At 36.8% G+C, this 42,007-nt stretch carries 40 protein-coding genes, 5 tRNA genes and 1 pseudogene; 23 read left to right on the top strand and 23 right to left on the bottom strand.

Annotation, left to right across the window (positions count from 1 at the left end; all coding sequences use genetic code 11):
• Positions 1-14: 14 nt before the first annotated feature.
• From GYA49_05105 to GYA49_05095, 3 genes are all read right to left on the bottom strand, one after another.
• A tRNA-Arg gene (locus tag GYA49_05105) sits at positions 15-88 on the bottom strand.
• Positions 89-143: 55 nt separating this feature from the next.
• Positions 144-734 carry a PH domain-containing protein gene (locus tag GYA49_05100; GenBank protein ID NMC36391.1) on the bottom strand — a complete coding sequence of 197 codons (591 nt, stop codon included), beginning with the start codon at positions 732-734 and terminating at the stop codon, positions 144-146.
• 43 nt (positions 735-777) lie between these two features.
• Complete coding sequence (locus GYA49_05095; protein ID NMC36390.1) at positions 778-2,331, bottom strand: tRNA uridine(34) 5-carboxymethylaminomethyl modification radical SAM/GNAT enzyme Elp3; 1,554 nt, start codon at positions 2,329-2,331, stop codon at positions 778-780.
• A 51-nt stretch (positions 2,332-2,382) separates the two neighbouring features.
• Between GYA49_05095 and GYA49_05090 the strand changes: the two genes are divergently transcribed.
• The 4 genes from GYA49_05090 (at position 2,383) to GYA49_05075 (ending at position 5,080) form a co-directional block, all read left to right on the top strand.
• Entirely contained in the window at positions 2,383-3,114 is a 732-nt protein-coding gene (locus tag GYA49_05090; GenBank protein NMC36389.1) for a methyltransferase domain-containing protein, read from the top strand.
• A gap of 161 nt (positions 3,115-3,275) precedes the next feature.
• Positions 3,276-3,348, top strand: a tRNA-His gene (locus GYA49_05085).
• Between the two features lie 95 nt (positions 3,349-3,443).
• The gene (locus tag GYA49_05080; GenBank protein ID NMC36388.1) at positions 3,444-4,352 is read left to right on the top strand and encodes a hypothetical protein; all 909 of its coding nucleotides are present in this window, start codon (positions 3,444-3,446) and stop codon (positions 4,350-4,352) included.
• A gap of 209 nt (positions 4,353-4,561) precedes the next feature.
• Positions 4,562-5,080: a hypothetical protein gene (locus GYA49_05075; GenBank protein NMC36387.1), complete on the top strand. Its 519-nt coding sequence runs from the start codon at positions 4,562-4,564 to the stop codon at positions 5,078-5,080.
• Between the two features lie 231 nt (positions 5,081-5,311).
• Here the strand turns inward: GYA49_05075 and GYA49_05070 are convergent, their stop codons facing one another.
• Positions 5,312-5,674 (bottom strand): type II toxin-antitoxin system death-on-curing family toxin, encoded by a 363-nt coding sequence (locus tag GYA49_05070; GenBank protein ID NMC36386.1) that lies wholly within the window; start codon positions 5,672-5,674, stop codon positions 5,312-5,314.
• Between the two features lie 61 nt (positions 5,675-5,735).
• Positions 5,736-5,876, bottom strand: a complete 141-nt coding sequence (locus tag GYA49_05065; GenBank protein NMC36385.1) for a hypothetical protein — start codon at positions 5,874-5,876, stop codon at positions 5,736-5,738.
• An 84-nt stretch (positions 5,877-5,960) separates the two neighbouring features.
• Here GYA49_05065 and GYA49_05060 point away from each other — a divergent pair, with 84 nt between their 5' ends.
• The 4 genes from GYA49_05060 (at position 5,961) to GYA49_05045 (ending at position 11,133) form a co-directional block, all read left to right on the top strand.
• A complete protein-coding gene (locus GYA49_05060; GenBank protein ID NMC36384.1) occupies positions 5,961-6,590 on the top strand; it encodes a class I SAM-dependent methyltransferase in 630 nt (209 codons plus the stop codon).
• Positions 6,591-6,666: 76 nt separating this feature from the next.
• Positions 6,667-7,419 (top strand): hypothetical protein, encoded by a 753-nt coding sequence (locus tag GYA49_05055; protein NMC36383.1) that lies wholly within the window; start codon positions 6,667-6,669, stop codon positions 7,417-7,419.
• A gap of 1 nt (position 7,420) precedes the next feature.
• Positions 7,421-8,548 (top strand): hypothetical protein, encoded by a 1,128-nt coding sequence (locus tag GYA49_05050; GenBank protein NMC36382.1) that lies wholly within the window; start codon positions 7,421-7,423, stop codon positions 8,546-8,548.
• A gap of 212 nt (positions 8,549-8,760) precedes the next feature.
• Entirely contained in the window at positions 8,761-11,133 is a 2,373-nt protein-coding gene (locus GYA49_05045; protein ID NMC36381.1) for an HAD-IC family P-type ATPase, read from the top strand.
• A gap of 97 nt (positions 11,134-11,230) precedes the next feature.
• Here GYA49_05045 and GYA49_05040 read toward each other — a convergent pair.
• Positions 11,231-11,368 (bottom strand): annotated as a pseudogene (locus GYA49_05040) (histone).
• 250 nt (positions 11,369-11,618) lie between these two features.
• Between GYA49_05040 and GYA49_05035 the strand changes: the two are divergent.
• From GYA49_05035 to GYA49_05015, 5 genes are read left to right on the top strand one after another with little or no spacing between them, the layout of a single operon-like run.
• Positions 11,619-12,428, top strand: coding sequence for an ATP-binding cassette domain-containing protein (locus GYA49_05035; protein ID NMC36380.1), 810 nt, complete (start codon positions 11,619-11,621; stop codon positions 12,426-12,428).
• Positions 12,429-12,430: 2 nt separating this feature from the next.
• Complete coding sequence (locus GYA49_05030; GenBank protein ID NMC36379.1) at positions 12,431-13,177, top strand: ABC transporter permease; 747 nt, start codon at positions 12,431-12,433, stop codon at positions 13,175-13,177.
• Positions 13,178-13,213: 36 nt separating this feature from the next.
• Positions 13,214-13,597, top strand: a complete 384-nt coding sequence (locus GYA49_05025) for a hypothetical protein (GenBank protein NMC36378.1) — start codon at positions 13,214-13,216, stop codon at positions 13,595-13,597.
• Between the two features lie 26 nt (positions 13,598-13,623).
• Positions 13,624-14,508, top strand: a complete 885-nt coding sequence (locus GYA49_05020) for a UTP--glucose-1-phosphate uridylyltransferase (protein NMC36377.1) — start codon at positions 13,624-13,626, stop codon at positions 14,506-14,508.
• Entirely contained in the window at positions 14,492-14,923 is a 432-nt protein-coding gene (locus GYA49_05015; GenBank protein NMC36376.1) for a hypothetical protein, read from the top strand. The genes GYA49_05020 and GYA49_05015 overlap by 17 nt, the downstream gene beginning before the upstream one ends.
• A 6-nt stretch (positions 14,924-14,929) precedes the next feature.
• Here the strand turns inward: GYA49_05015 and GYA49_05010 are convergent, their stop codons facing one another.
• The 3 genes from GYA49_05010 to GYA49_05000 form a co-directional block, all read right to left on the bottom strand.
• A complete protein-coding gene (locus tag GYA49_05010) occupies positions 14,930-16,849 on the bottom strand; it encodes a hypothetical protein (protein NMC36375.1) in 1,920 nt (639 codons plus the stop codon).
• Between the two features lie 48 nt (positions 16,850-16,897).
• On the bottom strand, positions 16,898-18,724 hold the full coding sequence (gene typA, locus GYA49_05005) for a translational GTPase TypA (GenBank protein NMC36374.1): 1,827 nt from the start codon (positions 18,722-18,724) through the stop codon (positions 16,898-16,900).
• Between the two features lie 61 nt (positions 18,725-18,785).
• Positions 18,786-19,136 (bottom strand): hypothetical protein, encoded by a 351-nt coding sequence (locus tag GYA49_05000; protein ID NMC36373.1) that lies wholly within the window; start codon positions 19,134-19,136, stop codon positions 18,786-18,788.
• Between the two features lie 59 nt (positions 19,137-19,195).
• Here GYA49_05000 and GYA49_04995 point away from each other — a divergent pair, with 59 nt between their 5' ends.
• The gene (locus GYA49_04995) at positions 19,196-21,817 is read left to right on the top strand and encodes a cation-transporting P-type ATPase (protein ID NMC36372.1); all 2,622 of its coding nucleotides are present in this window, start codon (positions 19,196-19,198) and stop codon (positions 21,815-21,817) included.
• Positions 21,818-21,827: 10 nt separating this feature from the next.
• Here the strand turns inward: GYA49_04995 and GYA49_04990 are convergent, their stop codons facing one another.
• Together GYA49_04990 and GYA49_04985 are read right to left on the bottom strand one after the other, a co-directional pair.
• Entirely contained in the window at positions 21,828-22,178 is a 351-nt protein-coding gene (locus GYA49_04990) for a hypothetical protein (GenBank protein NMC36371.1), read from the bottom strand.
• A gap of 42 nt (positions 22,179-22,220) precedes the next feature.
• Positions 22,221-22,292, bottom strand: a tRNA-Arg gene (locus tag GYA49_04985).
• A 242-nt stretch (positions 22,293-22,534) separates the two neighbouring features.
• Here GYA49_04985 and GYA49_04980 point away from each other — a divergent pair.
• Positions 22,535-24,301, top strand: coding sequence for an ABC transporter ATP-binding protein (locus GYA49_04980; GenBank protein ID NMC36370.1), 1,767 nt, complete (start codon positions 22,535-22,537; stop codon positions 24,299-24,301).
• 1 nt (position 24,302) lies between these two features.
• Here the strand turns inward: GYA49_04980 and GYA49_04975 are convergent, their stop codons facing one another.
• The 5 genes from GYA49_04975 to ruvC form a co-directional block, all read right to left on the bottom strand.
• On the bottom strand, positions 24,303-25,184 hold the full coding sequence (locus tag GYA49_04975; protein ID NMC36369.1) for a DMT family transporter: 882 nt from the start codon (positions 25,182-25,184) through the stop codon (positions 24,303-24,305).
• Positions 25,185-25,193: 9 nt separating this feature from the next.
• Positions 25,194-25,928: a hypothetical protein gene (locus GYA49_04970; protein ID NMC36368.1), complete on the bottom strand. Its 735-nt coding sequence runs from the start codon at positions 25,926-25,928 to the stop codon at positions 25,194-25,196.
• 8 nt (positions 25,929-25,936) lie between these two features.
• Positions 25,937-26,008 (bottom strand) — tRNA-Glu (locus GYA49_04965).
• 73 nt (positions 26,009-26,081) lie between these two features.
• On the bottom strand, positions 26,082-27,200 hold the full coding sequence (locus tag GYA49_04960) for a class F sortase (protein NMC36367.1): 1,119 nt from the start codon (positions 27,198-27,200) through the stop codon (positions 26,082-26,084).
• Positions 27,201-27,227: 27 nt separating this feature from the next.
• On the bottom strand, positions 27,228-27,707 hold the full coding sequence (gene ruvC / locus GYA49_04955) for a crossover junction endodeoxyribonuclease RuvC (GenBank protein ID NMC36366.1): 480 nt from the start codon (positions 27,705-27,707) through the stop codon (positions 27,228-27,230).
• Positions 27,708-27,782: 75 nt separating this feature from the next.
• Between ruvC and GYA49_04950 the strand changes: the two genes are divergently transcribed.
• The 3 genes from GYA49_04950 to GYA49_04940 all read left to right on the top strand — a co-directional run bounded on the left by GYA49_04950 (position 27,783) and on the right by GYA49_04940 (position 30,204).
• A tRNA-Lys gene (locus GYA49_04950) sits at positions 27,783-27,855 on the top strand.
• A 10-nt stretch (positions 27,856-27,865) separates the two neighbouring features.
• Complete coding sequence (locus tag GYA49_04945; protein ID NMC36365.1) at positions 27,866-28,333, top strand: hypothetical protein; 468 nt, start codon at positions 27,866-27,868, stop codon at positions 28,331-28,333.
• 308 nt (positions 28,334-28,641) lie between these two features.
• On the top strand, positions 28,642-30,204 hold the full coding sequence (locus GYA49_04940) for a hypothetical protein (protein NMC36364.1): 1,563 nt from the start codon (positions 28,642-28,644) through the stop codon (positions 30,202-30,204).
• On the opposite strand, the gene GYA49_04935 is transcribed toward GYA49_04940, so the two are convergent.
• From GYA49_04935 to GYA49_04915, 5 genes are all read right to left on the bottom strand, one after another.
• Positions 30,201-30,884, bottom strand: coding sequence for a hypothetical protein (locus tag GYA49_04935; GenBank protein NMC36363.1), 684 nt, complete (start codon positions 30,882-30,884; stop codon positions 30,201-30,203). The two genes, GYA49_04940 and GYA49_04935, sit on opposite strands and share 4 nt — an antisense overlap.
• 139 nt (positions 30,885-31,023) lie before the next feature.
• Complete coding sequence (locus GYA49_04930; protein NMC36362.1) at positions 31,024-32,979, bottom strand: acyltransferase; 1,956 nt, start codon at positions 32,977-32,979, stop codon at positions 31,024-31,026.
• A gap of 65 nt (positions 32,980-33,044) precedes the next feature.
• Positions 33,045-34,175, bottom strand: a complete 1,131-nt coding sequence (locus GYA49_04925; protein NMC36361.1) for a hypothetical protein — start codon at positions 34,173-34,175, stop codon at positions 33,045-33,047.
• A gap of 51 nt (positions 34,176-34,226) precedes the next feature.
• The gene (locus tag GYA49_04920; protein ID NMC36360.1) at positions 34,227-34,583 is read right to left on the bottom strand and encodes a hypothetical protein; all 357 of its coding nucleotides are present in this window, start codon (positions 34,581-34,583) and stop codon (positions 34,227-34,229) included.
• Complete coding sequence (locus GYA49_04915; protein NMC36359.1) at positions 34,573-36,201, bottom strand: hypothetical protein; 1,629 nt, start codon at positions 36,199-36,201, stop codon at positions 34,573-34,575. Before GYA49_04915 ends, GYA49_04920 begins: the two co-directional genes overlap by 11 nt.
• Positions 36,202-36,261: 60 nt before the next feature.
• Between GYA49_04915 and ruvA the strand changes: the two genes are divergently transcribed.
• Both ruvA and ruvB read left to right on the top strand, forming a co-directional pair.
• A complete protein-coding gene (gene ruvA / locus GYA49_04910) occupies positions 36,262-36,834 on the top strand; it encodes a Holliday junction branch migration protein RuvA (GenBank protein NMC36358.1) in 573 nt (190 codons plus the stop codon).
• A gap of 57 nt (positions 36,835-36,891) precedes the next feature.
• Positions 36,892-37,884, top strand: a complete 993-nt coding sequence (ruvB, locus tag GYA49_04905; GenBank protein NMC36357.1) for a Holliday junction branch migration DNA helicase RuvB — start codon at positions 36,892-36,894, stop codon at positions 37,882-37,884.
• Here ruvB and GYA49_04900 read toward each other — a convergent pair.
• Positions 37,881-38,183 (bottom strand): hypothetical protein, encoded by a 303-nt coding sequence (locus tag GYA49_04900; protein NMC36356.1) that lies wholly within the window; start codon positions 38,181-38,183, stop codon positions 37,881-37,883. The genes ruvB and GYA49_04900 overlap by 4 nt on opposite strands.
• Before the next feature lie 31 nt (positions 38,184-38,214).
• Here GYA49_04900 and GYA49_04895 point away from each other — a divergent pair, with 31 nt between their 5' ends.
• The 3 genes from GYA49_04895 (at position 38,215) to GYA49_04885 (ending at position 41,563) form a co-directional block, all read left to right on the top strand.
• Positions 38,215-39,342, top strand: coding sequence for a hypothetical protein (locus tag GYA49_04895; GenBank protein NMC36355.1), 1,128 nt, complete (start codon positions 38,215-38,217; stop codon positions 39,340-39,342).
• A gap of 42 nt (positions 39,343-39,384) precedes the next feature.
• Complete coding sequence (locus tag GYA49_04890; GenBank protein NMC36354.1) at positions 39,385-40,071, top strand: hypothetical protein; 687 nt, start codon at positions 39,385-39,387, stop codon at positions 40,069-40,071.
• A 70-nt stretch (positions 40,072-40,141) separates the two neighbouring features.
• The gene (locus GYA49_04885; GenBank protein ID NMC36353.1) at positions 40,142-41,563 is read left to right on the top strand and encodes a phosphomannomutase/phosphoglucomutase; all 1,422 of its coding nucleotides are present in this window, start codon (positions 40,142-40,144) and stop codon (positions 41,561-41,563) included.
• Positions 41,564-41,584: 21 nt separating this feature from the next.
• Here GYA49_04885 and GYA49_04880 read toward each other — a convergent pair whose 3' ends face one another.
• Positions 41,585-41,737 (bottom strand): hypothetical protein, encoded by a 153-nt coding sequence (locus tag GYA49_04880; GenBank protein ID NMC36352.1) that lies wholly within the window; start codon positions 41,735-41,737, stop codon positions 41,585-41,587.
• Positions 41,738-42,007: the final 270 nt, after the last annotated feature.

Genomic DNA, 42,007 nt, shown 5'->3' with positions numbered 1-42,007 from the left:
TAACTACTAACTTGTGCTCCCGGCGTGAATCGAACACACAACCTTCTGTTCCGAAGACAGACGCTCTATCCAATTGAGCTACGGGAGCTAAAATAATAGTAGACGAGTTTGTCTAAGACTATATTTTACCAAATAATTCCAAGTTATGAGGGATATTTTGTTTGATACCCTTTATTCTTTTTAGGTCGATAATCATTTGGAAATGAAATATCAGTTTTTATATCATGAGATATTTGTTTTAATTTCTCTAAAGTCTGATAAGGATTAGATATATTTTCTAAAGAATTATATGTTAGATCATAATTTTCTCCATTACCTACGACAATAGTGCCTGAATTCTTTCCAAATAATTTATCGAGTAAATTAACATTAACCGAAAGACTTCTGACCATATCATAATCGGTCATTTCAAAATCCCTGCCAATTATTCCACTTTGGAAAATTACTCTTTTATCAGTAAAATAGTATCTAACAAATTTATAATTCAAAAATCTATAGAAAAAAGAAAGTATCCCCCCGAAAAACATTGCTAATGTCGGTACGACTAAAAATACCACACTTATTGTATCGAGATAAAGATGTTTACTTGATTTTACAAATATTAAAATAATTATAGCTAATATAAATGCAACAGGTATCGGCAATAAATAAGCAACTGCGTAGGGAATAATTTCAGGTTTTCCTTCCCAAATAATTTTTTCGTTTTTATTTAAAATCTGTTCAATTTCATTCATATACTACGTACAAATTGATAATATTTTCATTGTACACATTTACTTAATTTTTTTTAACCATGTATGTCTGCTCTAATTTATACCCAAGTCGTTCATAATATGTACGAACTCCAACTCCAGAAATAATAGCAATTTTAGAAAAACCATGTTCTTTGGCAATCTTTTCAGCCTGAGCAATTAGTTTTCGGCCATAATGTTTGTGCTGTGTAGCCTGCTTTTCATGTTTGCTAAATTCAATCTGCTCACCAAAAACTTGAACTTCCCGAATAATAGCTGCATCTTCTAAAACTGAAAAATACTTAGAAAGTTCATTTTTATTTGGCAAACGTAAACGCAGTAGGGCAAATAAGTGGTCTTTGCTTTCAAAACTTAAAAAGTATTCAGATGCTCCACTTATTTTAATGGGCAATACTAATAAGTCAGGTTTACTAGTTTCATGAACTTGATCCTTGATTTCCCGGCAACGGATACACTGACAGCTAATGTTTTGCTTTTTCATTTCCTCAGCAATCAGTTGTCGCATGTTGGTTTTTTTAGTCCCTGAAGCAGTCCAGCTAGTGGTAATATCTCGAACCAAACGATCAATCCGGCAATATTTGGGGACTAATTTTTTGATTTCAATCAAAGTTTTAGCTAAAATCTTGTCATCATAGCTTTGGTAATTACCCTGCTGCCACAGCTCATACAGCCTAGTTCCAGGCACTACAATACAGGGATAAATTTTGACTGTATCCGGCCGGAAATCTGAATCGGTAAAAATTTGCTTAGCAACTCGGACATCAAGCCTTGGATTTGAACCTGGTAAATTCGGCATTAGATGATAGCAAATTTTAAAGCCTCCATCTCGAAGCAGCTTGGTTGCTTTTCGTACCGCTAAAACGTCATGACCACGACCAATTGTTTTTAAAACTGTTTCATCCAAACTTTGCACTCCCAGTTGAACTTTAGTAACTCCCAATTTCCTTAGCAAAACCACTTCTTTTTTATTAATCCAATCCGGCCGAGTTTCTACACTCATACCTACAATCCGATAGGTAGCGGTTTCATTTAGTTTTTGAGCCTGTTCCAAGGTTTTAGCTGTCTGACCATTACAAGCATCAAAAATAGCTTTTATAAACTGCTTTTTATAAACATTAGGGTATGCCGAAAAAGTCGCCCCAATCACAATAATTTGGATCTTTTGAGGCTTGTGACCAATTGCCTCCATTTGCTTGATTCTAGTTTGCACCTGCAACTTGGGATCAAATTGTAGATTCTTAGCCCGAGCCGCTGCTGGCTCATCACTCATATAGCTTTTGGGCATACCAGCTTCATTAGGGCAATAGATACAATTGCCCGGACATGGCCAGGGTTTCATCATGACCGCAAAAGGCGCTACTCCAGACAGAGTCCGAACCTTACGCACCCTCAAACTAGTCTCCAAAGCCTTATTAGGCTCAATTTTTTGCTCAGTCAGCAAGCTATGATAAGCTTTAATAATTTCCGTATTACTAGGAATTTTTCCTAGTTGTCGAGCCCAACGCCGCTTGGTTTTATCCCAATTAGACAAGTTGGCTTTAGCTAAATCTTGGTATAATAAATCTTTGATAGTTTTCATACTTATACGTATTTTAAAGATAATAATATTAAAAATACGTAAGGTTTTATTGTGCCTTTATCACCGTATCAACAAGTCCAGCAGGTAAAAGACCATTATAATACGATTGGCCTTCATTTTGCCGAAACCCGTAAAAAACGGCTCTGGCCTGAAATTTTACCATTTGTAGCCCAAGTTAAGCCAGGTATGCGGGTTTTGGATGTAGGTTGTGGCAGCGGCCGGCTTTTAACTGAACTAGGTGGTAAAAAAATTTACTATCTAGGCATAGATTTTTCTCAAGTATTAATAGATCAAGCTAAAAAACGTTTTCCCAAGCGTCGCTTTCTGGTTCGTGATATTACCACCTCTGATGGTTGGAAAAACATTGGCCAATTTGATGCGGTTTTTTGTCTGGGAGTTTTTCACCATATTCCGGACCGAAATCGCCAACACGAAGTCATGAAACAGATCTTCAAACACACTAAAGCGGATGGCTTTGCAGTGTTTTCGATTTGGAACCTCTGGCAAACCAGATTTTGGAAATATCATTTTAACCAACTTAGCAAAAAATTGCAGTATAACGACTTTAGCTTTGTCTGGGTTCCCTATTCAGTTTCTGATGGTCAAAAAACCGTTAAACGGGTTTGGCGCTTTTGCAAAGCTTTTTTCCCGGGAGAATTTTTACGTTTAGTCAAACAGACTGGTTTTAGCCTAGACACCTTCTACTTTGCTGCTAAGGGGCAAATCCGGTTATCTATCTTTAATGGTCAAAACTTTTGTCTCCTGGCCCGTAAAAAGGTATAATAACCCTCATAATTTCTAATTTTGATTAGAAATGCTATATGATGGCTGTAGCTTCACCCAAAGGGTGACCACTCCCTGAGTGGCAATTGGTAGACTTGTCTACCGCTAGACAAAGCGCTATCAAGATTTTGAAATTATAGAATTTAACATATTAGATTATGGTGGCTGTAGCTCAATTGGTAGAGCGCCGCTCTGTGGAAGCGGAGGTAGCGGGATCGAAACCCGTCAGCCACCCCCTGGAATAAACACTTAAAAAATATTAGAGAAGCATATGAGAGCATCGACTCAGTAAAAGTAATTGGATTACCATTAACTAGCTAAGATTATGTATGACTAAAAAATTAAAAGTTCCATTTGTAACAGTATACGCTGACTCAAACTTGCTATTTGACACATTAGCCTCAATTGATGATGGGTTTAGCATAATGGAAGAGGTTAAAACGGTTGATGAAAACGCAACATCTTCTGATATAAAAGCGAATCTAAAAGCTGGCTTTTCTATACCAAGTGTCTTTAATCTTTTTAAGATAGGTGCTGATGCGGAATTGAATTCAGATAGAGAAAAAAGTACAAACAAATCTCAAGAAAGTTCTCAAGTCAGATATCATACTTTAGGATCTTTATTGTACAAACTCGTTAATTCTTTAGAAGATCAAAAATTGCTCCAAACTCTGCAAAAAGAAAATGATTTTGACAGAGTTTCCACAGGCTCAATCATTCAAGCTAGTGGGATAGTAAGTTTAAATCCATTAAATAATTCGCTTGAGAAAACTATTCGATTAATAAAAGCCACTGAATTATTATCATCATTTTCCGATTTAACTCCCAATCAGAACCGAAAGGAAATAAAAAAGCAATTAGATCCTATGAAAAAAATGAGAAATAAATTGCAAGAGCTTTTAGATGATATTAACTCACAGGGACAAAAAGCCTTAATTCTTGAAAATTCTGAACTTAACTTTTCTATTCTTTTCTCAATTTATGACAACTTCACAAGGGATATCGCTGGACTTGAGTTTGGTAGTCATACATTTACTGTAATTGGAAAGGTTGTAAATATTTCTCAAGAAGGTGCTGATTTACTTGAGAGATCTTCATTGTCTGTATTTAATAAACAAATGTTCACATCGCTCTTTGATGTCTTTGGAAAGTTAGGAGAAAACTTCAGTATTCCTGAATTCAAAGTACAGCTGAAAGGAAAAATTTTAACAATTATACCAATTGCTATTTATTCATAGTGAATAACCCCTGGATTAATCTTCCTCTAATTGCACCATTTATCTTGAGATCTGATTCAGATTGGCTTGGTCAGTACTCAAAAGATCTCATTAAGTCAGCAAACAAAAAAACAGACGAAGATATCAGAAATTGTTTATTGCATGACTATACTCTTCGCACCGAGATAACACCCTTCCCCTATTATGGCGATCCAATAAAGGCGACAGTGATGGTACTCCAAGCCAATCCAGGGCATGATATGAAGTGGGAAACTAACTCACTAAGTTCTGTAATTCTCGACTATGATCGTAAAAATTTGCTTCATGAGAACAAGATTCCACTTTGTTACACCCAGCCTAAGACAGCTTACTGGCACTACGATGATGGCAGAGTAAATCAGGATTGGTATTGGAAAAGAACTAGAACTATTCGTGAAGTAGTTGGTTGGAAAGCTGTAGCACACAAACTTATGTATCTTGAGATGTTCCCATATCGAAGTATTAAGCTGAGATATCCGAAAACACTTCCACCATCACAGCAATATACTTTTCACTTATTACGAGAAGGATTGAAACGAAATGTGTGGGTGGTGATTACTCGGATGGAAAACCATTGGTTAAAAAACGTTCCAGAGTTGATAAATTATGATCAGGTCATTAGATTAAACAGTAAACAGAATGTATCGTTATCACCAGGTAACATGCAGGAAGATTGCTTTACCTCTATTTGCAATGCCTTAAGAAGCTAGATTACTCAAGAATTACTTGAGGTATTCAATATTTTTCATGGGGAGATATAACGTTGAAAAGTTATGATGAGTGAATTTAAGATACTTGTAGTGATGAATGTTTTAGTTTGGTCAAATTCTGAATTTCACAAAGTCTTCCTCTTACGAACCCCAACTGTACCAGATCATCAAACGCTTGTAGAATATGTTGAATTGCCAAGCTGTCGATTTCAGGCAGGCGACCCCATTATTCTACTTATCCCTATTGATAATAAAAGGCTTCATCTTATTTTTGACTCTACTATAAACAGTGTCTTTTTCATTTGGTTTCGACTGTGATACAAAAATAGCCATTTCATACAAAGAAGATGGTTTTATGCTTATCCACTTATTATTCCCATGAAGAAAGACCAATATAGCCATTACAGCTATTCTTTTATTTCCATTTTCAAATGGGTGATTTTTAATTAGAGAATAAAATAAAGCTACAACTTGATCAACCAAGGTTGGATGTAATAATTTTCCTGAAAAAGTTTGCCTAGGAGCGGCTAATGAAGATTCCAATAACTCATTATTTCTTGTGCAAAAATCAGGGATTGGTTCACCAAATGTCATTAACTCTCTAGCTAAGTTAAAACAAAGATATTCAAAATCATCTAAATCAAGCCATTCCCTCTTAGGCATAAGCTAATTTTCTAAAAGTTTCTCTATACTGCTTCACACCTCGTTTGACAGCTTTTTTAATCTCTTTAGCTTTTTTTGTATTTTTCTTGGTATATTGTTTAATTGCTCGGCTTTGTGCGCTTTCTGTTTTCATATGTATTAGAATTAGAAATAGATTATAACATTATTACTTTAATACAAATTAAAAACAAGTGAAGTTTGTAAATCGAGAAACTATATGTTCAATCGACAGCTCTTATCTCAAACCACTTTTGACAAGCTAGCCCAGACCTATAGCAACAAATTTACCTACAACAAAACCGAGCGAGAAAAATTAGAGTCCCTCCTTAAAACTTGGCGACTTAAAAAAGGCGATACTGTTCTAGAACTTGGCGGTGGCACTGGCGATCTCTCTCCTTTTATTATCAAAAAAATTGGCTCAAAAGGCAGCTTGGTTTTCTTGGATTTTTCTCCAAAAATGATTCAAAAAGCTCAGTCAAAACTCAAAAAATTTCCCAATATTGCTTTTATTAATATTGATATTCACAATTACCACCAAAACCAGCTATTTGATAAGATTGTTATTTTTAATACTTTTCCTCACTTTGCCGACAAAAAAAAGGCTTTGACTAATTGTTATAAGGCTTTAAAACCAAAGGGCAAGCTAATTATTTGCCATAATGAATCCAGATCATCAATCTGTTTACACCATAGTAAAAAACTAATTGAAAACCAAATTTCTTCCTTTCCGGATGATCAAACTGTTTTGGCTCTTTTAGCCAAAATTGGCTTTATAGTTGAGCTTTTTGAAAACAATGAAGGTTATGATTATTATTTGCTAATTGCCTCTAAATCTTCCAAACTTTGATTCCAAGCTTTCGCTTTGCTCTTGACAAAAAACCCTTACATGCCTTTACTAGTAAGGTTAATAAAGTTATTGCCATATGAAAAAGACTATTCTCATTTTTAGTTTAGCTTTACTATTATTTGCCTGTACTAATCAATCAAGCACTCAGAATGCAAAACAGTCCAATTCAAACACTAAAACAAGTACTCAAGATCAAGCTGAGCAGCTCAGTGTTCCTACTACCATTCCTCAAGCCCAAGCTCCAGATTATAAAACTGTTTTAACTCGCCTTCAAAATCTAAGCAGTCAAAAAACTAGCCTCAGCGAGCAATCTTTGGATTGGAGCACTCAAGAAAGCACCATCACTCTAGAAGGAGAAGGTTTCAGTATTTATGAAGCTACTGATGAAGATACACTGGATGGTTTGTTTAGTTCCGCTCAAAGCTACTTAGAAAGTCAAGGTTTTAGTATCGATCCTTTCAATACCAGTAATAGTTCTCCTAGTTTTCAAAACCTTAAAGTTAGCAAAGATCAAATTGCTTGTAGCATAGTTTTAAGCAAAGATGATGTGAGCACTATTACTATTATTTGTGCTCCACTCCCTCAACATTTTAGTAATGGTGAAAATGGAGCTTTATCCGAAAAAGAAGCAATTCAGATTGCAGAAAGTAGCACACAATGCAAACAGGCTGGGACATTGACCCAACAAAGGTTTTATAATGAAAATAGCCAAACTTGGTGGATTGATATTGATGGCGATAAACCTGGCTGCAACCCAGCTTGTGTCATTTATGAAGATGAGCACACGGAAGTCAACTGGCGCTGTACTGGTTTAGCACCACAAAACTAAGATGAAAAATCCATTCTATATACCTAGTCTGATTGCAATTGGCTTTGTAACTAGATATCTTCTTTTACCGCTCATTAAGCAAGAAAATTCATGGCTTCAGGCCGCAGCCATGTTTGTAGTCTTTGTTTTAGGCATCTACCTTATTTTACAAACTGCCAGCATGATCGAAAAAACTACGGCTGTTTTAAAAGACCGTACTGGCCTAGCTGGAGGCTTGCTGCAATCATTGGGAACCGCTTTTCCCGATATGGTTATTGGGGTAGTTTCAGCTATCTTGAGCTTACAAGCTGTAGCTGCTGACCCTATTAGAGCTATCAACTTAGCTATTATTGCTGCCAGTACTACTTTTGGTTCTAATATTTACAACATTTTTCATGCTTCCTGGTGTATGTGGCGCCAAAACCTAGCCAATAGTAGTGATAAAAAAGTATTAATGTTTCCCAAAATTATCCAAGGAGGTATTGTCACTCCTATTACTCACCATAAAAACAAACCACCCAAAAAACAAATTGATGATGCTATTTTTATTTTAGTTTTATTATCTATGCTGACAACAACCGTAGCTTTGGGCATGGTCCTTTTTGGTAAAGTCAGCAATGTGCCAGTTGGGATCACTGGTGATTTATATCAACTAACCAGGCCAATTGGTTTTATTGTTTTAGCCTTAAGCATTGGCGTGCTGTTTTATTTTCGCAAAAGCCATCATGAGACCAAAGAGAAAGAAAGCAATGAGTATTCCAGCAAAAAAACGATTATTATCTGGCTTAACTTGGCAATAGCAGCCATTGTTATCTTACTGGCTGCAGAAAGCTTAATTGAAGTAGTCAGCCATTTTTCCGAAATTGCCCACATTCCCTATGTTGTAAGCGGAGTCGCAACCGGCTTGATCGGCTGTTTGGGTGAAATGATTGTGATTCACAACTTTACGGTTCATGCTTCGGGGAGACTGGCTGATGCGGTCATTGGCGTGGCTATGGATAATATTGTGACTACCACTGGCGCAGCTTTTATTGCTATTTTAGGCGGAATTTTCCTAGGCAGTGAGGCTTTGATTATCATTTTTGTTTTGATGCTTTTTGCCAATACCACTTTAATCCAGCAAATCTCCAAGCTTAAAAACTACCTTTAGCCTCTTTTACTTTTGAGAGCCGTTAGCACTAGGCGTATACTAAAACTAGACTTTTTTAAAATAAAAAATATTACAAAAACGAAGAATTTTTGTGTAATTTTCTAGGAAGATAATACCGATAGTACTAACCGTACTTGAGGTGTTATCTGACACTGAAAATTACCAAAAAGACAAGTTAGTGTGTGTTTCTTTGTTTTAAAAAAGTCTAGAATATGCCTGCACCACCTCCTTCTTCTGGCTTAACCAGTCAAGAAGCTGCTCAACGACTAACGATTTATGGTTACAATGAAATTGCCGCCAAAAAAGTTTCATTTTTAGTTAAATACGGAAAGCGTTTTATCTCCCCTATTTCTTTAATGTTGCTGACTGCTTCGGGCTTATCCTTTTTTAGCCACAAAATTTTTGATGCCTATTTTATCCTTCTACTTCTTCTGCTAAATCAGATTATTACTGCCTGGCAGGAACACAAAGCTGATACTGCTATACAAAAACTCAATCACCGCCTGGAAACCAAACTGCAAGTCCTACGAGATCATTTGTGGCAAGCTATTAGCACCAGAGAGCTAGTGCCAGGTGATTTAGTCAAAGTTAGTGTAGGCTCAGTCATTCCAGCTGATGGCAAAGTCACTGAGGCTTATAAATTTGAGCTTAACGAATCAGCTGTCACTGGCGAATCTCTCCCCAAAGAAAAAAACAGCGGAGACCAGGTAGTTTCCGGCGCTTATGTCATTAGCGGCTGGGCTTTAATAGAAGTGGTAGCTACTGGCAGCCGCACTTATTTTGGCAAAACTCTTTTGTCTGTTGAAAAAATCAACAAACAAAGCTTACTAGAAAAAGATATTCTAACTATTTCCAGATTTTTAACCTTAGTTAGCTTTGCAGCTTTACTGTTACTAACTATAGTCCTTCTTCTCCATCAAGCTCCTATTTTGGAAATTTTGACCCTGGATTTATCCTTGGTGATTGCCGGAGTGCCTATTAGCCTCCCCACAGTCATGACTTTAATTATTGAGCTGGGCGTGGTTGAGCTGAGCAAAAAACAAGTCTTGGTGCGCCGCTTATCCTCGTTGCAAGATTTGGCCAATGTTAATTTGCTTTTGACCGATAAAACCGGAACCCTAACAACCAATAGTATTACGATTCATAGCGTTACACCATTTGGCAAAACAAACATTACTACTGTTTTATCATTGGCCAAACTAGCTTGCCAAGAAGACCCCAACTCAATTATTAGCCAAGCTGTGTTTCGCAAAAGTCATCATCTTCACATCAGTAAAGACGAAGCCTCCATCCTCCACTTTACGGCCGCTGATTCTGATCGCAAACATAGCACCACAGCTGTCAAAATGAAAGGCAAAACCTTTGCTTTAGAATTTGGGGCTCCGCAAGTTGTAGCTAAGCTGTGTAAATTAACAAATAATCAACGCCACCAATTTGAGCAGGAAATTAATAATCTAGCCAGGCGGGGCTATCGTACTGTAGCTCTGGCTAAAAACACTAAACTAAAAAGCCGACACAAAGCCCAACTCCTGGGTATTTTAGCTATTTCCGATCGCTTAAGGCCAGAAGCTGCTAGCGTAGCTAACTATCTCAAACACAATGGGATTGATATGACTATGGTCACTGGCGATAACAGGGCCATTGCTCAGGAAATTGCCAGCCAACTTCGTTTTGGCAAACATACTATTGTAGCTAAATCAGAACTGGAAGCTATTGGTCTTAAAAAATTAAAAGCAGAAGTTTTTACAACTACAGCTGCCTTTGCTGAGATCCTACCAAAAGATAAATATGAGCTAGTGGTTGCAGCCAAAAAATATTTTACCGTGGCCTCAACTGGCGATGGCATCAATGATTTGCCGGCTTTAAAAGCTGCTAACATCAGCATTGCCGTTGCCAATGCTGTGGATATTTTAAAAGCTACTGCCGATATTGTTTTGCTCAGCAATGGGATTTCGGTTATCAAAGATGCTTTATTTGAAAGTAAGAAAATTTTTGCCAGACTCTACTCCTACTCTGTCTATCGGATTTCTGAAAGTCTGCGCCTTATTATCACCATTCTTATTTTAGGAGTTTGGTATCATACCTATCCGCTTACTCCCATTCAGCTGATTTTACTGGCTATTTTAAATGATATTCCTATTATTTCCCTAGCCTTTGATCGCGTGAGAGTGAGCCTTAAGATTCAAAGAGATAAGCTTAAACATCGTTTTGCTCTTAGTACTTTATTTGGTTTGGTGGGAGTATTTAACAGCTTGCTTCTTTTTTTAATCCTTACTCAGTATGCCCATCTTTCTTGGGAATATATTCAAACTATTTATTTTCTTAAATTAACCATCGGCGGCCATCTTTTGGTTTATGTAGCCCGCACTAAAAAGATTTGGTTTAGCTATTTACCTAGTTTGCCGGTAATCATAACTACCTCGATCACTCAACTTATTGCTACTATTCTGGCAGCTACTGGCCTTTTTATGCCAGCTAAAATTTCGCTGCTTTGGATTGGTCTAACCTGGCTTTGGTGCTTACTTTGGATGCAACTTAGCGAATTATCCAAGCAACTTTTTTACAAAAAACTAAACAGTAGATAACATCAGGTTTTTCAATAAATTAGGCGGCTTGGATAAAATCCAAACCGCCTTTTAAACCTTCACTTAAAAACGTACGTTCTGAAGTATTTTATTTTTTCTTTTTAGCAGGCTTTTTCTTAGCTACTTTACGAACGGTTTTTTTAACAGCCTTTTTTACTGTTTTTTTGACTTTTTTGACGACTTTCTTAACTGGTTTTTTAGCAGGTTTTTTCTTGGCAGTTTTTTTGGCAGGCATTAGGTATCACCCCCTTTATAAAGAAGGTAATTTTGACTGAAAAATAAAGGAAAATATCAGCTTAATAAATAATAATAGGCTTTTTACATAACTTGTCAATCTTTAATAAAAACTTATTTTATAAGCATTTTTGATAAATAAATCAGTTTTTTTATCACTATTTTATGTGCTTTTTTGTTTTGTGTTTTAACTATCCAATGTCGTTTAATATTTTATTTACATAACTAGTAATAAAGACTACAATTTGTCTATGTCAAAAAATCCAGATTGCGCTATTTTAGTTTCTAATCTAGTTAAGAAATTCAAAAATTTTACAGCCGTAAATCAGCTTAATTTTTGTGTCAAAAAAGGAGAGATTTTTGCTTTTTTAGGCCCTAATGGCGCTGGCAAAACTACTACTATTAAAATACTAACTACATTAAGCAATCCCACTTCGGGACAAGTCTTAGTAGATGGTTTTAATCCCCAAACACAAGAAAACCAAGTTAGAAAATCATTTGGGATTGTATTTCAGGATTCCAGCATTGATGAAGAACTAACTGCGTATGAAAACATGGATTTTCATGGAGTCTTATATGGATTACCAAATAAAACTCGCAAGCTAAGAATCCAAGAACTTCTAGAAATGGTTGATTTAGCCGATAGACAAAAAAGTCTCGTCAAAACTTTTTCTGGTGGCATGAAACGCCGCTTGGAGATTGCCCGAGGTTTACTTCATAATCCTAGTATTTTCTTTTTAGATGAACCAACACTGGGCCTCGATCCTCAAACTAGAAATAAGATTTGGGATTATATTAAAAAACTGAATCACAAACAAAAAACTACTGTTTTTTTCACCACCCACTATATGGAAGAGGCTGAGCGTTATGCCGATAGAATTGGCATCATTGATCATGGAGAGTTAATAGCTATTGATACGGCTGATAATTTGAAGCGCAGCTATCATGGTAAAACTTTGGAAGATGTCTTTTTAAAATTAACTGGCCGGCAAATTAGACCAGAAAATGGTGAAACTCATATGCAAACTATGATGCGTATGCAACGTCAAAATAGAAATTAACTATGATTGCTATTTATATTCTTTGGCTCCGCCAAATCAAACGCTATATCCGAACTCCTTCTAGAATTATTGGTTCTTTAGGCCAACCGATTCTTTTTATGCTGGCTTTTGGGATGGGCTTTAGTTCTTTATATGCTCGGTCTGGTCAAGGCAATTATATTGATTTTATTGCTCCGGGCATTATGGCTCAAGGCATTATGTTTACGGCTATTTTTGCCGGAGTGGAACTGATTTTTGATCGTCAGTTTGGTTTTTTAAAAGAAACCTTTGTAGCTCCAGTTTCCCGATTTGAGATTATTTTAGGCCGATGTTTAGGTGGCGCTACTATTGCTACTATTCAGGGAGTTTTAATATTTTTTCTGACACTTTTGATGGGCTTTAGGCCAAGTCATCTACTTTATCTGCCACTAGCTTTATTTATTATGTTTTTAATTGGCTTATTTTTTACTAGCTTAGGTACAGCTATAGCTTGCACTATGAAAGATTTTCATGGGTTTCAGCTGATCATGAGTTATCTAGCTATGCCCTTATTTTTCTTCTCTGGAGCCTTGTTTCCTATTACCAATTTACCTTACACGGTTCAAGTCATTACAAACGCTAATCCGCTAAGCTATGGGGTTACAGCCCTGCGGATTTTACTTCTCAATTCCTTTAATAGCCCCTTACTTTTTAATAGCGCTATTTTAATAGCTTTTTCAGTAGCTACTCTAGCTATTGCTAGCTACCTATTTAGCAAAATTGAGCTGTAAGAAATATACCTGCCTATATAGCTTATAATAGCAACCATGAGAAAAGAGGATGGATCTCAGCTAAGAGCTGAGAGTTTTTTCACTTCCCCACAAATAGAGCTAATTCAATTGATATTAGAAACATTAAACCCATATGGTAAACCTCTATTAAGCAAAATTCTAGCTAATTATATGGGATTAGAACCTTTTCATATTTCATATTTATTATCCGGGAAAGCACATACAAATGATAACCATGCCTCATTAGTAGGTATTTATGGAGTTATGGAAGATCTAACCGGAATGAGACCAAAAAACAAAGAACAACTGCTTAGAATATTAATTATTTGCGGCCTAATTGAAAGAGGTGAAACTGTTTTAAATTTGGGGACTGAAACAGAGCCAGTACCACATATTTATAAAGAATGGAAGTTGCTATAATATGACTATTAATAATTTGCAAAATTATGTCTAAAATCAAAAAAGCTATCATTCCAGCCGCTGGCATTGGCTCCCGTTTTTTACCTTGGACTAAAGCCATGCCAAAAGAAATGTTGCCCATTATCAATAAACCAGTGATTCAGTATGTGGTTGAAGAGTGCGTAGAGGCTGGCATTGAAGAAATTATTATTGTGACCGATAGCCGCAAACGCTCAATAGAGGATCATTTTGACTATGCTCCACTTCTAGAAGACCAGCTAGAAAAAGCCGGTAAGCAACAGCAGCTCGCAGAAATTCGTAAAATTGCTGACATGGCAGATTTTATTTATATCCGCCAAAAAGGCCCGTATGGCAATGCTACTCCAGTTATTTCTTCACGCCGAGCAGTCGGCAATGAGCCTTTTGTAGTGGTTTGGGGGGATCAATTTACTTGGGCTCAACCTTCAAGACTTAAACAATGCCTTGACGTTTTTAACGCTCACCAATGTCCCACCTTTGCTGCCATCAAAGTCAATGATGAACAAAAGAAACATGCTGGTATTGGCCGACTAGAACCATTTGAGGATAATGTTTTTACCTTGAAAGAAATCGTGGAAAAGCCTGGCGCTGAAAACGCTCCCTCCGATATCATGGTCTCCGGAGCCTATCTTTTTACACCAGATGTGTTTCCTATTTTAGAAAATTTACAACCCGGCAAAGGCGGCGAACTATGGCTGGTTGACGCCATTAATCAGCTTTGCAGACAGCAGCAATGTTTAGCTGTTGAAATCAGAGATGGCCGCTTTCAAGACACTGGTAACAAATTAGCTTATCATAAAACTGTAGTTGATTTTATGCTTGAAGATCCGGAAATTGGCGAAGCAATAAAAGAATACTTCAAAGCTAAAATAGAACATGCAGGTCAACCCTGAGCTTCTCTATAGTGAAGTTAAAGAACTTGAATTACTTATATTAGATATCAAGGGCGAGTTTTCATTCAGAGACGAAGCGGTATTTGAAATTACCTACATTTCCTCTTTAGTCAGCCAAATAGAAGATTTATATGATAGCAACGAAGTTTTTCCCAAAACTACTACCATTAACTTTGGCGAGGAAGTTTTAGAGTGCAATGTAGCACTTATACGAGACTTAAGACCCATTGCTTTACTGGAGGGCTCAGTTTGTCAAGTTTTCAGAATTACTCACTCTAAACAAGTTGATCTACTGGAAATAATGCTTATAAAACCAGAAATTGGATTAGATGATAGGTTATTTTGGCGTCAGTATATTTTTAGAGTTCCTGCTACTCAACTAAAGGCTGAGAGCTTATTGCAAGATTTTTTGTAAGTAAATTTAATACACATCATCATGATTTCCAATTTTTTCAATGTAAAATACCATTTGGCCTTTTGATGATTTCCTCGATCTAAGTATAGCTCTGAGATGGCTTATTTCTGAATTTGCTCCTGTTATATCTCTGAAACTTAATCTAAACATGTTCTTAAATTTACCTCCTTTGATTGATGGTATTTTTTTTATAGGAAATTGTCCTTCATACTCATCACTATTTAATAAAGCCAAAGCTTCAATTATTAAACCACTTAATCTTTTATCTTTTATTGCTTTACATATTTCTCGCACATCATATGTAATTCTTAAACCATGAACTTGATGCTCCTTTGTTTCTTCTATTAAAGTAGTATCTGAAGAGTCTCTAATTAGACTTATAGCCCTATGTCTAGTAGTGTTAGGAAATTCTCCTGGCCCACGATCAGCTCTTCTTGGGTTTTTTTGCATCCTCGGTTTTTTTGAAGGTGAAATTACTAGCGCTTGCCCCCGAGATAGTCTTTCATCCCTTTCTTCTTGAGCTTGCTCAATAAAGCTATCCAACCATTTATCAACCAACTGCAATACCAAATTTTGAAGGATAGTTTCTCCTTGTTCGCTTAATAAAAGAATAATATTGTGTCTAAATAAATTATTTTTTATATCAACATTAAATTGGCAAGACCTACCTTCAATTTGAACTCTCATCTCAAAACAACTTGCATCAGCTGAGCGAAAAACTATTTTTACTTGCAAATCATCGTCACTAATTTCCACAACATGTTCACCTCCTAGCCTTTTTAAACTTTTAGCTATATTTATTTTTTCTAATAATTCATTTTTATCAATCACATCTCCGTCAGTTTCTAGCAAACTGATCAAGGTAGAGAGCTCTTGTTCCCTAAAAAAAGATCCGTCAAACAAATCAATAACATCTAGAATTGATCTAGCAACAACTCGATATAATGGTGAAGAAGATCTGTCTTTAGTAGCTATAACAAACATCTTAGTAATCGCATCTTGTCCAACTAATCCCAAATATTCAAGTAATTCTTTTTGGGTGGATAGTGTGCCATTTGATAAATAAATCTGCAATGCTTTTATGGTATTTTTTTCTTCATTAAATTCCCCTTTTATTAAGCTAGTATGGGTTCTTTTTCTAAATGATGTTATTTTTTTTAAGATAAAAATTAAAACTTCTATTTGATAGTTTGGAATATTTTGCGTTGCTAAGTATTCAGCTAAGATACCTTCTTTTTTTTCAAATTGTTTGGATAATTCAAATAGTGCGCCCAACCCAACCGCCAAATGCTTATCATAATCATTGACCTCTGTCGTATCAACAAGAGGGTTGTAGTGCTCATCTAATCTAGAAGCAAAAAAAGTCTTACGATGGTCAACTAAAAATTGATCAGATCTGACAAGCGAAGCAATCATAAAAAAGCGTAAATAATCTTCTTCTTTCAAATCTTTTGAACTTAAAAAAGTAGTAAAGGAGACTTCTCCCAATCTTGTTGTTACTACTCCGGTATATTTAGCTATTTCGCTTTCAACGCCAATTGAAAAAAATAAAGCTGTAGCTATATGATCAGCTTGTGTTTCAATAGCCAGATCTCCAGTAATACCACGAGGAACTTGATCCATAATCATATCTCTGAATTTGTCTAAATCAAACATTATTTGTTGATAAGCAACCATTCTATGAATAAGATTCAAAGAGCTAAGCAACCCCTCCTTGGCAACTTGTTGACCAGATATCTCCAAAGATTCTGGAACTTTCCTACTAAAATCAATTAGAAAGTCTGGAGCGACATTTAAGGTATAGTCGGGTATATGATCAGCTATTGTTTGAACCAAGCTATCAAAACCTTTTTTAACTTGAGGATTATCTAAAAGTTTTCTTAATGTATCAGTTATATATGGATTAAATTTCTCCCTTTCTCGCATATTCTGATATTTTAGCAGATCTGTAATTTTGGAATTTAAGCTTAAACCTTACCGGACATGTTTAGCATTAAGCTCTTTTTTGCGCAGTCGCAAATGTTTGGGGGTTACTTCTAGCAGTTCATCGGCAGCCAAAAAGGTTAAACATTGCTCTAAAGACATGTAAACGGGTGGAGCAATATGGACCGCAATATCAGCCGTAGAACTGCGCATATTAGTCAATTTTTTGCCTTTAATAATATTAATGCCCATATCATCTTTTTTACTAGACAACCCTACAATCATACCTGCATAAACATCAGTTCCCGGCGCTACAAAAGTTGTACCCCGTTCTTGAGCATTGGCAATACTATAAGCAGTAGCTTTACCTTGTTCAATGGCTACAAACACCCCATTGCGGGGATTAATAAGTGCTTCACCTACTGCTTCATAACCTAAATACAAGCTATTGATAACTCCAAGCCCAGAAGTTTCAGTCAGCAGCTGACTGCGAAAGCCAATCAAGTTGTTCGTCGAAATTTTATAGTCAAAACGGGTCCCGGTGCTGGTTTGTTGCATATTGACCATTTCACCCCGACGCTGGCCCATAGCTGCAATCACCACTCCTGCGTGAGACTCTGGCACATCAATCGTAACTAACTCATATGGCTCAGTTTTAGATCCATCTTTTTGCCTGTAAATTACTTCTGGCCGACCCACACTAAATTCAAAACCTTCCCGGCGCATAGTTTCAATTAAAATTGCTAAATGCAACTCACCCCGACCAGAAACAATAAAGCTTTCACCAGTTGGACCAGGCTTAAGGCGAAGAGACACATTGCTTTCCAATTCTTTTTCCAGTCTTTGTTTGATTTGCCTGGAAGTGGTAAATTCACCATCCTGGCCTACAAACGGCGAAGTCGACACGCTAATCTGAATTTGCATGGTGGGTTCGGTAATTTCCAAAGACGGTAAGGCTTCTAAATGTTCCACATCACAAATAGTGTCACCAATTTTGACCTGCGAAAATCCAGTGAGAGCTACAATTTCACCCACCTCGGCTTCTTCAATTTCCTGTCTTGATAAGCCGTAATAATTAAATAAATACTCTACCCTAGCCTGTCCAATTTTTTGTTCATTCCGCATAATGGCCAAGGCTTGATTAGTTTTAATGCTACCCCGGGCAATTCGGCCAATGATGTAACGGCCTTTATAGCCATCATAGTCAAGATTAGTCACCTGCATCTGGAATGGGCCATGATTATCCCCTTGTGGAGCTGGTATAACTTCAGTAATCACTTTAAAAAGCGGAAACAGATTTTGACTATCAGTAATAGTAGCTGATCCTTCTCCTTGAATTTCATAGGAAAATCCGGCCACACCATCTTTACCAATCGCATAAAGTACTGGAAATTCCAGCTGAGCTGGATCAGAAGCTAATTCTAAGAAAAGATTGTTAATTTCTTCCAAGACTTCTTTGATGCGCTGATCTTTGCGGTCAATTTTATTAATGATCACAATCGGCGTCAGACCTAGTTTAAGAGCCAGAGATAAGACATAACGGGTTTGAGATAAAACCCCCTCAGCGCTATCAACCAAAAGCAAACAGCCATCAGCCATATTTAAAACCCGTTCCACTTCCCCAGAAAAATCAGCATGGCCTGGTGTATCTAAAATATTGATCTTATAGTCCTGCCACATCACAGCTGTATTTTTAGCTAAAATGGTGACACCGCGTTCCCGCTCCAAGTCATTACTATCCAAAATCGTAGTTTGCTGCATTTCAGCCTGGTACGACTCAAAGACATGAGCTTGCTTGAGCACATTATCAACCAAGGTAGTTTTACCATGGTCAACGTGAGCAATAATAGCGATATTTCTAAGTTTATTTTGATCCATACTAGTTTTTTAGTAGAAAGAAGTATTGTACTGCTAATTAAGGAAGAAAAACAGTCTAAAACTAAGTCGAGTATTCGATATACAGTTGTTCATTATCAGACTCTAATTGCTTAATTTGAGCATGAACATTATCAAGGGCTGGTTGTAAATAGGGTTTTTTACTAAAATTTAGCTGGTTATTAAGCTCTGCCCAATGCTGCCATAATTGTTTGCGACGATTATCAATAGCCTTTTTAATCAGTTCAAACTGAGCATGACGACTTAGGCGATGCCACTCCTCAAACATCCCTAAAACTTCAACTTTATACTCACCCAAATCAATTGCTTTTTGCAAAGTTAAGTGAGCATTAGATACCGGCTGTCCTGCCGGAATCTGCTCACCAAACTCCATTGACTCATCGCTATTAGGCATAAAAATAAAATGTGTACTTTAAAAGCATTATAGCATCAGGTATCCTATTTATACTGCTCATGAAAGCTTATACTGGACTGACCACTGCCCAAGCCCAGGAAAAATTATCCCGCTTTGGCTTTAATGAAATTTCTCAACTCAACAAAGTTTCACCTTTGGAAATTCTGTTGCGTCAAATCAGTGGTAATTTTGTCATTTTTCTACTGGTTATCGGTGCTTTCACCTCTTTTTTAGTTGATGAAGCCTTGACTGCCTACACCATCGTGGCTGTGATTATCATGGTTACAGTAGTTGGTTTTATTCAGGAGTTTAAAGCTGAAAAAGCCATTAAAGCCCTCAAGAAAATGGTCATGCCAACAACCATTGTAATTAGAGACGGGCGCGAACAGGAAATTCCAGCTCAAGAACTAGTTCCTGATGATATTGTCAAGTTGAGAACCGGCGAAAAAATCCCAGCCGATTGCCAGATTTTAGAAGCTGCTAATTTAACAATTAATGAAGCCATGCTAACCGGGGAATCTAAGGAGATTACTAAAATTCCTTGCAGGCCTGGACACAAACTCAAAAAACTTAATCAGGTTTTTATGGGCACTACTATTATGAGTGGGACTGGATTGGCTTCCGTACTTCACACTGGCATGAATACCGAGTTTGGCAAAATCGCCAAGCTAATTTCGACTGCCGAGAAAGAACTCCCCTTACAAAAACGGGTCAACCAAATTGCTAAAAAAATGGCTCTGATTGCTCTGATCGTATCTTCGATTGTGGGTTTTTTGATGATTGTACGGGCCGAAAGCCTCAGCTACCACACCATTGTTGAGACTTTGATTGTGGTCATCGCCCTTTCGGTTTCAGCTTTCCCAGAAGGTTTCCCTATGGTTTTGATTTCAACCCTTGGCAAAGGCGCTTATCGCATGGCAGCGCAAAACGCTATTGTTAACCGGATGTCGATTATCGAAACTTTAGGTGAAGTTACGGTTATCTGTTCAGATAAAACTGGGACCATAACTACTGGCAAAATGACAGTCAAACAAATCTTAATCGCTGGTAAAAGCTATGAAATCACTGACTCAATTTTGTATAAATCTAAAAAAATTAAACTCGCCAATCATCCTCAGCTATACCAACTTCTACAAGCTGCTTTGCTTTGCAATGAAGCTGTTGCTACTAAACAAGAAAACGAGACAATACCAACAATAAATGGCAGCCCTACTGAATCAGCTTTATTAGCCTTGGGCTTAAAAGCTAATTTGCAAAAAGAAAGTTTTGACTTTGAAAAAAGTGCTGATATCCCTTTTTCTTCGGCTCGAAAATTGATGACTGTAATTGGTAAGCAAGACAAACAATATCAAGTTTTTAGCAAAGGCGCCCCAGAAGTAGTTTTGAAAAATTGTAATTTTATATTAAAAGACGGCAAAACTAAACGCTTGAGCCAAAAACAAAAAGAGGTGCTTATTGCTCAAGATAAAACCCTAGCTCAAACTGGGATGCGGGTTTTGGCTCTGGCTACTAAAACTTTACCAAAACTTAGTCTGTCTCAAGCTGAAAAAAGTCAAACTTTTCTGGGCTTTATTGCCTTGATTGATCCACCCAGAAAATATGTCCACAAAACTATTGCTTCCTGCCATAAAGCTGGTATTGCCGTTAAGATGATTACTGGCGATAGCCCAGAAACTGCCCAGCGTATTGCCCACCAAGTCGGCATCAAAGGTGAAGTTTTAACTGGAGCAGATTTAGAGCAACTTAGCGATACCGAGCTGGAGGCTATGATTGCTCAAACTGCTATTTTTTCCCGGGTTAAACCAGAACACAAGATCAGAATTGTGGCCGCTCTGAAAAAACAAGGTGAAATAGTGGCTATGACTGGTGATGGGGTCAATGATGCTCCGGCTATTAAAGAAGCCCATGTCGGCATTGCCATGGGTAAAACTGGTACTGATGTCTCCCGCGAAGCTGCTGATTTAATTATTAAAGACGATAACTTTAGCACCATTGTGAAAGCTATTCGAGAAGGCCGGACTATTTTTAACAATATCCAAAAATTCATTACTTACCAGCTATCGTGCAATAGCTCTGAGCTGATGATTATGTTTTTAGCTGTAGTTATTGGCCTACCAACTCCATTCCTACCGTTGCAAATTTTGTTTATGAATTTAGTGACTGATAATTTACCAGCTATTACTCTAGGTTTTAACCCGGCTTCTTTAGACGTTATGGAAAGTAAAGTTAAAAAGCACACCGGTTTGCTTAATAGACAGCTCGTTAAACAACTTATCATAGCTGCCACAACTATGGGCGGACTTACTCTATTGGTTTTTATTTTTAGTTTAAAAATTTTTGATCAAGGTTTAGTGGTGGCTCGAACTACGGCTATGGTAACGCTTATCTTTTTCCAAATTCTAAACGCTTTCAATTTCCGTTCCTTCCGCTACCCTATGAACCACATTCCTTTTTTAACCAATATTACTTTGATTTACGCTTCAGCTATTTCTGTTTTACTAACAATTATCTTGATTTACTCACCCTTGGGCCAGGTTTTTGGCACCACCCAGATCGAGCTAGCCAATTGGGTTTTCGCCCTGTTCTCATCTATTTTTGTGGTGATTGTAATGGATGTGTATAAAAAATCACAGCAGATCAAAATTTTGGAAGCGATTAATAAATTGGGAATCAAATCCTAAATTATAAAATTCAATATCTATAATTACTCTTTCTTTGAGAACCTGTTCCAGCCCCAGGTGAACCGGGGTGGATTGGATACGTATGACTTTCATGGCGTTGATCTATTCTATTTGGGTCAAGTCTTGTTGAGCGTGGACACAAAGAGGTATCACCAGCCAAATATTGACTTATCGCTTGACCTATTTCTCCAGGTTGTTGTAATGTAAATTCATCTATAATTCTAGCAGCATAAAGTCTTCTTTCCCTATCAGCCACTATATTATTTCGATCTGTTGGTTTCAGCAAAACACACAAGGCATCAACAACACCTTGATCATCAATAGCAATTAAACAATCCTCAAATTTTATTTCGACACCCATATATTTATAACTGTAAATTTTTGTTTTTAACAGTTTAGGTTGTGCGCCCAGGAGGAATCGAACCTCCATCGAGGGCTTAGAAGGCCCTTGTTCTATCCATTAAACTATGAGCGCATAGCTTAAACCTACAAACTGCATTTTAGCTTTTATTATCTTTTTCTTCAATAAGGGGTGCAAATTATAAAAACTTGGGTTATAATAGCGTCAGGCTGGAATTTCCCCATCCATATTCAATTGATAACCCATTGAACTGGGGATTTTTTGCGCCCAAAATTCTGGAAAAACACCTTAGCTTTTCGTCCTTATCCTCCGGTTCGAAACCCAATTTTTAGCTACAAATCAGTTATATAAAATATATGAACTATTTTAAGCGCATAGCAAACCTGGCGCTACCTTACTGGAAACAGATTGTTGTCATTAGCTTGTTAATCTTGGTCATATCCGGATTAAGCCAGGCTGAGCCGATTGTGCTCAAACAAATCACCGACGCCATCGTTAATCAAGGTCAAAATTATCAAGGAACTATCCCCAAAACCATTGTTTTGTTCCTAGGAATTTATCTGGTCGTTAAATTGCTCAATGTTTTAGTAAATAGGTTTTCTTGGCATTTAGCTACCTTATTTACTTACAAGCTTAGGTTTTCCTTAAGAGAACAAGGCTTTGAACACTTACTATCTCTGTCCCAACGGTATTTCAATGAAAAACAGTCTGGCCAACTCATGAGCCAACTTGACCGCGGTAGTACTCAAATTACCCAGATTATCAATAATTCCGGCATGCACTTTTTGCCAAATCTGGTCGCTGCCATTATTGGCTTGATTATTGTCATGAATTTTAATTTTTGGATTGGATTATCAATTGTACTGGTTTTTATTCCCGTAGCTTTGTTTAACTATTGGCGCTTCCGCAAAAATGAAAAGTTGGAGCATAGTGAAAACTTGCTTTATGACAATCAATATGGTCATTTCTGGGAAACTATTTCCTCAGCCAAAATTATTAAATCTTTTGTAGCCGAAGCCTTTGAGCTAAAACGGCTACAAAAATTTAATAAAAAAATATTTACTATTCGTAAAAAAGCTGAGCGTAACCATAATATTTTTGTCTTTACTGATCTATTTTTAGAAGCCTGGATTTGGGTGGTTTATGCTTGGGTTGTCTATCTGACCTTTAAAGGCCAGTTTTCTTTGGGAACTATGGTCTTAGTCCTGTCTTATATTTACATTATTAGAGAACCGCTCTGGTTACTCAATTGGGTCTTTTGGGAAGCTAAGCGGGCTCAAATTGGCGCCCGGGAGTTTTTTGGGATATTAGATCAAAAGCCGGATATTGTTTCGCCAAAACACCCACTACCATTCAATGAGATTAGTGGCCGCATCACTTTTGATCACATCAGTTTTGCTTATGCTAAAGGGGCTGCGGTTTTTGACAAAGTGAGCTTTGACATTACTCCTGGTCAAACCTGTGCTCTGGTTGGTAAATCCGGAGCCGGTAAAACTACGGTGGCTGATCTTATTAATCGTTTTTATGATGTCCAAAAAGGTAAGATTTTGATTGACGGTCATGATATTAAAAAAATTGATCTAAAAGCCTTGCGCCGTAATATCGGTTTCGTCACTCAAGAGCCATACCTTTTTGCCGAAACTATTGAGGAAAACCTACGTTACGGTAACCCTAAAGCTACCTTGGCTCAAATGAAAATAGCTTGCCAGGTGGCTCATGCTCATGAGTTTATCAAAGCTCTACCTAAAGGGTATAAAACTAAAATTGGCGAACGGGGTGTCACCCTTTCCGGTGGCCAAAAACAGCGCTTAAGCTTAGCTCGAGTTATTTTGAAAAACCCACCCATTTTGGTTTTGGATGAGGCTACCAGTGCTTTAGATAGTCACTCAGAAATGCTTATCCAACAAGCTTTGGAAAAGATCACCAAAGGCCGTACTAGTATCATCATCGCTCACCGCTTATCAACCATCCAAAAAGCAGATTGTATTATCGTACTTGGTGATGGTGGGATTTTAGAAATGGGCAATCATGAGCAACTGCTTGCCAAAAAAGGTCTCTATGCTTCACTCTTTGCAATCCAATCCGGCCAACAGGAGCTTTTGAAAGAGTGGGAGCTAGAGTAAGTTAGCTCACTAAAGCCAGTTTTATAGCTGCAGCCAAAATGAGCAAAACTCCAATAGCTCTAATACCATAAACTCGCAGTGTATGTTTTTCTAGCAAATCCGGCAGTTTCCATGAAGCTAAAACGCTAACAATCAGCACAATTGGTGAAGTTAGTAGTGATAAAGCCGAAGATAAAGTCACATTATAGGCAAAGGCACTAAAAAGAGAAAGCGCACCAATAGTTGAAAAAAGACCACTAGCAAACAGCGGTTTGATTTTAGCAAAAGGAATTTTAAAATTTTTAAAGCCAATTATCGGAATTAGAGCTAGGACAAAAAACATACTGATCAAATCACCCCAAAACATAAAAGTAAAAGAGTTAAGCGTCTTTAATGCAGTGCCAGCCGCTAAATTAGATAAGGCATGACAAATTTGCTGCAAAATAATTAGAAAAGTAGCCAGGCTAAAGTAGTTTTTGATAGACATTTTTTCATCCATGGAAACCAAAATTGAGCCCAAAATCATAATTGCAATCAGAAGGTAATTAATAGAACTAAAGCGTTCGCCTAAAAAAGCAAAAGCTAAAATAGCAATAAAGGCTGATTGCAGCTGGAAAAAAGGTGCAAAAGTCGAAACATCAACTTTATAAATAGCAGTAGTGAAAAAAATATTACCAACAAAAAAAGCCAGAGCATACAGAAAAATCAAAAGCCAATTCCCACTAGGAAAACTGACTGGAAACAAAACCGGAATCATCAGCAAAAAAGGCACATAGGTCAAATAGTAGTAAACCAAAAAGACCCAATGATTGACAATACCATGCTTGCTAGCCAGTTTTTGGCTAATACTTGAAAAAGCAAACGCAAACGCTGCTAAAAGTGATAAACCCACATAAGGCAACATATACTTATATTAATGCTCGCTTAAGCTCTCCTTCTTTAGAATTTTAACTATTTCCTTACCATCCATACTTGTTATAAATTCAAGCACTTCTTTTTTCTTTGGCTGTGTAATAACTTTGAATTTTCTATATATATTTGGTTGCAATTCATATCGTTGAGCATCCTGAAAGGAAATCAATATATTTTCATAAACCTCAATTCCAGGTTTAACTAACCGATTTTTATCTAGTGTTTCAAAAACGATAAAAGGAAGATTGCTTTGATTTTCTTTATTTTCAAACCTCATTTTGCTCTGTATGAATAAAAATGCAAAAATTGAAATTAAAGTTAAGAAGAAAAACATATAAAGCAATGATTGTAAAATTGACAACCAGATAATAATTGGTTCCTTATTGAATGCTATTAAGCCTATGTAGAAAAATGATGAAGAAAAGAATATTATTAGCAAAACTAACAACCACAATATATGGTGTGTTTGTAACCTTATTTTATAACTAATAAGATCATTTTTTTTCACCTTCCAAATATTTATATATGGATATGGATGAAAATTCCAAATAATCCATACAATCGCAATGCCTATAGTGAAAGCAATAAAAGAGAAAGGTTTTATTAATTCTTTATTTATAAAAAGTCTTGTAACAAAATTTTGATTAAACAATGGAAGCAAAGTAGTTAATATGGATATTGCTAAACCAAAAACTGAAATTATTGGTTGAAAGAAGTCGTTATTTTGTTTACTCATACTCTTTGTGACCCCTGCGGGAATCGAACCCGCCTTTTGAGGATGAAAACCTCATGTCCTAACCGATAGACGAAGGGGCCAAATTTTCAATTGTCAAAAAGCTAATTTTGACCATGATATTATACAAAAAAAATCCCAGGAAAACAGCTTGACTTATTCACCCTGATTAATAGCTGAAATATACGTAGTTGTAAGCGTTTTACTCTCTTTAGATTTTACCCAAACTAAAACGTTTTCTATTTTTATAAATCCGATACTAACTGGCAAGGCAGCAATTTTAACCTCGTTATTTTGAGAGTTAAACGATTGATCATTTTCATCTTGGTTTACATCAAATAATGTTACCCTAAGGCCATTGCTTTTTTCTTCTATCTCACAACTATCAAAACTTTGACTAATAATAATATCTTGTTTACTTAATGTATTTTGAGCCAGAAGATCAAATTGGATAGCTTGAAAATCCTGACCATCACTAGCTAGAAAAATAGTCATCATACCGTCAATCACTTCGCTACGTAGATATGGCCCAATCGCCTCTTCAACTCGGGGATAAATAGCTTCAGCAAAAGGCTCTTGCCAATATTGCTCAGATTTAGCTTCTCGCACACTAACTGCAGCCAGCTGATTTAAAGCATTGAGCTGGCCAATCACTACTCGCCGATGAGAATAAAGTTGAGCCGCCGGATTCCAGTAACCTGAGCAAGTTACCAAAGCTACTTGGGAAATATCCCGCTCACCATAAATTTTTTCTTTAGGAAAATTGTCCAAAGGATAATCTGTAGCTTCGATAACTTTATAAATCAAAACTTCATTTTGATCGTTATAAACTTCAAAGGTATCGCCAATTTGTAGATTACGAAGATTATAAAAAACCGCTGGCGCACCGCCTGGCACATCCAAGTGGCCGCTAAAAACACTGCTACCTAACTTGCCCGGAGCATCACCAAACATATACCAACCAACTTGAGACGCATCTTCAGGCACTTCCATTTCTTCGGTTTCGGCGTCAAAACCAACCTGAACTACTTGGGTATCCACGTTAATCTTAGGAATGATAATACGAGTCGGAATTGGAGTCGGTTTAGGAGTCGGAGTTGGAGTCGGTGAAGCAACTGGGTTTTGAGCCAGCTTTACAGTTTTAGAGTTATACCTACCAACTTCAGAATTAAAAATAAAACCATAGACTGTCAAAATTATGACAATCAAAATTACATTAATCAGCAAAATCTGTTTCCAGGAAAAAAGTCCGATTTTTTTAATACTACTAAACATATATCTATTGTGCGCAAAAAAGTAAACTTATTGCAACTTCTGATTGGTAAAGGCATGCGTCAGGGCAATTGCTAGGCCGTCAGCGGCATCATCTTGTTTAACTTTTTCTTTGAGTTGAAGTTGAAACTGCACCATAGTTTGAACCTGTTTTTTCTCAGCCCGACCATAGCCAAGCAAGGCTTGCTTGACTTGCAAAGGTGTGTAATCAAAAACCGGCAGTCCAGCTTGTACTCCAGCTAAAACTATCACCCCCCGAGCATGAGCAGCTAAAATAGCTGTTTTAGCATTGGTATTAAAAAATAAACTTTCGATCGCCACTTCTTCAATCTCGAATTTTTTGATAATAGTGGTAATTTCTACATAAATAAGCTCGAGTCTGCGAGCAAAAGGTAAGCCCACTTTAGTTTCGAAGCAGCTGCAGTCAATATACTTTGTCTTACTGCCATCTTTGCTAATAACCCCCCAACCTACTCTGCCATAACCAGGATCAATGCCAAGAATATTCATATATTTGTTGATATACTATTGTGCTGGTATAATAACTTGTCTCAATTGGTAGATTCAAGCTACAATTGAATAATCGGGCCAGTAGCTCAGTTGGTAGAGCACCTGCCTTTTAAGCAGGGTGTCCTGGGTTCGAGTCCCAGCTGGCTCACATTAACTTCATGAATGACCACTATACCTTCCTAAAAATTGATCCAAATACTTATCGCGGTGAATACGATGCTTATTTTCAGAGAGCTTCTGAATATATTACTAACGTGATAATGTTGACTAATTCTCTTATCCTAATTCTCATAACCTGTTTTATAGAGCTGGGAATTGGGCTACCAAAAGACAGTATGGTTGGTACTTTTATCAGAATAATCCGCGACAATAAAAAATCTCATCCCAAACTCTCAAAATTATTACATCTATTACATAATGTAAATAAAATAGTAAACCAAACAAAACACAGCCTGATCGGAATAAATGAAAACCCAAATGAAACTGGAATAATTTTTTGGGATTTAAAAGAGAAAAAGATGCAAACTCTTACGCACACAGATATCAAAGCAAACCTAGCTACTATGTCTAAAGCAATAAAGATGGCATCAGAAATTCTAAAGTCAGTACAAGAAGATCATTCTTAAACCTAATAATTATTCTATTATCTTTTTTATAAAACTATTTTGCTTACCCTTTACTGCGCAGGCACTCACCTAAACCCCTTTTATTTGATAAGCCTTTCCAGATTGGTGATTAATACTTTATGTTCCAAGCTAACATCATTACAATGCGAGGGATTCTGGAATTACTATTATTTATCATAATACATTTTCTGATCCTATAAAAGATAGTTATTTTGATTTATAGCTGCAACCATCCTATTGCAGTCTTATAATGTTTCTGTTATTTTGACAACAGAGTTAAAATTTAATTTTTACTTGAAAACACATCAATGGAAGAATCAAAAGAACATTGTGGCTTGGTAGGTATTTATCTCAAAAAACCAAATAGTGCCCTTTTATATAAGCTTCTTCTTCAAGGCCTTTACGGCTTACAACATCGCGGCCAGGAAGGTAGTGGAGCCTATATCCTTTCTAGTGACGGGCTAACGCTCATTCGCCGTGAAGATGGCCCGGTGGAACGACTTTTTGAAGACGGTAGTTTAGCAAGACAAATTGACAACAAAAGCCCTATTATTGGCTTGGGACATACTCGCTACTCAACCTCAGGCGATCCTGATGCCAACCAACCTTTTTCCAGCGCTGACTTTATTTTAGTTCACAACGGCAATATTACTAATGCTCGAAAATTAGCAAAAAAAATTAACACTCCACTTAGCAAAAACTTTCAAAGTGACACTGATATTTTTTTCAAATATTTACTTTCCAGCAAGGGCCGTAGCATTGAAACCAGAATCCGTCATGCTTTAGAAAATACTGAGGGTGCAGCTAATTTTATTATCATTAGCCCTGCCAATCGGCAGCTTTTTGCCTACCGTGATCCCTGGGGTTTTCATCCCTTGATTTTGGGAGAAATTCCACAACATGGCTATATTGTAGCTTCTGAGAATAATTTCTTTTCTAATGCTGGAGTTAACATGATTCGGGAAATTGCTCCAGGCGAAGGAATTACTATTGACGACAATCGGGTCAAAACTTTTTTTATTGATGATAGAAAAAAATCCAAAAGAAACCAAAATGGTATTCCTACTGCTCGCTGCATCTTTGAGCAAATTTATTTTGCTGCTCCTGATAGTTATTTTTTTAAACATTCAGTAGCCCAAACAAGAAGGACTTTAGGAGCATGTCTAGCTCAAGATGATATCAAGGCTGGGTTTTTCCCAGAAGTAACTATTCCCATTCAACACTCTGGCAATATTTATGTCGAAGGCTATGCTCAAGCTATGATTAGCTATGTTGCCCAACATTGGCAAAAATTAGGTATTAACAAAGACCAACTTGGTGATTATATAAATACTTTTATTCCTAAAGCTGGTTTGATTGCCAATTATGCAGCTAGACGGGTTTTTATTCACCCCACTGATCGCAATGGTCGGGCTAGTTTAAAACATCGCCCTGATCCACATGTTGTTGCTGGTAAAAAAGTGGTGATTATTGATGATTCAATTGTCCGTTCAACCACTATTAAAGAAATTGTTAAAGCATTGCGCAAAGCCAAGGCTGAGCAAATCCATGTCCGAGTTGGTTGCCCACCTATCATCGCTCCGTGTTTTATGGGCATTGATTTTCCCAATAGTGACGACTTAATTGCTAATCGTTGTAAAGGCAATATTGAAAAAATGCGTCAGGAAATCGGGTGCAACAGTTTACGCTTCGTAAGCCATAAGCAATTAATTACTGCGGCCAATGGCCTCCATGAACTTAAAGGCACAACCCCTGGAATGTTATATAAGCATGCTGGATTTTGCGGGGCTTGCTTTACTAACAATTACCCCACTGGTATTAATACAAGTGGGGTATTTAGCAAGTCGTGCCAATATAATCCTAAAAATTAAAGATTTAAGAAATACTTGACGTCAGCTTTTTCTTTGACACTTTCCAACCAAGCCTGCACAGCTTGAGAAATTTTATCCTGCAACAAAGATTCTTTGATTTGAGCTCGTAACTTAGCTGGTTCAGTACTTTCAGGCAAACTGTCGGCATTATCTGTCATATATTTATCAACCTCAGCATCAGTAATCTTGACATCCTTACCAGCCAATTTTTCTAATAATTTTTGAATCCGAATTTGTTCAGCCAAATCTGCTCTTGAAAGACCTTGGGCAGTCAGTAATTCTTCAAAGTTTTGACCGCTATCAGCTACACTTTTTTCAATTTTAGCAAGCTCAACATTTACCTCATCCTCAGAAACAGTTATGTTTTCTTTGACAGCCTCTTGAGCAATTAGAGATTTGGTCACTAATGATTCCAAGGTTTGTTTACCGCCTTGTTTTTCCAGCTCGGATATTAGCGTCCAACGAGTAATGGCTTGACCATTAACTGTAGCTACAATGAGTTGGTTTTTAAGCATTAAACCAGCTCCAAGCAAAACCACTACCACCAAAGCAATGACAATATAGGTGTTATTAATCGGTTTTGGAGTAGGTTTCTCACTAGCTACAACCTCAGGAACAACTTTAACTGTTTCCTTTTTAGTTTTTTTCTTACTAGTTGCGGGTTTAGCACTACCTTTCATATAAAAATCTGAAAAAGGGATTGCGACACAATATGTATCATATATCCGATCAATCAGCTTGTGACTAGATTAATAATTTTTAGCTTATGAGGCTGAGTTACTATAACAATAATTTCCAAGCTTGTCATCAAGCTTTTTATTAAGTTTTTTTTACTACTATTAAAGCAAACGAAACTAAGCCGGCAAAAGCCAAAACAAATAGAGCATCTGGATTTTGCAAAACAAAAAAGAATCGATTTAACACATACATGTATGGTTTTTTTATCAGTTCATTTTTAGTAATTTTATAAGCGCTAACCATACCGGAATGAGAAAGGTTTGCCAAAACCTGATCATTCTTATCTCCATGCAGTAGCTCCAACTGAACATAATAATGCTTGCCAGCCGAATCAGATAGCAGTGGCGTAGCAAAGGGAAAATGAGGCTCACCTTCAATGTCATAAGCACTACGTTTAGATTCAAAGATCAATTTTTTTTCAGAATCCAAAAGCCGGAACACTAAAGTAGCAGGCTCTTTTTTATAGTGAGCAGTTTGATAGGCATCCTTACTATAGCGCATAGTAAAGTAAATGATTGCTAAATTAGCTTCTTTTGCCTGAAACGGAATTTGGATTTTATTATTAAGCAGTGTCTGCTCACCATTAAACTTTAAAAAGTTGTCAGAAGTTTTATGACGATACACCAATAAACTTGGAGCATACGAACCGCTATATATAAAAAAAGTCAAAAAACAAACAATCAAAAATCCAAGAACAATACTACTTTTAGAATATGTTTTGTTTTGAAGTTTACTTATTGGGATAGCCTTTATTTTAACTTTACCTGTAAAATACAATCTTTCAATTAGGTAATAAAGGCCAAAAGCTACAGCAGTAGATAAAGGCAAAGAAATAAGCAAATGGCCCAAGTTTACCAGCTGTTGACTAAGAGTAAACGGCATTAGCTTGTCAAACATCTGGACAGCACTTTCAATCACCATAGGATGAATAAGATAAAGAGAATAGCTAATTAAGCCATAAAAAATCAGTATTTTATGAGAAAAAATCCGGCACACTAATGTCTTGGGAATAATGGCTGCAAAAATAAGCAAGGCAATAACAAAGCTAGAAACTAAGTAATACCAATTTTGCATTTGGTAACTAGCACCATGACGGATCAAATCATCAGAAATTTGAATGAAAATAAAAGCCAGTAGTAGCAAGATATTAACAAAAGGTAGAGAAAATATTTTTTCAATTTTTTTCCACAAATAACCTTTGTTTTGATATATATGCCCAACTAATACTCCAAATAAAAAGCCTGTCCCTCGACCAAAATGAACACCGCTTAAAGAATTGAAAGCAAAACTGGCTTTATCCAGATCAAATAAAATTTTAATAATGACAAGAAGCACTATTGGCCCTAGCGATGACTTTTTTTTGGTGAGAAAAAGTAAAGGTAAAACCACCAATGGGAAAAGCAGATAAAACAGCACCTCAGGCGCTAAGCTCCAAAAATGACCATAATATCCGGAAAAGTTTTTAATAAATGGTGTGCTTAAAGTAAGGTTTGTCAAAAAAGTAAATACATTCTTTGCCAGAGGTGGCATGATTATTTCTGAGTAACTAGTAAAATGAGGAATAATATAGATATCAAAAAGCAGGGTGCCAATTTGTAGCAGTATAAAAAACCAGAAAATAATTTTGCCAATACGATAGGATTTGTCTAGTTTTCTTATTAATGTCCATAAACCACTATAAAGTAGAGCTATCAAAGCTAGGGAGATTAATCGCCCAAACCAAGTATTATATTGTCTGAAAAGGCTCATGCTAAATAAACCTAGGCAAATAACTGCAAAAACCGGAAAAATCCGGGTATATCTTTTTTGATAAAAAATTTTTATGTCGGGAATTTCTGAATACAAATAAGCCATTAAAAAGCCACACAAAACAAATAGGATTTGGACCGAATTAGGGCCAACCTGCAAAAATTTAAAAAGATAAACCAACACAGGAAAAGAGCTAAAAAGCTTAATGTCAAAATTACTATGAGAAAGAAAGACCGAAAAAGCAGCAAAACCCCTTAAGCCATCTAAAGCTGTTAATCTCTGTTTCATGAAAATTCTTCCTAATTATGTATTACTTTAAAATATATAGTGACTTTATTTAAAAATGGAAAAACCTAGTTCAAACTAAAACCTCTCGTAGCCAAAGCTTCTTTTTCCTTTTTATTAATCATAGCAGCTCGCTTACTTAGCACAAAAAGTTCAGTTGGATTCCCGTTTTTTAAGACATTTTGATACCTCTTTTTTAAAAGATCCTGGTGATTACTACCATAGATAATTTCTGGCAACTGACTTGAAAGTAAGATATCTTGATCTTTTTTAAGGTCAGGAACTTTTTCTTCCCAGGCATAGTACACAATTTGTCTGGTAGCTGGTTTGACCCCAGCCTGCCAGTATATCAGCGATTCATTGGTAAAAACCGCCAGGCGATCACTTTTTTTAGCAAATTGGGCAATAGCAAAATTGATATCCTCAAAGTTAGAGTAATTCACATAGTATTCATAAGCTGGATCAGATCGCCAATATATTGGCATTTGGGGATTGATAAGCAACGATAGGCCAAGCACTAAAAAAACAGCGCTTACTACTTTGGCAAATCGGAATGTAATTGTTAAAGCTTTACTAAGCATAAAAATAAAAACTGCAATCATTAGCCCCAACCAAGGTAAAAGATGAAAACCATCATAAAAAGTTCCTGAAACATTAGTACTACGGGTATTAGCCAAAAAAAGCCAGAAAAAAACAAAAATTGCTTTACTGAAATTTTTCTTATCTTTACTTACCAATAAAACAGTGGCCAAGACTATCCCAGATAGTAAATAGCTCATAAATAAGGTATTGATTTTCAAGCCCTGAAAAGGAGCTAAAAAAGGAAAAAGCGCCAAGCCCAACCAGTCAGACAAACCTTTAACTTCGTTCAGTTCTGGAATCGCATAGACAATATTGTTAAAAACTGTTTCCCGATACCAATCTATAGGTGAAATAAATAGAAAAAGTAATAAGGTAGCTAAAACTCCCGGAACTAGTAAATAGATCATTTTGCCTGGTTTTTTAAGCGAAAAAATAAGAGTAAGCAGCAATACTGCTAAAAGCGGCCAAAGCGGCACTAGGGTAAAAAAAACTAAAAAACTACTCAAGCTAACCACAATACTGGCAGCGACCGAAGGTGGCTTTTGATTAAATAAGTATTGCAAGCCAATCATTGCAATAAAAGCCAGTGGATACACAGCTAAACTTTCAGCCAACATTAAATTACCTAAATACAGGTATTTAAAAGCTTCTAAGAAAAAACAAAGTAATCATCCTTTAAGCTGGAAAAATGTAATAAATACCAGCAACCAAACCAAACTATAAAGAAACACTGCCTGACGTTGGCCTTTAATCAACATTAGGAGATTTTCTGGAGGGTGCAGTTTTTGCGTATATTGAGATAAGACATAAACAAGAGGTTGATGATTTGATGACAGATTAGTGTACAAACGATAACCCTGATTCATATAGCTGGCAAACACCATATGATCTTCTTCGTCAACAAAATGCATAGAATGACTTCTGATTTGCAGCAAGCGGTAAGAAAGTAAGAAAGTTGCAAGACAAAGAACCACCAAAAGAAGATATTTACCAAAGGACATGGTTGGCATAACTTTAAAATCCATAGCTTAGCTCATTTTTTGTATTTTGACTATGAAGATCATATAAAAAGTAAATTACCCGTTTCTCTTGTTGAAAAGTCTTACTAATCAAAATGTTGGCAGTCTCCCGATTGTATGTTTTTTCCAAATATTTAACCAAGGCAGGGTCCATTTCCTCGTTATAAGAAAAAATAAGAGAGTCAAATTCTTTTTCGATGTTTTGCTGATCTTTTTTAAAACTTGCCAAATTATCATAACGGCCGGCTAGCTGCCGAACTCCATAATCATAATTCCATAAAATCGGATAGCGGTCACTATAGGTTTTGGATTCAATCAAATAGGCTTTATCTAAACCTTGGTCGCGGATAATATAAGACAGGTAATAAAAACCTTCATTTTGATTGGAGTTAAGCAGGGTTCGAGCGTACGAATTACCTAAAAAGAAGACGGCAATTATTCCAAAAACAGCGATAATGCATTGTTCGACAGCGCCAATATCAGCATATTGTGCAAGTTTTTGCAAACCATAAACAGCGGTCATAGCTAAAAAAGGCGCCAAATAGATAGTCAAAAAATCATGAATATACACATATTCACTAAAAACCAAAATATTTATCAAACCAAAAATGCCAAATACAGCTATGATTTGCTCAGCAAAACCAATCTTTTGTTTTTTATATAGTTTGTAAATAAGTAAGCAGCCAAAGGCTAATGCCAGTAAAACTAATGGCAACGTATAAAGCTTGTTAAGCCATTCAAAAATCCGTGCTACAAATTGATTTAAAGAAAAAGATACAGCCGTAGCTTGTTTGGCCTCAGAAACCACAACAATTGAGCTTAAATTGGTCCGGACTGCAAATTGCTGGAAAAGTTCCCCAGCTTTCCAAACTCCTTCTGCCAATCTAATATGAACCTGATGAGCTATAAAAGTAGCAATTAAAATAAAGATGGTTGGTAAAACTGAAAAAAACTTTTTTCGATAAACAATAAATGTATATACCGCCAATACTAGAAAAAATGGGTAAGCCATCCAAGCTGTGAGACCAAGCAAAAAAGCTGTGGCCCATAAAGCATAAAGGTATATATTTTTAGACTTTTGTAACCATAAAACAAATAAATACAAAGCTAAAATAGTACCAAACAAAGCAATCACATCATGAGTCATGAGTTTGCCAAAATAGCGAAACATTGGTGTTGCCATCATAAAAAAACTAGCCCCAACCCCTTCTCGCCACGAATACAGTCTTTTCACCAAAAAATAAAGCAAAATTGCTGTAGCTGTTGAAAGCAGGGCAAAAGGTAAACGGCCCACCCACTCACCCAAACCAAACAAAGCATAAAAACCAGTTACCACCCAAGACATCAATGAGGGCGTATTCATATAAAAGCGGTGTTGGCAATTTTGCACCGGCCAATAAGCTGTGCTCTGAGCAAATTTGGTACAAAATAAACCATCTTTAAGATTATTCTTGGCAATCAACGTCCAGATATTACTATTAAAATCATGGTGCCCATAAAAAGGTTTAGTGATTTGAGGTGAAAGTAAAAAGTAAGCTGCGACTACAATTAACCCCACTATTATCCAGTCTAAATATTTTTTAAGTAATGAGAGGTTTTCTCGATCTTTCATGCGTATCATCATAGTATCACACCACGATTTAAACATTTTACTTTTAAAAATCTTCTTGTATAGTGGTAATATATGATTGGCTATCTTAAAGGTCAGATACTTACCAAGTCAATTCAAACACTAATTCTTAATGTCAATTCCGTTGGTTATGAACTCACTTGCCCTAGTCAAATTATTCAAAGCACCCAGGCGGATCAAGAGCTAGAACTATTTGTCTACACTCACGTTCGGGAAGATCAACTCAAATTATATGGTTTCAGTTTGCAAGAAGAAAAAGCTATCTTTATGGCCATTATTGAGGTTTCTGGCGTGGGCCCCAAAATTGCTTTATCAATTCTTTCGGCAGGTAATGTTGAACAAATCAGAACAGCTATTATTCAGGCCGATTTGAATTTTTTCACAACTATTAAAGGTCTAGGCAAAAAGAATGCTCAAAAAATCATTATTGAGCTAAAAAACAAAATTGGTAGCACCCAAGAATTAGATTTAAAACAAGAGGAGGCTTCATTTTCCGAAGACGTTATTATGGCCTTGCAAAGCTTTGGCTTTTTAAAGCGGGATATTATTAAAGTTTTAAAAGAAATTGATACTACTCTCCCCGAGTCACAACAAATAAAGCTAGCCTTACAAACATTGGGAAAGTGACTAAAAAGTAAAAAGTAAAAAGTAAAAACTTTTAGCTTTTAGCTTTTAGCTTTTAGCTTGCCAAAAAAACAGACTAAACCTCAAGCATCAACCGAGCCATTATTAGACACATTAAGACCTAAGCGTCTTTCTGACTTTACTGGTCAAAATCAGATTAAAAAAAATTTGGAAGTTTTAATTGCTGCTTCTCAAAAACGTGGCGAACCCATTGATCACACTCTTTTTTACGGCCCACCCGGATTGGGAAAAACTACTCTGGCTAACGTGATCGCTTCAGAAATGGGAGTTTCAATCAGAATTACTTCCGGACCAGCTATCGAAAAATCAGGTGATCTAGCTGCCATTTTGACTAACCTCCAAGAAGGCGACATTTTATTTATCGATGAAATCCACCGACTTAATAAAACCGTGGAAGAAACTCTTTATCCAGCCATGGAAGATTTTTGTTTAGATATCGTAGTTGGCAAAGGTCCAGCTGCCAGGACGTTGCGACTTGACCTGCCTCACTTTACCATTATTGGCGCTACGACTCGGATTGGCGCGATTGCCTCTCCCTTACGAGACCGCTTTGGAGCTGTGTATAAACTGCAGTTTTATGATGAGACCGATTTGCGCAAAATTATTAGCCGCTCAGCCTCGATTTTAAAACTGGCTATTGATGAAGCTGCAGCTAGGGAGTTAGCTAAAAGAGCCCGGCAAACTCCTAGAATCGCTAATCGGCTTTTAAAACGGGTTCGGGATTTTGCTCAAGTTGATGGCTTGAAAACAATTGACTTAGCTATCCTAGATAAAGCTTTACAGGTTTTAGAAATAGACGATTTGGGTCTTGATCACTCTGACCGGATTTATTTACAAACCCTATGCCAAAAATATAGCGGCGGTCCAGTGGGTCTGGAAACTCTAGCTACCACTATGGCTGATGATGCTGCTTCTATCGAAGAAGTAGCTGAACCCTATCTGATGCAGTTGGGCATGGTCAAACGGACTCGCCAAGGCCGAGTGGCTACTAAAAAGGCTTTTGAATATTTAGGAATCAAGCAGAATTCTTAGGCTGCTTTTTCTATATCAAGTTCTTGGGCTAAGATTTCATTTATATGCTCTCCATAAAACTGCCAAAAGTCAGCTGATTTTAACAAGGCTTCTTTTAATGGATCAATCCAATCAAGGTAATTTACCAACTCCCTTCTTATACTTTCTTTTTTTTCTTGCTCTTCATTATTTCCCTCATCAAGCATCTGTAACAAAGTTACACAATCAACATAACCAGCAAAAATTTGCCTGTTAACAATTTCTCTAACAGCTGTTCTGAAAATAAAGTTTCTATCAAATTCACCAATCTGTTCTTTCATTTTACTTGCCTTTCCCTGCTACAATAGAGATATGAATATTTTTAAATATATTGTTATTGTAGCATTATTGACTATTTTTTTTACTAATCAGGTTTTTGCCATTACTAACCCTCAAGATATTAGTAATAACCGTTTTGGTGTCCATATTTTTGATGCTGATGAACTGGAAGAAGCAGCTAAACTGGTTAATAGCAATGGTGGTTCCTGGGGCTATGTGACCGTTCCAATTCGCTCCGATGATCGAGACCGCGAAAAATGGAATGATTTTATGCATAAGGCTAAAAACCTGAAAATTATTCCCATCATCCGTTTAGCCACTACTATGGAGGGAGGTGGTTGGTCTCACCCGACTTTTTTTGACCAGATTGATTTTGCCAATTTTTTAAATGATTTAGACTGGCCCACTCAAAACCGTTATGTCGTTATCTACAACGAAACCAATCATGCTACAGAATGGGGTGGTCAGGTAAATCCTGGTGATTATGCTGATGTCTTAAGCTCAACTATTGAGACTTTTAAAAAACGCAATCAAAACTTTTTTGTCATGGCAGCTGGCCTAGACATGGCTGCTCCCACTGATGGTCAGCACATGAATTGGAAAACTTACCTGTACCGCATGTACCTTTCTCAACCGCAAGTTTTTAAAAAACTTGATGGCTGGGCCTCTCACAGCTATCCAAACCCGGGTTTTTCCGGCAAGCCAACTGATAATCACGAATCAAGTATTAACAGTTTTAATTATGAACTTGATTTTATTAAAACTTTAGGCGCTCCCAACTTGCCAGTTTTTATTACTGAAACCGGTTGGAGTAATGAAAAACTTAGTGACCAAGTAGTAGCTGATTATCTCAAAGGCGCCTTTCTCACTACCTGGGATAAGAAGGAAATTATTACTGTTACCCCTTTTACTCTTTTTGCCGGTGATGGCCCTTTTGCTCCTTTTTCACTTTTAGACAAAGATAAAAAACCAAAACCACAATACCAAGCTTTGTTTGATATCAAAAAATCAGCCGGTCAGCCCAAACTAGCTACCAGTAATCAGGCTAAAAAAACTACTACCAAAGTTTTGGGAGAAAGTAGTTATGTTCCCCCGGAGTCCCCTTCTTCTGATTTTCAGGAACAATTTAAAGCTGAGCTTCATCGCCTCTTTGGCTTTTAAATCCTTGCCAAAACTTCAATTTTCTCCTATGCTGCTGTTACTATGATTTATCTGCTTCATGGTGACTACCAACTAGCTTCGCGCAATTTTCTCAAGAATTTAACTGATCAAGCCAAAAAAAATGGAGTCGAACGTATTTGGCTAGATGGCACTAAACTTGATCAAACTGACTTGATTCAAAATCTGACTTCCAATTCTTTATTTGGTGGCGAAAAACTAGTCATTATTGAAAATTTATTTAGCCGACTTAAATCTGCTGAATTGGAACGAATTTTTGCTTGGCTCAAAAAATATGAAGCTGATGATGGTTTGATTTTTTGGGAAAAAAAACCGATTGGCAAAATTTTGCAACGCAACTTACCGGCCAAAACTCAAGTAAAGGAGTTTAAAACCCCAGTTATTATTTTTAAACTAGTTGAACAAATCACTCCCCAAACCAAATCTCAAGCCTTGCAAACCCTAGAAACTGCTCTTATCAATGAACCAGCTGAGTTTATTTTTGCTATGATTGTGAGACAAATTAGACTGTTACTTTTACTAGCTGAAGGTGAAAAAGTCAGTGGCGCTCCTTGGATGCTAGGGAAATGGCAAAAACAAGCGCAAGCCTTTAACAAAGACGAACTCTTGACAAGTTATCGAAAACTCTACATGATTGATAAGTCTATTAAGACTGGCCAAACTATCATGCCTTTGGCTTGGCATTTAGCTATCTGGCTAGCACAACTGTAAAACACGTTATTATCCTAAACTTGATTCAGGATCTATTTTCATAGACCCTGGGTTTGGTTTGGAAATATGTATGCCTAAAAACAATGTTCCTTCCCATATTTTCCGCGGCTACGATATCAGGGCTATCGCCGAAACAGAACTAACTGATGAAAATGTCCAGCTAATCATGAAAGCTTATGCCACTTTTTTGTATAGGCGGCAAATCCGTCGGGTTACTATTGGTCATGACAATCGTTTAAGCGGACCCAGAATTCATGCTACTGCCATTAAACAACTAGTTGACTGTGGTTTTGAAGTTATTGATATTGGTCTGACCTTATCGCAAATTATTTACTTTAGTAGCTACCACTACCTGAGTAAAGCTGGGATTATGGTCACAGCTTCTCATAACCCCAAAGAATACAACGGTTTTAAATTGGGAGTGGGCTATTCAGATACCCTAATCGGAGAAGAAGTTCAGGAAATTAGAAGACTAGCTCAGGAAGAAGAATTTGAGGACTGGGATCAAAAAGGTAGTGTCCGTCAGGATGATGTCTATCCGGCCTATGAAAAATATTTACTAAACCTAATTCCAGTTAGTAAAAAATATACCATTGTCGTTGATACTTGCAATAGCACTCCCGGAGCTTTTATCCCTAAATTATTACGAGCTCAAGGCCATACCGTCATTGAGCAAAATACTAAGCTGGATGGGAATTTTCCTAGCGGTACCCCCGATCCGACTGAGCGGGAAAACCTGGAACGACTCAGTGAGGGCATATTAAAAGCTAAAGCTGACGCTGGTTTTTCTTATGATGCTGATGGTGACCGTTTAGGCATCGTAGACAATAAAGGCCGCACGGTTTGGAATGACAATTTGGTATCTCTTTTTGCCAAAGACGTGATCAAACATTTACCTGGCAGTCCAATTATTTACAACACTCTGTGTTCAAAACAGGTTGATGATGTCATCACAGCTGCTGGCGGTAAACCCGTTATGTGGCTAACTGGTCACTCATTTATCAAAGCAAAAGTCAAAGAAGAACGCTCTCCTTTTGGCGGTGAACTATCCGGTCACTTTTTCTTCATGGATAATTTTATGGGCCATGATGATGGTGCAGTTGCCAGCTTACGTTTATTATCCTATCTAGCTAATACCAACCAGACTTTAGCTGAAGCGGTTGATAGTTTACCCAAATATATTTCCAGTCCGGAAATCAAATTTGGCTGCCCTGATGATCGCAAGTTTGAGCTTATTGCTAATGAAATCACAGATGAGGTTAAAAAATTAATGCCTCAAGCTTCGTATGTCAGCATTGACGGTATTCGGGCTGATACTAAAACTGCCATGATTATCGTTAGAGCCTCGCAAAATGGGCCTTATATTACCGTCAAATTCGAAGCTAAAGAACAGACTGAATATGACAAACTCAAAGTAGAAATAAAGAAAATTTTACAAAGATACAAAGAGATTGACTTTGCCAGTGGTGTCAATACTGATGCCTTGGATTAATATGCAGATGTTTTTATAGCCTTAGCTTGCATCGCTTGTTTGCTGTGCATCCTGTAAATCCTGAGTTCTTCGCGCCTCTATGTACCAATCAGGGGTTTGTCCCGCAGAACTAGGGTTTACATCTGTCCAAAAATCCAAACTACTTAAGGCATCACTTTCTTTAGCTTGCGACATATCATATTTTGCATTTTAATAATTTAAATATTCTACCAAGGTTCTTTTTTGTTACCAAGTTTTCTATTTCCTGTTTTTTAAAAATACGTTTTTAAAAAATCAAAACCGAGACACCCAACAACCACAAGCACTTTTTAAAAAATAAATAAGAGCTTTTCCTGAATCTTTTTCAGGTTGTTTTCCAATATCTGGAAAAAAATCTCAGCCATTAGAGAAATTTCCCAAGTTCGGTTTTGTCCGATGAAAAACATGTGTTGCCGAGTGCCTCAG

It is taken from the genome of Candidatus Beckwithbacteria bacterium (assembly GCA_012797845.1).
Classification (GTDB): Bacteria; Patescibacteriota; Microgenomatia; order UBA1400; family UBA1449; genus JAAZOH01.
This window is presented reverse-complemented; position numbering and strand designations above follow the sequence as displayed.

Bases quoted from the DNA above. Each gene is read 5' to 3' on its own strand.
- GYA49_04990 (NMC36371.1), bottom strand. From the start codon at position 22,178: ATGGGTGTCGAAATAAAATTTGAGGATTGTTTAATTGCTATTGATGAT.
- GYA49_04975 (NMC36369.1), bottom strand. From the start codon at position 25,184: ATGTTGCCTTATGTGGGTTTATCACTTTTAGCAGCGTTTGCGTTTGCT.
- GYA49_04935 (NMC36363.1), bottom strand. From the start codon at position 30,884: ATGAAAGGTAGTGCTAAACCCGCAACTAGTAAGAAAAAAACTAAAAAG.
- GYA49_04900 (NMC36356.1), bottom strand. From the start codon at position 38,183: ATGAAAGAACAGATTGGTGAATTTGATAGAAACTTTATTTTCAGAACA.
- GYA49_04995 (NMC36372.1), top strand. From the start codon at position 19,196: ATGAAAGCTTATACTGGACTGACCACTGCCCAAGCCCAGGAAAAATTA.
- GYA49_04890 (NMC36354.1), top strand. From the start codon at position 39,385: ATGATTTATCTGCTTCATGGTGACTACCAACTAGCTTCGCGCAATTTT.
- GYA49_04945 (NMC36365.1), top strand. From the start codon at position 27,866: ATGAATGACCACTATACCTTCCTAAAAATTGATCCAAATACTTATCGC.
- GYA49_04930 (NMC36362.1), bottom strand. From the start codon at position 32,979: ATGAAACAGAGATTAACAGCTTTAGATGGCTTAAGGGGTTTTGCTGCT.
- GYA49_05095 (NMC36390.1), bottom strand. From the start codon at position 2,331: ATGAAAACTATCAAAGATTTATTATACCAAGATTTAGCTAAAGCCAAC.
- typA (NMC36374.1), bottom strand. From the start codon at position 18,724: ATGGATCAAAATAAACTTAGAAATATCGCTATTATTGCTCACGTTGAC.
- GYA49_05000 (NMC36373.1), bottom strand. From the start codon at position 19,136: ATGCCTAATAGCGATGAGTCAATGGAGTTTGGTGAGCAGATTCCGGCA.
- GYA49_04920 (NMC36360.1), bottom strand. From the start codon at position 34,583: ATGGATTTTAAAGTTATGCCAACCATGTCCTTTGGTAAATATCTTCTT.
- ruvC (NMC36366.1), bottom strand. From the start codon at position 27,707: ATGAATATTCTTGGCATTGATCCTGGTTATGGCAGAGTAGGTTGGGGG.
- GYA49_05070 (NMC36386.1), bottom strand. From the start codon at position 5,674: ATGACATTTGGTGAACCAATCCCTGATTTTTGCACAAGAAATAATGAG.
- GYA49_05100 (NMC36391.1), bottom strand. From the start codon at position 734: ATGAATGAAATTGAACAGATTTTAAATAAAAACGAAAAAATTATTTGG.
- GYA49_04915 (NMC36359.1), bottom strand. From the start codon at position 36,201: ATGATGATACGCATGAAAGATCGAGAAAACCTCTCATTACTTAAAAAA.
- GYA49_05010 (NMC36375.1), bottom strand. From the start codon at position 16,849: ATGCGAGAAAGGGAGAAATTTAATCCATATATAACTGATACATTAAGA.
- GYA49_05030 (NMC36379.1), top strand. From the start codon at position 12,431: ATGATTGCTATTTATATTCTTTGGCTCCGCCAAATCAAACGCTATATC.
- GYA49_05075 (NMC36387.1), top strand. From the start codon at position 4,562: ATGGTACTCCAAGCCAATCCAGGGCATGATATGAAGTGGGAAACTAAC.
- GYA49_05080 (NMC36388.1), top strand. From the start codon at position 3,444: ATGACTAAAAAATTAAAAGTTCCATTTGTAACAGTATACGCTGACTCA.
- GYA49_04885 (NMC36353.1), top strand. From the start codon at position 40,142: ATGCCTAAAAACAATGTTCCTTCCCATATTTTCCGCGGCTACGATATC.
- GYA49_04970 (NMC36368.1), bottom strand. From the start codon at position 25,928: ATGAGTAAACAAAATAACGACTTCTTTCAACCAATAATTTCAGTTTTT.
- GYA49_05015 (NMC36376.1), top strand. From the start codon at position 14,492: ATGCAGGTCAACCCTGAGCTTCTCTATAGTGAAGTTAAAGAACTTGAA.
- GYA49_05045 (NMC36381.1), top strand. From the start codon at position 8,761: ATGCCTGCACCACCTCCTTCTTCTGGCTTAACCAGTCAAGAAGCTGCT.
- GYA49_05055 (NMC36383.1), top strand. From the start codon at position 6,667: ATGAAAAAGACTATTCTCATTTTTAGTTTAGCTTTACTATTATTTGCC.
- GYA49_04895 (NMC36355.1), top strand. From the start codon at position 38,215: ATGAATATTTTTAAATATATTGTTATTGTAGCATTATTGACTATTTTT.
- GYA49_04940 (NMC36364.1), top strand. From the start codon at position 28,642: ATGGAAGAATCAAAAGAACATTGTGGCTTGGTAGGTATTTATCTCAAA.
- GYA49_04960 (NMC36367.1), bottom strand. From the start codon at position 27,200: ATGTTTAGTAGTATTAAAAAAATCGGACTTTTTTCCTGGAAACAGATT.
- GYA49_05035 (NMC36380.1), top strand. From the start codon at position 11,619: ATGTCAAAAAATCCAGATTGCGCTATTTTAGTTTCTAATCTAGTTAAG.
- GYA49_05050 (NMC36382.1), top strand. From the start codon at position 7,421: ATGAAAAATCCATTCTATATACCTAGTCTGATTGCAATTGGCTTTGTA.
- GYA49_05060 (NMC36384.1), top strand. From the start codon at position 5,961: ATGTTCAATCGACAGCTCTTATCTCAAACCACTTTTGACAAGCTAGCC.
- GYA49_04880 (NMC36352.1), bottom strand. From the start codon at position 41,737: ATGTCGCAAGCTAAAGAAAGTGATGCCTTAAGTAGTTTGGATTTTTGG.
- GYA49_05020 (NMC36377.1), top strand. From the start codon at position 13,624: ATGTCTAAAATCAAAAAAGCTATCATTCCAGCCGCTGGCATTGGCTCC.
- ruvA (NMC36358.1), top strand. From the start codon at position 36,262: ATGATTGGCTATCTTAAAGGTCAGATACTTACCAAGTCAATTCAAACA.
- GYA49_05065 (NMC36385.1), bottom strand. From the start codon at position 5,876: ATGAAAACAGAAAGCGCACAAAGCCGAGCAATTAAACAATATACCAAG.
- GYA49_05025 (NMC36378.1), top strand. From the start codon at position 13,214: ATGAGAAAAGAGGATGGATCTCAGCTAAGAGCTGAGAGTTTTTTCACT.
- GYA49_04980 (NMC36370.1), top strand. From the start codon at position 22,535: ATGAACTATTTTAAGCGCATAGCAAACCTGGCGCTACCTTACTGGAAA.
- GYA49_04925 (NMC36361.1), bottom strand. From the start codon at position 34,175: ATGTTGGCTGAAAGTTTAGCTGTGTATCCACTGGCTTTTATTGCAATG.